Origin of the sequence: uncultured Methanobrevibacter sp. (assembly GCF_900314695.1) — an archaeon.
Lineage (GTDB): Archaea > Methanobacteriota > Methanobacteria > Methanobacteriales > Methanobacteriaceae > Methanocatella.
Map to the genome: position 1 here is coordinate 1 of NZ_OMWD01000008.1, position 57127 is coordinate 57127.

Sequence of the window (57127 nt, forward strand, 5' to 3'; positions counted from 1 at the left end):
TAATGTTACTGGAAATGAATTTGATCATGATTTGTCCAATAACTGTGCTAATGCGTCTGTATTGATTAATCCTGCTTGTGATATGGAGGTTGTAAAAACGGTAAATGAAAGTAATCCGAACTATAGGGACAATGTGGCTTGGAGTATTGTTGTTAGAAATAATGGTCCTGATGTTGCTCATGATATTGTTGTGAATGATGTTCTTCCTAAATCCTTGGTTTGGGTTAGTGATAACAGTAATGGTAAATACAATCCTAAAACTGGTATTTGGACAATTGCTCAATTAAATTCTGGTGCATCAATTCGTTTAAACATTGTTGCTATGGTAAATGAAACTGATATTACACAAAATAATGTTTCTGTTAGTGCTCGTGAGTTTGATTATGATTTGAGTAATAATAATGATTCTGAAATAATTGATGTTTCTCCGGCTTCTGATTTGGCTAAATAATGGTCCTGATGTTGCAACTGGTGTTGTGGTGACTGATGTCTTGCCTGATGGTTTTGTTTATGTTGATTCTGTTTTGGAGAAAGGTAGTTATTCCGATGGAGTTATTAACATTGGTAGGCTTGCTGTTGGTGAGAGGGTTATTTTGGAAATAATTTGTAAAGTTGAAAATACTGGTCGTTTTGTCAATATTGCTAATGTTACTGGAAATGAATTTGATTATGATTTGTCCAATAATCGTGCTAATGCGTCTGTATTGATTAATCCTGCTTGTGATATGGAGGTTGTAAAAACGGTAAATGAAAGTAATCCGAACTATAGGGATAATGTGGCTTGGAGTATTGTTGTTAGAAATAATGGTCCTGATGTTGCTCATGATGTTATTGTGAATGATGTTCTTCCAGGTTCACTTATTTGGATTAGTGATGACAGTAATGGTAAATACAATCCTAGAACTGGTATTTGGACAATAGCTCAATTAAATTGTGGTGTAGAAATTCGTTTAAACATTGTTGCTATGGTAAATGGAACTGGTATTACACAAAATAATGTTTCAGTTACTGCTCGTGAGTTTGATTATGATTTAAGCAATAATAATGCTTCAGAGATTGTTGAAGTTAATAAAACTGCTGATGTATCAATTGTAAAAATTGTTGATGATTCAAATCCCTTATATGGTAATTTAATTACATGGACTTTAATTGCCAAAAATAATGGTCCTGATAAAGCCACATCTGTAGCTGTAGAAGATATTCTGCCTAAAGGATTGATATTGGTTGATGTGGTGACAACCAAAGGATTTTATGATAAAGGTGTTTGGTATTTGTGTTGTTTGGAAAATGGTGAAGAGGAGTCATTAGATATTATTTGCGAAGTCAATACAACAGGAAATATTACTAATTATGCTTCAATCACTGCTGAAGAGGATGATCCAAATATTCACAATAACGTTGACAATGAAACAATTGATGTTCCATTGACTGTTGATTTGGAGGTTGTCAAACAAGTATCAAACAAAAACCCTTATTATGGTGAAAATATTATCTGGTTCATTTCCATTAAAAATAATGGTCCTGATAATGCAACAAATGTTGTTTTGAATGATTTATTGGATGAAAATTTAATCTATAATTATTATACAGCATCTGTTGGACAATTCATAGGAAATAACTGGGTCATTGAACAATTGAATAGTAAAGAAACTGCATATTTAAACATCTCATGTATGGTTAATGGACTTGGCATCATTTATAATCATGCATCTGCTAATTGCAGTGAATATGATTTGAATATGTCTAATAATAATGATTCAGAGTTCATTGATGCTTTGCCTGTAGCAGATTTATCTGTAATAAAAATTGTCAATGTATCAAATCCGAATTATGGTGAATTTATAAAATGGACTGTAATAGTTTCAAATAATGGTCCTAATAATGCAAGTGGGGTCATTGTTAGAGATACAATGCCAAAAGGCATAACTTTAATTAAAGCCAGTGATTTTATTTATTCTGATGGAACTTGGTATGTTGGTGATTTGGTTGTAGGTGAAGTTAGGGAATTGGATATGATTTGTAAAGTTTCAGCCACTGGAACTTTCACAAACTTTGCAAGCGTTCAAGGTAACGAATTTGATCCTGATGTAGACAATAATAATGCTAATGAGTCAATTTTTGTTAATCCTGCTTGTGATTTGATAATAACAAAAACAGCCTCTAAATACTATTATAAATTAGGGGATATTATTACATATTCAATTAAATTAACCAACAATGGTCCGGATGATGCTAGAAAAATTGAAGTTAATGATGTTCATGATGATTCTTTAGTTTTGAAATCTTTTAAAGCTTCAAAAGGAAGTTTCAATAAATTAACTCAAACTTGGTCAATTAATAAATTGGCTGCTGGTGAATCTGCTGAATTATTGGTTGATGCTATAGCAACAGGTAAAGGAATTGTTAAAAATATTGTTTCAGCAACTAGTGAGACATTTGATTATAATTTGGACAATAATGAAGATGTTGAAATAGTTAACGTCACTGAAAATGATGAAATTCCTAAAAAACCTGTTAATAAAACTCCTAACACTACTAATAATGATGAAATTGTTAAAAATAGTGAAATCAGTGTAAATAACTTTAGTTTACTTGAAAGTAATGTGGCTGGAAATCCATTTGTATTTTTAGTACTTTCAATAGTGTTTTTACTTATGATTGTAGGTAACAATTTCTCAAAGAAAAGGTAATTTAAAGTAGCTTTAATGCTACTATTTTTTATTTTTTTCAAACGATTTTTCAAAATTTTGCAACTATTAAAATTATTAATTTTCCCTATAATTATTTTATAACTTGCTCTATAAAATAGCCAAATACTGCTTCATTTTTCTAATTAAAACAATACATTTATATAAAACTTCTGACAAATATTTGTTTAGATATTGATGTATTGATGATTTTTTTTAAAAAATCGCATATATCTTCAATATTTTTAATTAATCAAACGAGGTGTAATTGTGTCTGAAGAAGAAATGATTGAAGAAACTTCCGAAGAATATATTGAAGAAGATGATGAAAAATTACCTTTCGCTAAAGCTGAAGTTGTTCGTTTAATGAAAGAAAATTTGGATGACGACAAAATGATTAGGGAAAGAGTAAAAGTTGAAATGAACAAGTTCTTAGGCGATGTTTTAAAAAATGTATGTAAACAATTAAATGATTACCCATATACTACAATTGAATACGAAATGCTTAAGGAATCTACTTACCCTTACACTAATATCGAAAGGATTAATCAAGAAAAAGAAAGAATTTTATTACATTTAGAAGCTATCAAAGCAGATTGTAATGCATTAGCTATGGATGTTCAAAAAACTTTAAAATTAAAAGATGTTGTAGAAGAAGATTCATTTACTGATTTCTCAGCAAATGAAGATGAAGAACTTGAAGAAGAATAATCTTCTTCTTATTTATCTTCGATATGGCTAAAACCTGTTTTTAAATTATGCAATTCCTCTTCGGGAATTTCTAAAACTTTCACATTTTCACTTACGATATTGCTCTGTCCGAATGGATCTAGAATAATTAATGTTGCAGTTCCGTTTCCTTTTTTTAACTCCTGAATATGAGTCAAAGTATTCTTTGCATTGTTTTGTGATTCTTCATCATCAAATAAATTCAATGCCTTTTTAACTGCACTTTCAAAACGTGTCAGCATTCCTTCAATATTTGTTACATATCCTTCTGATTTTGGCCCAGGTTCTACTTTAACGCCAACTTCAGGTATGGAAACTGTTGCAGATTGTGATCTTACAACTCTGGTTGATAATGTGTTTTTATTTATTTCAATAACATATTTTGCAGGGTCATTTTGCTCTAAAGCTATGATGTCACTATGTTTAAATCCGCAGGATGGGCATTGTATTGTTGTTTCTAAAACTTTGCCAAAATGAGGTATTTCAATCTCTTTCATAATTGATTTGGCGACTCCTTCAATACCGCATGCAGGACATTTAATAATCATTTCATTAAGTTCTTCTTCATTCATTTAAAACATATCCTTTTGATTCTAATTTTTTTATAATTTTTTCTATTTTTTCCGGATTTGAAGCACAAATTACTGTATTTCTATAATCTGACAAATCATATAATTTACTTAAATATTCCTTTTTATCTTTATTTTCATTGATATTTTTGATAAATCTCATTGAAGATTTTGCATCTGAAATATTTATGTTTCTAACAAGAGGCTCTTTAAATCCAGTAATGTTGTAGGTAATCTTTTCAATGGAGCCGTTGTTTTCATTGATAATGATATTTATAACATCTTCCAGTTCATCAACACTATTGGTTAATTTTATTGTGGTGCATGCTTTATTTATCACTGATAGGATGCTGTCCATAGATTTTTCAATTGTTTCAGTATTGATAACAACAACATCGTTTTTTTCTGCCTGTTCTAATAGGTGGTCATGAATAATTCTGTTTTCTTTGAAGTAATCTAATTGTTTTCCACCACGATGAATTTGAACTGCTCTTTTAACGAATCTCTCTTTGTGGGAGTCTTCATCAGAACTCAATACAAAGAAGTATATGTTCGCAAATTCCTTAAATTGTTCAATATCTATTAATCCAGGTACTAAATGCACTCCTTCAATAACAATATCATCATAATCGGTAATAGCTCTTTGTATTATTTTTTCAAGTGCTGGAATCACATATGATGCATGTTCATCAAATCCTGCAGATACTAAATCCTCATAATTTTCAAAGCGGGCTTTATTTCTTAGATTCTTATATGCATCATAAGATGAGCTGTGAAGTGCAGGAGCATATTCTTTTCCTATAATTCCACGAACAACAGCTCTAATGAAATCGCTTTCGATTAAATGCTTGATATTTAATTGTTTGGCCAATTCAGCAGCTATTGTTGATTTTCCAATTCCTGATGCACTTCCAATTAAAATAACATAAGGTTTTCTCATCCAACTTTCTCCTTAATTTTTTTTAGTAATACTATATTTATTAATTATTCTTCTTAAAACATTTACATTTATTAATATGAAAAATTATATTTAATAATATAATATTATTTTTATGATTTTTTCAAAAATAGTAGGATAATAAATTACAGGGATAATTATAAATTATAAGTTATAGGGGTGAAATTGTTGTATTCAGTAAAATCAGTTAAAGAAATTCAAGATTTAAATCCATTCGTTGTTGTTGGTTGTGGGGGTGGAGGAGAGAAATTCTCCAATCTCGAAGGAGTAAACGCAATTGGATTCATTGATGATAATGTTAAAAAGCAAGGAAAAGAATTTTGCGGGCATATTGTTTCAGGAAGTCTTGATGAATGTTTAAAACAAGCGCCTGATGCAAAATCTCTTGTGATAATGTTGCCAATTGGTGCTGAAGGTTCAGCTTTAAAATATGCTGTTCAAGCTATCGATGCGGGATTGAATGTAATAACTTCATTTAGATCTTTATCAGTAAGTGATAATGCATCTTTAAAGAAATTTGCTGATTCAAAAAATGTTGTTATAAAGGAAATCGGTCCTAGATTGGATGTTGTTGAAAAGATAGCTGGCATTGCTCCTGAAAAATCTTGTGAAGTTTTACCAAAAATTTCCTATACTCCTAAGGCTCCAGTTATTTTTGTTGGAGGAACCTCTCAAGAGTGTGGAAAAAGAACCACCACTAAACAATTAGGCATATCTTGTATTGAAAGAAATTTAAATCCTGCAATAATTTCAACTGATGAAATGGGATTGGAAGAACCGACTGATTTTAATTTTAGAGCTGGAAGTTTATCTGCAATGGATGTTCCAGCAGCTGTATTATCTGCAATTAAATATGTTGAAGAACATAAAAACCCTGATATTATTTTTATCGAAGGACAATCCAGCTTAACTGAAGATGGAAATCCTCATCCAAGAGGATTGTCAGCAGCAATATTGATTGGATGTGCTCCTGATGCAGTCATTGTGGGTCATAGACCAAATCACCCTTATAGGGAACCTAAAGGCATTGAAGAAGAAATAAGGGCTATTGAAGCTGTTGAACCAACAAAAGTTGTTGGATTATCAATCAATCTTAAAAATGCTGATGAAGGTATGACACTTGATTCATTTGAATCTGAATATGGATTACCTGCTGAAGATGTTTATAATAATGGGGCTTCTAAACTATTAGATGCTATTTTTGAATACTTAGAGGAGTAGTTAAAATGGGGTTTACAGACAATTTAAAAAGAAGTTTGGGATTTGAAGAAACAGAATCATCTGAAAAAAAAGAACAAGAAGGTACTAGCCTCACTGATGTATTTCGCGAATTTGGTGCAACAATAAAATCTGAGGTTACTAATTTTCAAGGTACCTCAAACAATCATCCTCAGGATGAGGTTCATGTACAAGATCATGACTCTAATGTAAACCATAATCCTCATCAAAGTTATAATCCTAATAGGAATTATAATCCTAACCCTAATCCAAGTTATAATTCTTATCAAGATGTGATGCCTCAATCCGCACCTGTATATGATGACTTTGATTATGTAATCACTCCTGAACAATCATTTTATGAGATTGCTCTTATCAGGCCAAAATCAATTGATGATGTTAACTATGTTGTAGATCAGGTTGTTGAAGAAAAAAATCCTGTGATTTTAGATTTGTCTTTCTTGGAAAAAGAAAGTCCTGCTAATTTTAGGCTTGCGGGGGATAAAATTAAAAAAATGAGGCAAAGATATGGTGCTCAAGCATTATTGCTTGCACGTTCTGAAAATAAAAATTTAATCATTATTTCTCCTAAAAAAGTTAAATTGGTTAATAAAAATTAAGTAGATTAATTTCTACTTAAAAATTTCATATATCTTATTAATACATATAATACAATAGCAGTAGCTATGACTGTTTCTATACTTAAAACACTATTTAAGATGATATTTGAACCTATTTTTGATATGACTCCTTTTGTTGCAAGTCCGCTGATAACGAATGGGAAAGTAAATGCGGCAAAGCTTGGATAAAATTCCAGATTTCTATATTCTATTAATTTTGTTAGTGCAAAAATATAAAATATGCATGCAAATATGTACATTATCATTAAAAATTCAATAGATATGTCATTATATGAATTTAAGTAACCTACAATCAATATGCTTAAAACTGCTGTAAAAATGCAAATTAATGGCTTATTGGCATTTGGAATATCTTTATAATTTATATATCTGTATATTACAAGAGGGAATGTGAAAATCATTCCTATAAATCCAACCAAAAAGAAAATAAACCCTATTTCATCAAGATTGTGGGCATGTGCAGTAATCGCTCCCATCGTGATTCCTACAAACACTATCCAGTAGCTGGGATAGACTGTTGAAATATTGAAATTACGAATAATAAAATGGTGGGTAAAGTAAACAATTAGCAAAATATGCAAGGCTACACCCAATATCCAAATACCATATGCAATACTCGGCATAAATGGTGAGATGTATGTAGATAAAATCATCAAACTCATCGAAAATGTACCGGAATTACTTGCAATAATTGGATTTTTGAAATCCTCTTTAATCTTTTTGGGATATAATACTAGTTTGGATAAAATTAAAATTAATAATACGATACCTATTATGCCACAAGCTACCTTTAAAAGGGGATGAGTATCATTTAGGAGATTTCCAAGTGAAAGAAATGCCAAAATCAATCCGCAAATTGGAATAGGTATCTTTTCAATCATATTATATTATTTATTTTTCAATGACTTATTATTGTTGGCCAAGATTAAAGAAACTTAAAGCATTTTTATGGGATACCTTATCTATGTCTTTTTTATCATAGCCTTGTTTTTGTAATTCTCTCACGGTTTTTGGAACTGAAAGAGGGTCTGATGCTTTATTGCTGATGTCACTATTCAGTACGAACCTGTCAAATCCGTATTCGTCCAAAATTGATATTGCTTCGGCTTTGTCCATTTTTTGTGGCTGAATTGTTAAACCAAGCATACAATTGGTATCTATTGCATCGCCAACAACTTGGGGATTAATATGATCAATAACTGCATGTTTTTCATCCATGTGCTGTGGGAGAATATTTAAAATTTCTTTTAGGACATCTTTTTTATTCTTTCGAGGGGTGTGGATAATTACTTTTGAATTTGTTTCATCTGCAATGTCTAACTGTTTTTTAAAGATAGTCAATTCATTTTCTGTTAAATCTTCAAGACCTATTTCGCCGATGGCTACTATTTGCTTGTTTTCAATCCATTGGTATAGTTTTTCAAATATTCTTTCAGGATTGACATTTGAGTTTGTTGGATGTATTCCCAATGCAACTTTTAAATCTAGTCCGTACTCTTTTGCTCTTGATGTATCCAGTTCTAAAATTCTGTTCAAATGGTTTAATAGAATCATTTCGTGTTCTATTTTGTAGGGGTAGTAACTACATGTAATTGCAGTATCAATTCCTGCAATATACATTTCTTTAAAGTCTTCTCCGCTTCTTGAATCTGCATGCATATGTGTATCTATCATATTTATCCCGTTTTATATTTTTATTTGATTATTAATTTGTTTGTTCTGTTTTAAAAAAATATCTGAAATTTTTAATTATTATAAAGTTTTTGGAAGTGTTACTTTCTGCATTTGTTCACTTCAAGAGATTTTATATCTCAAGTAATAAAAATATTATGATACGTAATACTAATAGGTGGTCTTACTGTGATTGAAAACAAATGTTATTTAGAAGATTATGAATCCATTTCAGATGAAGTAAAACATTTAACAAACTCCCTTTCAAGGTTAAAAGTATTGGCGACTTTATACGAACATCCAAAAAGCATGAAGGATTTGACTGCTGATACTGGATTAAGTTATAGTTCCGTATCTAGCACCATGCATAAATTAGAATTAAAGGGTTACATTTACAGAGAATCCAGTAAATATTATTTGTCTAACTGTATGCGATTAAAAATTGAAACTATTTTGGCGTTGAATGAAATTATTTACACTTTAAATAAATTTTTCAATATTTTGGATAAGCATTTGGTTGACATGATTCCCAATGAATCTGTGGCTGAGCTATATCTTATTGGTCAGGCTAATCTGATTGAATCAAGAGACATCGAGGCATATAAAATATATAACTATATTGAGCAGGTCTTAAATCAGGCAAAGGAAGTAAAATGTATTTTACCATTTTATTATGAAAATTTTAACAGACAATTGGATGGATTGGTTGAAAATAAAATTGATGTTGAAGCTATTGTTAGTGATAATATTTTCGATATTTTTGAAAAAGAATCCAAAATTGAAAATTTATCCTCTTTTAGTCAAAATAAGAACTTTTTACTTATAATTACTGATGAAGTGATGGTATTGGGATTATTCAAGGATGATGGTTATTTCGATCAAAATAGGCTATTGACATCAAAAAATGCTGATGCAATTAAATGGGCTGTCAATCTATTTGAAAACTTTAAAAATGGAAATAAATGAGTTTAAACTCATTTATAATATTTTTCCAAGTATTCGTTCAATTTGTCAATGGCGATTCTTTCCTGAGCTTCGGTGTCTCTATCCCTTACAGTTACTTGATTATCTTCAAGAGTATCGAAATCTACAGTGATTGCAAGAGGAATACCGATTTCATCAGCTCGGGCATATCGTTTACCAATGGTTCCAGTTGCATCGTATTCAACTCTAAATCCATTCATTCTTAATTCTTCAGTAAGATTTTGAGCTATTTCACGAGGTCCTTCTTTGTTTACAAGGGGGAACACTCCAACTTGCACTGGAGCAACAGACTTATTGAATTTGAAATAATCCTTATCATCGCTTTCACAGAATGAATGCAATAAAACGGAATAAACTATACGGTCAATTCCAAATGAAGGTTCGATTACATGGGGAATTATCTGTTCACCGGTAATTTCTTCTTCGACATCTTTAAAGATAAGTAATTCTTCATCCACTTCATAAACTTTGTCTAGTTCCACGGTGAATTTTCCATCTTTTTCAAGAGCTGCTTTAATATCTTCAGGTTTTGCATCTTCAATAGCTTGTTTTACTTTAGGTGAATCTCCTTTAAATATTGGTCCGAATTTGGATAAGTTAGGTTTCACTATTGTTTTTTGAACTTTTTTAGGTTCGTCGTATTCCATAAATACTGTTAGTTCATCATTACTGAATTTGGAGTGTGATGATAGGTCATAATCTCCTCTATCAGCAATTCCAATAATTTCGACCCATCCATATTTGTCGGTTTTTACTTCAACGTCCCAACAATCAAGGGCATAATGAGCCATCTCTCCAGCTAAATGTTGTCTGAATCTTAAAACTTCTTCTGGAATTCCAATTTCTGTTAAAAATTTACGAGCTAAATATAATTGGTAAATGAGCATTTCATTGGCAACAATACCTTTTTCCAATGCTTCACGTGCAGTAATTTTTAGAGGTTCTGTGTTGTTTTCCTGTACTTCCTGAGAATTCAATGTTAAAATTTCATTTTCTATCTGTCCGAATTTTGGATGGGTCTTGTCTTTGGGATTTAGAAATATCTCTGCTTCTGCTTGTGTGAATTCTCTTAATCGAATAACTCCCTGTCTTGGTGAAATTTCGTTTCTATATGCTTTTCCAAGTTGAACTGCACCAAATGGAAGTTTTCCTCTGAAAAATCTTTCCAAACGTTTGAATAAAATAAATATTCCTTGGGCGGTTTCAGGTCTCATATAACCTACTTTATCCCCTTTAGCACCAATTTCAGTTTTAAACATTAGGTTATAATTCCAGATACTTGACAATTTTCCACCACATTCTGGGCAGGTTATGTTATTGTCGATAACGATTTGGTCAAGTTCTTCGTTTTCAAGGCTTTCTACATCTTCACCAATAACCTCTTCGATAATGTGGTCTGCTCTAAATACTTCCCCACATTCTTCACATTTACACATTGGGTCTGTAAAGTTATCGACATGGCCTGATGCTTTTAAAACTTCTTTAGGCATTACTGTAGGGCCTTCAATTTCATAAAATCCTTCACCTGAAACGTATTGTTTTCTCCATTTTTGCATGATGTTGTTTTTTAAGCTTGCTCCAAGAGGTCCATAATCTGTAAAACCAGATACTCCGGAGTAAATTTCAAAGGACGGCCATAAAAATCCTCTTTTTGCACTGATGTTTGCCATTTTATCATGATTCATAAATATTATCTCCTAATCTTTTTTCAATTCATAATCTAATTTAACTCTACTGCTTTCTGGGCTAGTTTGTCCCATATATTTGCTTTTTCTATCTGGGTGTCCATACGGTAATTCTGAGGGTGTGGTCATGGTTTCAAATACAATTTGGCATACTCTTTGGCCAGGATAAAGCGCTACAGGCATTGCACCAATGTTGGAAATTTCTAATGTAATTTTTCCTTCAAATCCTGGATCGATGAAACCTGCAGTAACATGCATGGTAACGCCTAAGCGACCCATACTTGAACGGCCTTCAACTCTTGCCACCAAATCATCTGGCACTTTGACATATTCTAAGGTTGTCGCAAGCGCAAATTCATTAGGGTGTATTATAAAAGCTTCACCTTCTTTGACGGTAGTTGATTCCATGTATGAAGCAATGTCTTCTTCATCTTTAGGATCAATGAAAGGTTTTCTAATTACTTTAAATACCTTGAACTCATCTCCTAATCTCATATCAACAGAAGATGGTTGTATTTGTTTCTCATCTAAAAGAGGTTCAATAGATATTTTCCCTTCATTTAAATATTCTTTTATAGTTTTATCACTTAAAATTGCCATATTTTCACACAAACATTATAATTCTTTTTTATATAAATTGTCCATCCTATTAATTACATTATCAATAGTTTCATCAGAATAATCAATTGTAATAGCATCAAATTTGCATGCATTTGTACAAAGGCCGCATCCCTTACAAGTGTCATAATCAATTGAGATTTTGTTGTCTTTTAAGCGTATTGCTTGGAACATGCAAACTTCATTTAAACATTTTTTACACAGTCTGCAGTTATCTTCATGAAGCTTTACTGTAATACCATCAAGTTTTTCTACTTTATTGCTTATGTCCTCATCCAAATTAGGATAAACTTTCCATAAACAGCAGCATGGGCAGCAATGACATATTGTTAAAAGTCCTTCTCCCGGATGTATGTTCATCCAAACTGTATCGATTTTATTTCTTCCAATGAGATGACTTAAACCTGCAGCATCTGCTCTATCAATCTGGGCTAAAGCTTCATCAACTGTTGCTTTTTTACCAATATGCTCTGGAATTTTGTTGGTTGTTGGTCCAAGGAAAATACAACCAATATCATGAGGATAATCTTTACAATCGTTTGAACTTCTGCATAAACATGAATTCATAATTACAATGTCATCGCAGCGTTTAACAACATCTTTAATAATGTCTGTAGGTAAGAATTCAGAGCCTTCGGACTCTATTTTCTTATTGACATTAATGGTATTAGGTATGATAACGATTTCATCATCTTCAAAAAGCATTTTGTCAATGATTTTTTTGTAAGATTCTGATTTTTTTGTAATCTCTGCTATCCAAAATCTCCAGTTGAATATGTATTTGAGAATAAAAATACTAATATCCACATATCTAGGTCTTCTCATTGTTCACCAAGTTTATTTTTTAATCTTCTTAATATCCCTTTAAATGTATGGGCTTCTCTACTAGTTATGAATGCTCTTGAAATAATGTTGTTGAATGTTTTCAAGCCATTTTTCTTTTTATGTTCTGGAATGTCCAGGTAATCTATTAGTTTTTTCATGTCATTTAACAGCAAGTCTTTTTCAACGGCACTGCTTTCATTCAAGCCTTCAACACCAAATTCATGTTTATTTTTAAACAGTTCATAGAATATTATTGCTGCTGCATGGGAAATATTCATTATTGGGTAAGTTGGATCTGTTGGAATGGATACGCAGATGTCGCAGTCGTTAATTTCTTTATTTGAAAGTCCATCTCCTTCTCTTCCAAATAGAATAGCAATTTTATTTGAAGCATTCAATGACTTTCCCAATTCTTCTGGTTTTATAGGGATTCTGGCTAAGTTGTAACTTCCTCCAGCCATCCCTGTTGATGCTACTTTAAAATCTATTCTTTGTGATTGATAGAATTCGTCTAATGTTTTATAGACTTTTGCATTTTCAACAATGTATTTTCCATGAGTAGCTTGATAATAAGCGTCATTAGTTAATGTTGGAGGGTTTATAAGTATTAAATTTTTTAATCCAAAGTTAGCCATAGTTCTTGCAAGAAAACCAATGTTTCCTGGAGTTTCACATTCCACAAAAACTATGTAAATGTTTTCTTTAAATTGGCTTACTTCTTTTTCTTCATTTTCACGAATAAGTTTTGCTCGTGCTTTTCCTCTAGATTGAGTTCTTGTTTTTGATTTTTTAGTGGAAGTTGATTTGGATTCTGTTTTACTGTCTTCTTTATTTTCTGATGAATTGATTGTACTGGTTTCTACAACCTTTTGCTCACTTACAGCAGTGTCTCCCATATTAATCAACTTCTAAGTAATTATTCATAAGATTTTGTTAATAATTCAAGTAAATGCATCACTTTGATATTTTCACAGCCGATTGCATCTAACCCGTCTCTGATATTCAATTCACAAAACGGACAAATGGTAATCACGGCATCAGCATCAGTTTCCTTAACCATTTCTGCTTTTGATTTAGCTAAATCCATTGCAATTTCAGGTTTTCCGGATTTTATTCCACCGCCTGCTCCACAGCATTGGCATGGGTATTTCATTTCATTAAATGTAATGCCAGGAATCATTTCAATAATCTTGCGGGGTGCATCTTTAATGCCTTGCCCTCTACCTAAATGGCATGGATCATGGTATGTAACAGTCATGTCTATGTCCTTTAATTTACTGGTATCCAGTTTATCCACTAAAAATTCGCTGATGTCCATGACATGTAATTTGGAACCGAATTCGGGGTGATTATTTTTGAGTGTAGCTCCACAACCGGAACAAATTGTAATAATTGTATCGTAATCTTTAAAAACTTCTTTATTTTTATCAACAAGGTCTTGAACTATATCTGTTTGGCCTGTTCTCAATAATGGTGATCCACAGCAGACTTGCCCTTCAGGAACATCAATATCGATGCCATTTTCCTTTAAAACATCAACCAACATTTGTCCAATTTCAGGGAATTTGTAGTCAACCATACATCCCGTAAAGAATGCAATTTTTGAGCCTTTATAATTTTCGATTTGCTCTATAAATGGAGTTTTATCTGTTGTTACTGACCTTCCATTTTTAAGAATATTTTCTTTAAATGCTACATGTTCTGGAAGTGGACCTGAACCATTAGCAACTGCAATTGCTCTCATCTTTTCAATTGCATCACCAAATGTATTTATGTTTTTAGGACAAACTGCCAGACATTTTCCACAACTGGTACATTTATATAAACCTTCGTCCAATGCTTCTTTGAGTCTATCAAAGTTTTCTCTTGGGTCGGTTTCAAATTTATCAATGTATCTCATTAAGTAAGGTCCTCCAAATTCCTCTGTTGCTATATTAACAACTGGACAGGTTGAAAGACAGGAATAACATTCGATACAGCTCCTTACTTTTTTTGTATCTTGAGTGTCTTCTTTTGTTATTGAAGTATTTAGCTCACTGCATTTATGATCACATTGGAGGGACAATTCTAAATCTTTTACTTTAGCTTCGATACTTGATTTGTCAACAATTAAATCTTTAATAACTGGAAAGTTCAACGGTTCGATTATTGCGCCATCCTTAATCTCTTTTTGACAGGCAAGAGCACCATTTCCTTTAAACAATATTCCGCAGGATCCACATTGTCCAGCTCTACATGAACTTCTAAAACTGATGTCAGCATCATATTTTTCATTAATTGCTTGAAGTGCATCCAAAACTTTCATCTGAGGTGTTTTTTCTATTTCATAACACTCCAAATGAGGTTCTGAGTCAGTTTCACTATTGAACCTTGAAACATATACTTTAATCATCATTTCCCCTCCGATTTATAAATGCTAATAAAACATCATAATATGAATATTTATATTTAAAACTATTATATAATATATTGTATTAATGATAATTTTGAGGAAAATATATGAATTTAAAAGAATTAGTTACAGGAGTTAATGGTGATAAACATTTTTTACTTGGTAATGAAGCTGCTGTAAGAGGAGTAATAGAGGCTGGTGTTTCTATTGCAGCTACTTATCCTGGAACTCCTTCATCAGAAATTGGAAATGTATTGTCTGTGTTAGCTAAAGATGCAAATATTTATTTTGAATTTTCTACTAATGAAAAAGTAGCCATGGAGGTTGCAGCTACTGCTGCTGCATCAGGGTTGCGTTCATTTACTTTTATGAAACATGTGGGTATGAATGTGGCCGCAGACTCATTCATGACAACTGCATATTCTGGAGTCAGAGGAGGGATGGTAATATTGTCTGCAGATGATCCTTCTCTTTTCTCATCTCAAAATGAACAGGACACCAGGAATTACGCAAGATTGGCCAATGTCCCTATCTTGGAACCGTCCAATTGTCAAGAAGTTAAAGACATGGTTAAATATGCTTTTGACTTGTCAGAACAATTTCAAATTCCAGTAATTGTAAGAACAACCACTCGTGTATCTCATATGAGGGGAGTTGTGGAATTTGGAGATGTTGGAGATAATTCTACAAATAACGAAAATCATTGGAAAAGAGGTCACTTTAAAAAAGACCCATCCCAATTTGTTCCTGTTCCTGCCTTTGCAGGAGATATGCATGTCAGATTATGGGATAAAATACACAAAATTGAAAAAATTACAAATAAAAGTGATTTGAATACAGAAATTGATTTTTCAGCTGACAAAAAGTATGGTGTGATTTCATCAAGCAGCGCTTATAATTATGCTCATGATGTTGTCAAATTCAATAATTTGGATATTGACATTTTAAAATTAGGATTTTCATATCCATTCCCACAGGAAAAAGTAGCAGAATTTTTAAAGGAAATGGATGATGTTTTCATTGTTGAGGAAGTGGATCCAATAATAGAAAAAGAGACATTATCCACAATAGGTGCTAAAAAACTGGATGTTACTGTCCATGGTAAATTGGATGGAACTTTCCCTCTTTATCACGAATTCAATTCTGATGTGGTTTTAGATGGATTCAATAAGATATTGAATTTCAAACAAGTAAGCGATTTAAAATATTCATCAAGCTTAGAAAAATTGCAAGAAGATATTCCTTCCCGTGCACCGGTATTATGTGCTGGATGTCCTCACAGGGCAATGTATTATGGAATAAATAAAGCTATTGAAGAGCTTGGATTGAAAACAGATGATGTGGTATTTGCATCAGATATTGGATGTTATACTTTAGGTATTAATCCACCATATAATGCTGCAGATTACCTATTGTCAATGGGTTCAAGTGTTGGAGATGGCTGTGGATTTTCAGTTTCAACAGACCAAAAGGTAGCAAGTTTTATTGGTGATTCCACATTTTTCCACAGTGGAATTTCACCTTTGATTAATGCAGTTCACAATAAACATAATTTTGTCTTGACTGTTTTGGATAACAGGATTACTGCAATGACAGGAGGTCAACCAAATCCGGGCATTCCTATTGATGGGATGGGTGATGAAGCTCCGGAAGTTTCTATTCGTAAATTAGCTCTTGCTTGCGGATGTGATTATGTACGTGTGATTAATCCGTTTAATTTGGAACAAGTTGTTAAAACTTATAAAGAAGCTTTTGAAAGAAATGATACTGCTGTAATTGTTTCAAAAGCCCCATGTACATTAATAAAAGGTTTAACTAAGAAACCTCCGGTTAATTTTATTGAAAGTAATTGTAATAATTGTGATAAATGTGTAAGTGAACTTGCATGTCCTGCCATTTCAAAAATCAATGGTAAAATTGTTATAGATAAATCTCAATGTGATGGATGCAATGTATGTATACAAGTTTGTAAGTATGGTGCTTTAGAGGCAGGTAGGTGAGAAGATGGATAATCATTATAGTATTTATATTTGTGGTGTTGGAGGCCAAGGAATTATTAAAACTTCAACTATCATTGGTGAAGCTGCAATGAACCAAGGTCTGGATGTAGTAATGAGTGAAATTCATGGAATGTCTCAAAGAGGAGGTTCCGTTTCCACAGAATTAAAAATTGGAGGATATAATTCTTCAATCATTCCAAATGAGGGTGCAGATATGTTGCTTTCTTTTGAACCAATTGAAACAATAAGGGGATTGGATAAGGTGAATAGCGAAACCAAAATTGTCTACAATACTCATCCAATTATTCCTTCTTCATCTGATAAGGCATATCCAAGTGTTGATAGCATAACAAAAACCTTAAAAGAAAATTTTAAATATGTTCTTCCAATTGATGGTACTAAATTGGCTATTGATGCTGGAAGTGTTTTAGCACTTAATATGGTTCTGTTAGGGGCTGTGACTGCTGATGACAATTTCCCATTATCAAAAGATTCAGTCATTGATGCAATGAAAAATAATTTAAAACCTAAATTCCATGATATGAATTTAAAAGCTATTGAAAGTGGGTACAAATCAATTAAAGGTTAAATATTTAAATACTATTTAAAATAAATCTTTTACTAGATTAATGAGTTGTGGTATTATGACTTACAAAATTGATAATGCAATTGTAAAAAAAGATGTAACTGGAAAACTTACATTAATTGATCCAGATAATGTTTTTGCTGATGAAGATGCATTCATTGCTATTAAAAGTGATGATTTAATTACTATTCAACTTTTAATTAATGGTATTTTAAAAAATGATTTTAAAAGTTGGAGGGAATTGGGAGCAATTCCTGAAAATGAATCCCTTAAAAATCTTTTTGTCCGCTTAGGATATTCAAAAGAAGATGTAGCTAATATGATTAAAGAATTTTAATTATTCTTTACTTTTTTTTATTTTCTTTTAATTTGTTTTTTTGAAATTTGTTCTAAATCAGTTATTTAATCTGTGTTTTTGTTTGGTGAAGGTTAATATATCTAAAATTAGAATGGATTTTTAAATAAAAATAATTTGTAGAAAAGAGATTAGTCTTTTCTATAAGTTTTCAATATCTTCGGTCTCTAGTATTTTAACATTGCTATCTTTTAAGGCATCGATAGCTTTTTCCATATTTTCTAATCTCATAACTACAATAGCTTCATCGGTTTTGCTGCTTACAAATGCATATAAGTATTCTAAATTAATACCTTTTTCATCAAAAACAGCTAATGTAGAATTTAATCCATTAGGTTCGTCTGGAACTGCTAAAATAATTACTTCATTTTCTTTTACAATAAATCCATCTTTTTCAAGAGCATCTATTGCTTTTTTGTTATCTGAAACAATTAATCTTAAGATTCCGTATTTTGTTGTATCTGCTATTGAAAGAGCACGAATATTAATGTTTTCTTGCCCCAATGTGTTAATAGCTTTTTTAATTCTTCCTTCTTTGTTTTCTACAAAAATTGAAATTTGTTTCACTGACATTTTTTCACCTATTCAAAATTCCTTTCATCTATTACGCGTACAGCCTTACCTTCACTTCTTGGAAGAGATTCTGGTTCACAGATTGTAACATCAACTCTAAGTCCAGTTTCTGATCTGATTGAAGCTTGGATTTGTTTTTCTACTTTTTCCATTTCTTTCATTTCGTCTGAGAATAATTCTTTTGAAGCTTCTACTTTAACTTCGACTTCATCTAAAATATCTGGTCTTGTTACATGAATCATGTAATTAGGACTGATTCCCTTGATTTTGAGCAATGCTTTTTCAATTTGTGATGGGAATACCATAACACCTTTGATTTTTAACATGTCATCGCTTCTTCCAGTGATTCTGGTCATTCTAACTGTTGTTCTTCCACATTCACATTTTTCTTCGATAAGTGAAGTCAAATCTTTTGTTCTAAATCTTAAGATGGGCATTCCGGTTTTGGTAAGAGATGTTAAAACAAGTTCTCCTTTTTCACCATAATCCAGGGTTTCACCAGTATCTGAATTAATGATTTCAGGGTAAAAATGATCATCTTGAATATGCATTCCATTTTGATAACTGCATTCCTGAGCTACTCCAGGACCCATTACTTCTGTTAAACCGTATATGTTGTGGGTTTTGATTCCAAGGGATGTTTCAATTCTTTTTCTCATTTCATCGGTCCACATTTCAGCTCCATGAATTCCTGCTTTTAGGTTTATGTCTTCAAGGGAAATGCCTGATTTTTCTCTGGATTCTCCCAAATACATTGCATAGGAAGGGGTACAAGTTAATATGTCACTTTGGAAATCTACCATAGTGTCAAGTTGTCTTTGTGTATTTCCAGCTGAAATTGGTATTGTAATTGCACCCATTTTGTTTCCTCCATGGTGAATACCAAAACCACCTGTAAATAAACCGTATCCGTATGCATTTTGGATGATGTATTCTTTTTCTGCACCAGCCATTTTAAGACCACGTGCAATACATTCTCCCCAGATTTCCAAGTCTGCTTGTGTGTAAGCGGTTACTGTTGGTTTTCCGGTTGTTCCAGAAGAAGCGTGCACTTCAACGATATCTTCGCGAGGAACTGCAAGTAATCCTAAAGGATAAGCTTCTCTTAAATCGCTTTTTGTAGTGAATGGAATTTTTTCAATATCTTTTAAAGTTTTGATGTCTTCAGGTTTAAGCCCTATTTCGTCAAATCTTTTTTTATAAAATTCTATATTGTCATATGCATGTTTTACAGTCTTTTGAAGTCTTTCAAGTTGAAGTTCTTCTTTTTTCTCTTTGCTCATACATTCGGCTTCTTCATTCCAAAACATAATATCCCTATTTATTTTAATATGTTTAATTATTAGTGGGTAATAATATAAAAATTTATAATTTTGTTTAATTTTTCATATGGTTAAGCAAATTATATGATGTACATTATTGTACATGGATGTATATTTATGCTAATATTTATATATTATTTAATAGTATATAAATAATATGTTATAGATTAATATTATTTTTTTATAGAGGTAATTATTTATGGACGTAATGGTTTTAGCAATTGTATTTATAATTTACATATTTGCTTTAGTTTTTGTAGGTTATTATGCATACAAAAAGACAAATTCCTCTGAAGATTTTATGATAGCTGGTAAGGATACACATCCCTTTATCATGGCAATGAGTTATGGGGCAACTTTTATTTCAACAGCGGCTATTGTTGGTTTTGGAGGAGTTGCAGGGCAATATGGTATGAGTGTTTTATGGTTGGCATTCTTAAATATTATTATTGGTGTATTCATAGCTTTCGTATTTTTAGGAAAAAGAACTCGTCGTATGGGTCATGCATTAGAATCATTGACTTTTCCTGAGTTTTTAGGAAAACGTTTTGACTCTAAGTTCATTCAATCTGTTTCAGGGTTAATTATTTTTTGTGCAATGCCTATTTATGCTGCAGTGGTATTGATTGGAGCAGCAAGATTTTTAGAATCTTCCTTGTTAATTGATTTCAGTATCGCTCTTTTAATATTGTCAATTATCATCACATTCTATGTGCTTTTTGGTGGAATTCGTGGTGTAATGTATACTGATGCATTGCAAGGAACAATTATGGTTGTTGCAATGGTATTTTTACTTGTATTTGTATACTGGTTGCTTGGAGGAGTCGACACAGCAAATACAGCTCTAACGAATATGGGCAATCTGTATCCTGCCGATGCTATGGCTACTGGTGGAACAGGTTGGACATCGTTCCCGAAATTTGGAACACCTTTCTGGTGGTCATTAGTATCTTCAACATTAATTGGTGTAGGTATTGGGGTATTGGCACAACCTTCATTGATTGTAAGATTCATGACTGTTAAATCAGACAAAGAATTAAACAGATCTGTTTTAATTGGTGGAATATTCATTGCAGTTATGCCAACTACTGCATATATCGTAGGTTCTCTTTCAAATGTATATTTCATGGATAAATTGGGAAAGATTGCAGTGGATGTAGTTGGAGGAAACATTGATAAAATCATTCCGACATTCATTACAATGGCACTGCCTGAATGGTTTGTTTATATTTTCCTGCTCTCTTTAATCGCAGCGGCAATGTCAACAATATCTTCACAATTGCATACTCAAGGTACAGCATTTGGTGTGGATATATATCATACTTTAAGGGCTAAATCAAAACAAAAACTGGATGAAGTATCAATTTCAAGAATTGGGATTTTAATTGCAATCATTTTAGCATTGGTAATGGCATTTTTACTTCCGGGAAGTGTTGTTGCACTTGGAACAAGTCTATTCTTTGAAATTTGTGCAGCTGCATTCTTACCAGTATTTTTAGGTGCTCTTTACTGGAAAGGAATCACTCGTCTTGGAGCTATTGCAGGAATTGTATCCGGAACTTTCGTTAGTTTGTTCTGGTTAACATTTGTATTCAAAAAGACTGCGGTAGGTCTTGGAATCTGTAAATTTATATTTGGTGTTGAAACAATTCTCCCTGCTGCTCCATGGCCGTTTATTGATGTAATGTTAATAGCAGTTCCTGTTTCAGCAATAATTACAATTATTGTAAGTTTGATTACAAAGCCTCCTGCTCAAGAGGTAATTGATAAGGCATTTAAAAACATAGACAATAAAGGAAGTGATGCATGATGATTTTAGGAATTGAGGATCCATTAATCTGGGGTGTTTATGTTGGAATTATCTTATCCACACTTTTGTGCATTGTTTATGGTATTGTAAACTGGAATAAGGGAGATTAAACTAGTTTTCTAATGGAAAGAAAGTAAATTGCTTTCTTTCTTAATTGATATTATTGGAGTGAGTTATTTCAATATAACTCCAATTTTTTTTGTTGTACTAAAAATAGATTTTTCAAATAAAATTAAAATGCTGAAAAATAATATTTGATGGGATTAATAATCCTAGTTAAATAGGGCTATTTTTCCCATGATTTTTTTTTAAAAAAAGTAGATGATGGATATTCATCCAAAATCTATTTTAATAATCCCATTGCTCCAAGCATAGATTGGAGACCTAATATGATAATAGCGAGACCACCGATAATTTCAATGTAATCCGCATATTTTATAGCAACTTTAGTTCCAAAAGCTCCAAGTAATAACCAGATGACTACTGCAATTAAACTTAATCCACCTAAAATAAATGGATTTACATGTGCTACAGCACCTTGAGAAGCTAAAATTAAGTTTTCTATGTTTCCAAATATAAGCAAACCTGTAAATGGTGCATATTCTTTCCAATCAACCATTTTATTCACCACTTTTAACTGACCTAATATGTTTTACAGCATCATAGATTGCTTTAACACCCAATATAAAAATTGCAAGTCCACCAATGAATTCAATGTAATTTGCATATTGGATTGCAGCTTCTGTTGCCACTGTTCCGATTATTAACCAAACGATTACTGCAAGTATACTTAGTCCACTTAAAATCTTAATATTAACACCTTTTACAACACCCTGGGATGCTAAAATAAGGTTTTCTATATTTCCAAAAATGATTAAACCAATGAATGGCAAATATTCTTCTAACAAATTATCACCGTTTATTAATTTTAATGCTATTACTATTTAAATGTTAAATATTTTATGCTTATTAATTATATTTTGTCTTATTTTTGAAAAATATATGTATTTTTTCCACATTAATTTAAAAAAAGAAAAATATATTACAGTTTAATTTTTAAAATAATTCTATGAATGATTTATTTGACAATTTCGGAAGAATTGAAAAAAACGACCCCGAATTTTATGAAATTTTTAAGAAGTTTGCATTTGATGAGGTGCTTGAATTTTCATCATTAAATGAAAATGAATCAGTTTTGGTAATTTTGGCTAGCTTAATTGCATGTCAATCTCCGAAGGCATTTAAAAAGATTTTAAGTTCTGCTTTAGATAACTATGTAACTCCTAGGGAAGTTAAAGAACTACTCTATCAATCTGTGCCTTATGTCGGATTTGGTCGTGCACATAATTTTTTTGGAGTAGTTATCAAAGTTTTCGACAAAAAAGGCATTAAAATGCCATTGGATATTATTCCTGATGTTGCTGCTGAAAATAAATACAAATCAGGCCGTGAAATTCAAGAAACATATTTTGGAGTTGAACTGATTAAGTTGATGGATGATTCCACTCTCGAAGGTCAACAGCACATCAATAAATTTTTGGAAAGTCATTGTTTTGGCGATTTCTACACACGGGAAGGGTTAAATGATATTCAAAGGGAATTGATTACTTTCACATTCATCACTACTTTAGGAGGTTGTGAAAATCAACTTAGGGGTCATATTCAAGGTAATTTGTCAGTTGGCAATGATAAAGAAAAGTTAATTTCTGCCATTACTGTGATGTTGCCTTATATTGGATTTCCAAGATCTCTTAATGCAATATCTATTGTAAATGAGATTTGCGAATAGCTAAATATATATACTATAATAGTTCACTTAGTAACAAGCGAGTTGGTTATTATGATATACAAGTGTACTATTTGTGGCCATATACACAATGAAGAAGCAACAGGAGTGTTATTAAAAGATTTGGATAAATGTCCTATATGTAAACAGGATATATCCAAGTTTGTTGAAGTTGAAAACTCAAAATCAACTGAAAATTCTGATGTGGAAAGTTTGGAACTTGCATACGATAAGAATTTTGCAAAAAGCGATAAAGACATAAGGCAAATGGATGCAATACACCAAATGGCAATAACTGGTGAGAGTATTGTTGCAGCAATGTATACTGACTTTCCAATGCCTAATTGGGATGATATTTTGCTTTTGGGTTGTCAGTTAAATCCACAGCCATTGGAAAGTGATGTTGAAGTCAATACTCAAACAATCATCGGTAAAAACGCTAAAAAACCTTTAATCATTGAAAGTCCTATTTACATCACTCACATGTCCTTTGGTGCTTTGTCTCGTGAAACAAAAATAGCTCTGGCAAAGGGAAGTGCAGCTATAAAAACAGCCCAGTGCAGTGGTGAAGGTGGAATTTTAGTCGAAGAAATGGACAATGCTTATAGATATATTTTTGAATATGTCCCAAACAAATATTCCGCTACTGAAGATAATCTAAAAAATGCCGATGCGATTGAAATTAAAATAGGTCAATCTACAAAACCGGGTCTTGGAGGCCAGCTTCAAGGTGAAAAGGTAACTTCTGAAATTGCAGAAGTTAGAGGTAAACCGATTGGTGAGGACATTCACTCTCCTGCAACAATTCCTGGAATTTCAACAAAAGAAGATTTGAAGGAGTTGGTTGATGATTTAAGACATCGTTCAAAGGGAAGACCTATTGGTTTAAAATTTGCTGCAGGCCATATTGAAGATGATTTGGAACATGTATTATATGCTGAACCGGATTTCATTACAATTGATGGGAGAGGCGGTTCGACTGGTGCAAGCCCTCAATTGGTAAGAGACTCCACTTCTGTTCCTACAATATATGCGCTTTCAAGGGCTCGCAAATTCCTGGATAATCATAATTCAGAAATTGATTTAACTATTACTGGTGGTTTAAGAGTTTCTTCTGATTTTGCTAAAGCTTTGGCTATGGGTGCTAATGCAATAGCTATTGGAACTGGAGCCATGATTGCGGCAGCTTGCCAACAATATAGAATTTGTGATACTGGAGATTGTCCTGTTGGTGTTGCAACTCAAGATGATGAATTGAGAAAAAGATTGAAAATAGAAACTGCTGCAAAAAGGGTTGAAAATTATTTGAGAGTTTCAACAGAAGAGTTAAAAACTTTTGCAAGAATTACTGGACATAGTGATGTTCATGATTTGAATATTGGTGATTTATGCACAGTAAACTCTGAAATTTCAGATTATACTGATATTGGGCATGTTTAAAAAAAGTTTGAGTATTAATGTTTGACATTAATACTTGAATTCATAACTTTCTTCAATTTCCATCATATTTCTTATTTCAGCTGTAGCGTTGTTCAGGAAAAATACTCCCATTTCCCAGCCGTTTGCCTTGTATGCATCAGCGATTTCTGGCATAAGTTCAAATGCTTTTTCAACAACTGCTTCATTTTTGGTTAAATCTGCAGTTCCGTAATATCTTAAAAAATGTTCTCCATCCCATGTTGCTATTTCAACATTTGGATTTACTTCCATTTGTTTGTAAACCTCTTTAAATGTTCCCACTCCAAAGTAAATTTTGTCTTCATATAACAAGTGGAAACCTAACGGTCTTACTTTTGGTTTTTCTCCATCTACAGTTGACAAGTAGAATACTTCTGCTTTTGTTAAAATTTCATCGACTTTTTCAATTGACATCTTATCACCTTGTCTTAATTATTTGTTTGTTACTTATTAATAGTTGTAATGGTTATTACAGTTATTTTCCGATGTGATGACTTTTGATGTTTAATTAATTATAGTTCGTAATTTTTTATATTTTGGCATTATATCTAAATTAGGGTATTTTAATTTGATTTAATTTTTTCGATATGTTATTTATATAGATATTTCATAACAAAACTTTTATATTTATGTTGTTATAAATCGTATCAGTTATTAATTTAGATTTATAACGAAATTCTTAATGTTTGTATGTTAAATTTGAAAAAATCATATAATTTTTAGAGAATTTCTTCATCGATATGAAAATATTTATATATCATTTTTAAGTTATATAGTATTGCTACTCATGATATTAAATTGTAATTGAGATTGGTGGAATGAATGGGGGAAAACATTAGAGAAGTGAATATAGAAATTTATTCATGATATAATGTTATTTTTTGATAATGTACGTTATCTGTCCATGATTCAATGGTTAATGTTAATGCAGATTAACTTATTTGGATAGTAGGTACATTTTTACATATCAAAGTCTATTGCTTTTTATTAATCTTTGATTATCCTATTTTGATGTCTGATAGTATTTTTGATAATTTACTAAATGGAGACAAACTATGAAATCTATGAAAAAATTGTTATTTATAGTTATTTTGGCTTTAATCGTAGCTGTAGGCGTAGGTTCATGTGCTGCCGGTTTGTTTGACTTTGGTAGCGGTGATTCTAATTCTACTAATGGTAATGTATCTGGTGAAATTAATCTTGCTGCAGCTGCAAGTTTAAAAAACGCCTTTGATAAAGATTTAATTCCTATGTTTGAAAAACAACATCCTGGTGTAAAAGTTACACCTACTTATGCTTCAAGTGGTGATTTACAAACCCAAATTGAAAATGGTTTAAAAGCAGATGTATTCATGTCTGCTGCAAATAAACAGATGAACGCTTTAGCTAATAAAAGTTTAGTCGACAATAAAACTAATGTTCAATCTTTAGAGAACAAAGTTGTTTTAATTGTACCAAAAGACTCAAAAGCTAATATATCTTCATTTGATGATTTGAAAAAAGTAAATGGTACTATTGCTATCGGTGATCCTGAATCCGTACCTGCTGGACAATACGCTAAAGAAGTATTGAACAATACTGGTATTTGGGGCGATGTTGAATCTAAATTATCATTAGGTACTGATGTAACTGCAGTATTAAACCAAGTATCTCAAGGATCTGCTGATTGTGGTATTGTATATGCTACTGATGCTAAATCTGATGACAATGTTAAAGTAGTTTGCGAAGCTCCTGATAGTGCTTTAAAAACTCCAGTCATTTATCCTGTAGCAGTTCTTTCAAATGCATCAAACCCTGATGGTGCACATGCATTTGTTGACTTCTTACAAACTAAAGAAGCTAAAGACGTATTTGTAGAATATGGTTTTACTATCCACGAATAGATTTTTTGTGAATAATAAGTAATGTTAAGGGAGATATGAGCATGGCGATGGATTGGTCCCCTATTGGAATCTCAATGAAAACTGCAAGTATATCAATCCTTATAACCTTTTTTTTAGGTTTGATTGTTGCTTGGTTTCTTGTTAAGATTAAAAACGACACAGCAAAAATTATACTTGATGGAATTTTTACACTACCTCTTGTATTACCTCCTACTGTAGTTGGATTTTTCTTATTGTATATTTTTGGTGTCAGAGGACCTATCGGAAAGTTTTTCATTGAATTTTTTGCAGTAAAAATAGCTTTTTCATGGTGGGCAACTGTTATCGCTGCTGTCGTCATGTCTTTTCCTTTAATGTATCGTTCCGCTAGAGGCGCATTTGAACAAGTTGATTCCAACCTGTTGGATGCTGGCCGTACATTGGGGATGTCTGAGTGGAAAATATTTTGGAAAGTTTTATTTGCAAATGCATTGCCTGGAATTATCAGTGGTGGAATTCTTGCTTATGCTCGGGGTTTAGGTGAATTTGGTGCTACTGCTATGCTTGCAGGTAATATTGCCGGACAAACCAGAACACTTCCTATGGCAGTTTATTCTGAAGTGGCTGCAGGAAATATGGGCGAAGCTTCTTATTATGTAATAGTCATTATCATCATAGCATTTATTGCTATTTTCATTATGGATTTCATTTCCATACGTAAGGAAAATCAATGGAAATAAATAATAATTAATAGATGTTAAATTTACTACTGGAGATAGATTATGAGTAATAAAGTGTTAAAATTCAATATCCAAAAGAAACTTAAAGAATTTGACTTGAATATTAGTTTTGAGTTGAAAAAAGGATGTTTGGGTATTCTTGGTCCTTCTGGATGTGGTAAAAGTATGACACTCAAATCTATTGCAGGTATTGTTGATCCAGATAATGGATTTGTAAGTTTGACTTCAGATAAAGAAAATGTTTATTTTGATTCTAATAACAAGATTAATATAAAGCCTCAAAAAAGAAATGTAGGTTATCTATTTCAGAATTACGCTTTATTTCCTAACATGACTGTTGAAGAAAATGTGGCTGCGGGTTTGGCAAAAGACCATGATGAAAAGATAGTTTCAGATATGATTGAACGTTTTCATTTAAGTGGTTTGGAAAATAGATATCCTCGACAATTGTCTGGAGGTCAGCAGCAAAGGGTTGCATTAGCTCGTATATTGGCATATGGACCAGATGTCATATTGTTTGATGAACCGTTCAGCGCGATGGATACCTACTTAAAAGAACAGTTGCGTGTAGAACTTGTTAATTTGCTAACTAACTTTGATGGACTGTCTATTTTAGTTACTCATGACCGTGATGAGGCCTTTCAGTTTTGTGATGAACTTCTGATATTGGATGAAGGTCAAATTATAGCAAAAGGAGATACTCGAGAATTATTTGAGAATCCAAAAAAAGTTCAAGTCGCCAGACTTACTGGTTGTAAAAACATTTCAAAAATAGAGATTATTGACGAATATCATCTAAAATCATTGGATTGGGGAATTATGCTGGAAGTATCTGAAAAAATTTCACCAGATATTACTCATATCGGAATAAGGGCACATGATTTTGTGGCTGCTAAAAAAGATGATGTTAATTCTTTTGATACTTTAAATTCAAAAAAATTAGAAATGCCGTTTGAATGGAGAATATCATTATCAAATGGTTTATCGTGGATACGTGAAAAAAGGATTCATGACCATGATTTTGAAATTCCGGATTATCTTAAAGTTGATCCAAAAAATATAATATTGCTTGAAGAGTAATTATTTATCTTATACTATTTTTTATATTTAAAACAATTTTCCTGATGATTGTCAATTATTCCGACTGCTTCAAGATAGGAATAGATAATTGTTGGGCCAACAAACTTCATTCCACGTTTTTTCAAATCTTTTGAAATCTTTGAGGATAAGTCAGATTCGGTTAAATATTCATGTTTTATAACTTCACCGTTGGTAAATCCCCAAATATATTCATCAAAACTTCCAAATTCCTTTTGAATTTCGATGAATGCCTGTGCGTTGTTAATGGCTGATGTGATTTTACCTTTGTGGCGGATAATGCATTTATTTTCCCTTAACTCATTAACTTTATTTTCATCATAATTGGCTACTTTAACAACATCAAAATTATCAAAAGCTTTTTTAAAGTTTTCACGTTTTTTTAAAATTGTAATCCATGATAATCCTGCTTGAAATGACTCTAAAACTAGAAATTCAAATAATTCTCTATCATCATGAGTTGGAACTCCCCATTCTTCGTCATGATATTTGACATATATGTTTTCTACATCGGTTGCCCAGCTGCATCGTTTTTTGTTCATAGGAATAGTTATTATTTGCTTTGTTTAAATATATTTTTAGGAAAATTTTAATACTATTAATTATCCTATTTGGAATATTAAGTAAAGTTTAATTGTCATTGTTGATAAAGAAAATATTGAGGTTATATTTATTGATATAGTTATCATATGTTTTTTTAAATCATGTTAAAAAATTATAGGTAGTTAAAAAAAGATTTTATGAGGGATTTGAAATGAAGTTAGGTATGGGAATGATGAGACTTCCGCTTTTGGATGAAAACGACTTTACAAGTATTGACTATGAGCAGTTAAATGAAATGGTGGATGCATATATGGATGCAGGTTTCAATCATTTTGACACAGCATATATCTATCATGACGGTGTAGGTGAAATTGCATTTAAAAAATCTGTTGTTGAAAGATATCCTAGAGAATCATTTAAAATAGCAACTAAATTACCTTTATTTGTAATTACAGAAGAATCTCAACTGGAGCCAATATTTGCAGAACAGCTTAAAAATTGTGGTGTTGACTACTTTGATTACTATATGCTGCACAATGTAAGCGGATTTACAGAAAACGCATGGAAAAATGTTGATTTATATTCATTTATCCAGAAGAAAAAGGAAGAAGGTTATATTAAGCATATTGGTTTGTCCACTCATGGGAATTCTGAATTTTTGGAAGAACTATTATTTGAACATCCTGAAATTGAATTTGTACTGCTTCAGATAAACTATCTTGACTGGGAAGATGAATCAATAGAATCCAGGAAATGTTTGGAAATTGCAAGAAAATATGGTAAACCTGTAATGATTATGGAACCTTATAAAGGGGGATTTTTAGCTGATGTGCCTGAAGAAGCTGAAAAAATAATGAAGGATTATAATCCTGATAGATCTGTAGTTTCATGGGCAATGAGGTTTGTAGCAAATCTTGATGATGTTTGTGTTGTTTTGACAGGTGCAAGTAACCTGAAACAACTTGAAAACAATATTCATGAGTTTAAAAATGCAGATCCATTGAATGATGATGAATTAAAGATTATTGAAGAAGTTTCCGAAATCATTAACAGTAACATTACAGTCGATTGTACAAAGTGCAGATACTGTGTTGATACTTGTCCTGAAGAAATTGACATCGCAAAGATCTTTGATTTATATAACAAACATAAACTTTTGGAAATTGAGGAATGGACTCAATTTGGAAATGCTTATTTAAATTATTCAAAGTTAGATGGTGTCGGAATAGCTTCGGATTGTACTGAATGTGAAACCTGTATTGAGGAATGTCCTCAACAGATTAATATTCCTGAAGTATTAAAAGATGTTGCCAAAACATTCGAAAACGAAATTTATGGATTTACTGATTAATCCATATTTTATTTTTTTTTAAAATTCAACCAAATTTTTAATAATAATTAATAATATAATTATAAATAGTTATTTTGTAGAGGAATATTATGATACCTGGTATGAATAAAAAACAAATGAAACAAATGGAAAGACAAATGAAAAAAATGGGTATGAAAATGGAAGACCTTGAAGGTGTTCGTGAAGTAATTATCCGTTTTGATGAAAAAGAATTAATTATTGATAATCCTAGTGTAAGCTTAATGAATGTAATGGGTCAGGAAACTTATCAAATTGAAGGTCAGGCTCGTGAAGTTGAACTTGAATACGAAATTGAAATTCCTGATGAGGATATAGAAATGGTAGCAAACAGCGCTAATGTTTCTGAGGATGAAGCACGACAAGCCCTTGAAGAATGCAAAGGCGACTTGGCAGAAGCTATCATGAAATTAAATCAATAGATAGTATGACAGTTATTGCACATATTTCAGATTTGCATATTTCCAAATCAAGTTTTGATGAAGAAATACTTATAGAAGCCATAAATGAAATTAACAGTTTAAATCCGGATATGGTAATATTGACTGGAGATATTACCAATAAGGGTTATTATAAAGAGTTTAAACAGGCCACTAGATATTTGGAAATGTTTGAACCACCATTATTTGCTGTTCCAGGCAACCATGATGCTCGTAATTTAGGTTATCAGACTTTTGAAGAATTAATTGGTGAGAGAAGTTGGAAATTGACTGTAGGTGATGATTTTACTGTAATTGGTCTTGACAGTACTACTCCTGATGATAATAGGGGGTCTATCGGCAGACCTCAACATTTGTGGTTGGAACATCAATTGGATGAATGTGTAATTAATGAAAACTTTTCAATTGTTGTTTTGCACCATCATGTTATATCAATTCCTCAAACAGGACGTGAACGTAATGTATTATCTGATTCTGGCGATATTCTGAAGACATTAACAACTCATGAAGTTGATTTGGTTTTATCAGGACACAAGCACGTGCCAAATATTTGGGAGATAAACAAAACACTCATTGTCAATGCCGGTTCTGTATGTTCAGATAAACTTCGGGGGAAAAACTTAAATTCATATAATGTTTATAATATTTCAGAGGATTCCATAGAAATTTATCTTCACACAGTCGGTGGGGAAAGATTATTATTTGGAAAATATGCCAGAAACAAAATATAAAATGTATATAAAAATTAAATTTAAATATTGATTGATACAAATATATTATACTGAACAAATTATTTTATAATTGATTATTTTTTTAGGTGATATCATGAAAGTTGTTGTAGATGCTTCAAATGTAGCACATTATGTAAAAAATCAAAAAGGACAACCTAAAATTGCTAATATCCTTGCAGCTGTTAAAGCTTTGGAAGAAAGCGAGGATGAATTTGTAATTATTGCCGATGCATCACTTCGACATGATATTGATGATAAAGACAGGTTCTTAAAATTGTTGGAAAGTGACAATGTTGAAGAAGTTCCTGCAGGCAATGATGCAGATCATTTTATTTTAGAAATAGCTACAAATGAAAAAGCAAAAGTATTATCTAATGATAAATTCAGAGATTATGCTGCTGAATTTAGAAATATTGCATCTATGAGGATTCCATTTGTAATTGAAAAAGGTAGATTGACATTTGGAAAACCAAAAAAGCCTAAAAAAGATAAGAATATTTTGCAAAAAATTTGTGATGAAATTATAAAAGAATTGAACTTTAAAAAATGGGAAATTTATACTGGAAAAGAAGGTTTGGAAATTTCTCCATTAAATATTGCTAAACAGGCTATCATACGTATTGATAATGAGAATAATGCTGATTCAAAACTTGAAAACATATTTGCCAAAATCCCAATGTTTAATAAAATTGTGGAAATGGTTGATGATGTTGAAATTGCAGCACCATACGTGATTTTCGTATTGGTTCATCCTAAAAATTATAAAGTAGCTGTTAAAAATGCGGGCAATATTTCTGTTACTGTTGCAGACAGGTTAGGTCTTGAAAAAAAGCCTTTAATAGCTGTTCGTAATGATTTATTCACAAAACCAGGCACATTTGAATTAAATATAATGTTGGCTGATGAAGTAAGTGAAACAGCACCATACAATGTTTTAGTACGTGTAAGTGAACATGATGAAGTATTCATCAAAAGAAACTCAAGAAACATTGCAAGTACTATTGCAGGCAGGTTAGGATCTTGGAAATTCCCATTTGTTTCTGTCAAGCCAGACATGCTTTTAGAAAAACCTGGAGATTTTGAAATTGAACTGGAAAAAGGAGGAGGTTTAGATGACTAGTGCATTAACTAAGGCTTATATTAAATTCACTACTAAACTTAATCCTATCGCTGTTGGAACAAAATTTTTTCCAACAAATTCACTTGAAACTGAATATGTAGAGTTATTTAATTATACTCAAACTATTCTTTTTGAGCTTGAAAAAGCAGAAATTACCTCTGATACAATATTGCAGAATCTTATTCGTGATGTTGGGGCAGAAAATATTCCTGTTGAATATACTTTCCATGAACTAAAGCCTGCTGAAAATAGAATAGAAGAATATGCTTTAGTTAGTAATATTATCATGGGGAGTGACCGTTATTTTTATATTGAATTACCTCATCCTTCTAATCTAATTAATATTTTCGTTAAAATTATTGAAAACGAATCAGGAGAGATTGTCGAAAAAACAGCAACAGAACTTGTTGCTAAAATGCTTAGTAAAAATGATGCAATACGTGTTGCAATCGAGTTAATTGGTATTGGATTGTCCGAAGGAGTGCAAGTTATATCTGCAGTTGGAATGACTGGTGCAGCTTCAATAGAACGTGCAATTCATTATACTCAAAGTGTAGGTAGTTTTCCAGGAATTGCTTTCACTAAACTCGGTGGAGAATATGCTTTAGTATTTGATGCTCCTTTTTTACTAAAGGAATCTCGACCGGTGGATTTGGAAAATTATTTGTTCATTGATTTAATTGATTCAACTAAATTTATCAGTAAAAATGGAAGGAACCAACTTGTTGACCTTATGACTGGAATTAAAAATTTCATCGAATCTGAGTGTGACGGTGAACTTGAAGGTTATAGGGAAGGTGGAGATGATTTCATTGCAAGATTTCCATCTAAAGACTTGGCTATTAGGGCTGGACTTGATGCAGCATGGTTTGCACTTGACAATGGTGCAAAAATAAGGGCTGGTGTTGGAAGAAGCAGAAGGGAAGCGGGCGAAAGAGCCCAATTAGTGGATGATTTACCATCAACATCTCCATTATCATTGGTAGTTTTTGAACTGGCTAATGGTTTATATGCTTATAATATTCCATCTGAATTCTCAAGAACTTTCATAAACTTGGTTGAGAATGAAAAAACAAAATTAATTGGTGTATTTGCTTTCGTATTCATCTTTGTTTATGTGATGTCTATTTTAGGTCTTGGAATGTTTGGTTTTGTAGGTGTTATTTTAGCATTAATATATGCTTTTGTTGTTTAATTTGTATAAAAGAGTATTACTATGAGAAAACGTAAAAAAAAGAATAAGCGAGTGTTAAAATCTCGGTATAACAAGGCTTCTAATAATAAGCAAAAAAGAAGACTTTCATTTGGGGGCGGACAAACTCAAAGATTCCCTCCTTATAATGTACAGGATAATGGATTTTCACAATCCAGAAAACCAAGGAAAACCAGCAAAAATACAATGATTTTAATAATCATTGCATTAATCGCTTTTGTTGTTGGTGCGGGAATTGGAATTTCCATGGCTATTGGCGGTTCTGATAATAATACTGTTGTTGATGATGGTGTGACATTTGTGAATGTAACTGATGAAATGACTTCGAATTTAAATGGGTCTGGCAAGGTTTTTGTTGATGATGGTGTTTATAATATAGATTATAATAATGCAGAAGATGTAATTGAATATAATCTAACTAATAATTCTAAATCTTATTAATTTTAGGTGATTTTTATGGATTTTATAAAATATCTTGATGGAGGATTTTCAGTTATTGAAAATCTTGAAGTATCTGGTGCTCGTGAAGGTAAATATGGTGTAACCATTATTGTTTCTCGAAATAGTACAGCTTCTGCTGTTTTCACTTCTAATAAAGTTGTTGCAGCTCCAGTAAAATATACAAAAAATGTTGTTAAAAAAGGAATTGTATCAGCTGTTTTCGTTAACAGTGGAAATGCCAATTGTTTTACAGGCGAACAAGGATTGAAAGATTGTGAAACATTAGTGGAATTGTTATCCCGTGATTTAGAAATTCCGAAAGATGAAATTGCTATTTCTTCAACAGGTGTTATAGGTCGTGAAATGCCAATAGATATTATTTCTAAAGTGGCTTATGAATCAATTTCTAATTTGGGCAGTGAACCTGAAAATTCACTTGCAGCTGCCCGCGCAATCATGACAACCGATACATTTCCGAAAGAATGTGCATTGGAAGTTACATTAACAACTGGTGAAACTGTTAAAATTGCAGGAATTACTAAGGGAAGTGGTATGATTGCACCTAATATGGGTACAATGTTATCTTATATTGTAAGTGATGCTGTCATTCCAGCTAATGAGATAAATAATGCATTGAAAAAAGCTGCTGATATCAGTTTCAATATGATTGTTGTAGATGGTGATGAAAGTACTAATGACACCTGTCTGATGTTGGCTAATGGTGCATCTGGTGTTGAAGTTGTAAAAGATGGAAAAATTGATCCTAACTTCCAAGAGGCATTAAATTGTTTATGCATTGACTTAGCTAAAAAAATGGCTCGTGATGGTGAAGGAGCTACTAAATTCATTGAAGCCAATGTGTGTGGTGCTCGAAATCTTGAAGATGCAAGACTTGCTGCCAAATCTATTATATCCTCAAGTTTATTCAAATCCGCTGTATTTGGTGGTGACCCTAATTGGGGAAGAATTGTTTCCGCTATCGGATACTCTGGTTGTGATTTAAATCCGGATATTGTAACCATTTCAGTTGCAGATGATGAGGATGATGTTGACCTTGTTAGAAAAGGTGAAATTTTAGCATTTGAAGATACACCTTATCTTGAAAGGGCTGAAAAAATAATGCAGTCAAAAAATGTCATTGTCAATATTGACATGGATTTAGGTGATGGATGTGCGACTGCATGGGGTTGTGATTTAACTTATGACTATGTCAAAATTAATGCAGAATACACCACTTAAAGAAAAGCTTTAAATATCTTGAAAACAAATATTTTTTTGTTATAGATTTAATTCTAATTTTGTAATGATAAATTTTAAGGAGGGGAAAATATGGCAAAAGTTAAAGGAACTAACAGAAGGACCAGACCAAAAAGAAGTTATACTAAACCTGGTAGTAAAAGAGGAAGGGGAGTAAAACAAACCTGGAAAAAATAATCCTCTTATAACTTTTTTTTACTTATTTTAACTATTTTTTAATTGTTGTGCATATTTTATCACATTGAAAAAAATTAAATACTATTTTTTAAAGATAATTATTTAGGTGATAAAATGATGATGCCTGAAAATGGTCACAGGGCTCATGGATTTTCAAGTGCAAATTTTTTGGACTCTGATGAGATTATAAAAGAATTAAAGCTCAACGGTGATGAAACGTTTATGGATGCAGGTTGCGGTGATGGCCACAATGCAATTAAAATTCTGGAAGACTACAATCACAAAGGAACTGTTTATGCAGTTGATATCTATGATGCTTCCATTGAAGATATGGAAACCTATAAAAATGATAACAATGTTGAAAACTTAATTAATATTGAAGCTGATATTACCGAAGGCATTCCTGGTGTTGAAGACGGTTCAATTGATGTTGTTTTGCTTGTTAATGTTTTCCATGGATTTAAAGCCTCAAGAAAATTGGATGAAGCTGTTTTAGAACTTTCAAGAATTATTAAAGATGACGGTAAAATTGCAATAATGGATTATAAGGCATGGGATGTTCCTAATGGACCTCCAACAAAAATGAGATCATCTCCTGAGGATTTGGAAAAATTATTCAATAAGCACAACCTTAAAAAAGTTTATCTAAACGAAGAAATTGGTGAGAATATTCCGCAAGGCAAATCCCACTATTTAATCATGTTTAAAAAGAATTAATTTATCTTAAACATGCAAGAATACCATAACTTCTTTAAGTCATGGATGAATTGCAAAAAGGTAGGTATTACTTTCAAATGCTTGCTGATGAAATTTAAATAACAAGATAACAAAAAATAATAAATGACAATGACTCAATTAAATTAACTTTTTCAACGATAACCGAGTTTAAAAAGCAATATTAATTGGATTTGTCTGAACCTTTGGGACGATGGGGATAGCACGGTAATCCTATGCTCATTAGTGTATACAGCCCGTGAAGTAAGAATCCTCAACTTCTATAAAGTTGAGGTAGTTCAATTTTTTAGGAATTATTTTTTTCCTAAACTTTTTTTTCAAGAAAATCATTATATACTATTTTTTAAAAATTATTATTTATGAAATGTGAGGTATATTCATGGAACATAAACATCATGGCAAATCAAGTGCAAAATTTCTTGATGCTGAAGACATTTTAAATGAAATGCATTTTAATGGTGATGAAACTTTTATGGATGCCGGTTGCGGAGATGGCTATATTTCAATCAAAGCCGCTAAGAAGTATCTTCCTCAGGGTATAGTTTATGCTGTGGATTCATATGATGTTGCCATCAATGAGTTGGAAGAGTACAAGGATGAAAATGATGTTCAAAATTTAATTAATGTTCATGCGGATATTACCGAGGGAATTCCAAGCATCAGTGATGATTCAGTGGATGCAGTATTGATGCTTAATGTATTTCATGGATTTAGACTATCAGAAGATAAGGACAATGTCATTAATGAACTTGGTAGAGTCATTAAAAATCATGGTAAAATTGCAGTCATGGAATTCAAACCTTTAAAAATGTCATGGGGACCTCCAGTTGATGTTAGGATTTCTTCAGATGATTTGGAGGAAGTATTTTCCCAGCATGATTTTAAAAAAGTTTATCTAAATGAAGATATTGGAAGTGACATTCCTGAAGGTAAATCTCACTATTTGATGATTTTTGAAAAGGAGTAGGATGATATGATTTTTGCAGCAATATTGGCAGGTGGAATAGGATCAAGGATGGGAGGCACTGACACTCCAAAGCAATTTTTGGCATTGGGCAACAAACCGGTCATTATTCACACTATTGAAAAATTTGTTATAAATGATGATGTTGATGAAATAATTGTTCTAACACCAAAAAATTTTATAAATCACACCAATCATCTAATTGAGAAGTATATTCCAAATAATGATAATATTGTAGTTATTGAAGGTGGAGAGACCAGAAATGGAACAATATTGAACAGCATCAGTTATATTGAAGAAAGTTATGGCATCGATGAAGAGTCCATTATTATTACTCATGATTCTGTCCGTCCTTTTTTAACTCATAGGATTATTGAAGATAACATTGAAGCTGCAAAGAAATATGGGGCCTGTGATACTGTAATTCCGGCTACAGATACTATTGTTGAAAGTATTAATGCGAAGACTATAGAAAGTATCCCTGTGAGGGATTATTATTACCAAGGCCAAACTCCACAGAGCTTCAATATAAAGAAACTTTTCAATCTAATCACTAGTTTAACTGAAGAGGAAAGTAATATACTGACAGATGCATGTAAAATATTCATACTTAAAGATGAAGATGTACATCTAGTTGATGGTGAAGTGACAAATATTAAAATTACTTACCCTTATGATTTAAAATTAGCTAATACAATACTTGAGGATATTCATGATTAATATTGTTTACAGATTAAAATCTCCAAAATTCTTTGAAGAATCCATTGATGAGGTTGAGCTCGACGGAGTAATCGTAAGGCCGACTCACCTTTCGATTTGTCAGGCCGACCAAAGATATTATCAGGGTTCAAGGCCGGCAAATATTCTGGATGAGAAACTGCCGATGGCTTTAATTCATGAAGCGATTGGTGAAGTTGTCTTTGACAGCGAAGGAAATTTCAAATCCGGTGATATGGTTGTAATGATTCCAAACACTCCGTTTGGTGAGGATGTGTATTCTCCAAACTATTCATATAGCTCTAAATTTAGAGGCAGTGGATTCGATGGTTTTACATCTGATTTGGTTAATTTGCCAGAAGATAGGGTTGTTAAAATTCCTGATGATTTTAATTTAAATGTATCAGCATTCATTGAATTGATTTCAGTAGCTTATCAGGGAATAAGCAAGTTTAAGCAAATGGCCATAACTCCAAAGGATAATCTGGGTGTTTGGGGAGATGGAAATTTAGGTTTCATTACAGCATTGCTTTTAAAAGAGTTGTTTCCCAAATCTAAAGTATTGGTATTTGGAAAACATCAGGAAAACTTGAATTTATTCTCATTTGCTGATGAAATCTACAGAATTCATGATGTTGACGATGATGTTGTAGTTGACCATGCATTTGAATGTGTCGGTTCAAGTGCATCGCAATCAGCCATTGATCAGATAATTGATATAATAAATCCTCAGGGAACAATAAACCTGTTTGGTGTAAGTGAATATCCTGTACCGATAAATACTCGTATGGTTTTAGAAAAAGGTTTGACAATTCAGGGGAACAGCCGTTCTGACAGAGTGGATTTTGTCGGAGTTGTTGAAACTCTCAAACAAAACCCACAGTTATTCGAACACTTAGAAAAATTGATTACCAATATCTGTGAAATAAATTCCTTGGGTGATTTAAAGGATGCATTTGATAAGGATTATATTTCTAAATTTGGTAAAACTATCTTAAAATGGAATATTTAAGTTATAATATTCTATTCATAATTCTAAAGTATTCTCTTCTATAAAAATTTCTCATTTTTGGATTACACTTTACTGGAAGCATTTCAAGAGCCATTATATCATCAGGGGTAAGGGGTTCTCCGTTTTCTATTTTTCTTGTAATCATTTTGAAAATTATTTCACATGGGTCTTCTTCAATGCAAGCCAATTTGATAGTAAATTCAGCTTCAGAAACTATTTTACATTCTTTTACGCATACATATATGTTGTTTGGACATATGATGTAAATGTGGATATGTTTTCGATGTTTTTCGTATAAAGCTTCTGCAAATTCAACATATTTTACAAGTTCGTTTTCATCAAAATCAGTCATTTGAAATTCCAAATCAATAAACTCCCCATCTTCAGTTGTGAAAATATCTCCTCCTGGATAAATGTCTTCGTCAACTTCTCTTATTTTTTTAGGTGTAAGGCATTTTATTGGTCTTTGGTCATTAAATGTTTTTCGTATAACATTTGTTCTTAAATCAATATTTTCTTTATTCATAGTTTAGCCTGTATAATTTGTTTTGCATGTTGTATATTTAATTTAATGATTTATAAATGAGTATGTTCATTTTTAAAGCAATTTAACATGTCAAAATCAATATTTAGGTCATTATAAAAAGTTTAGGTGGTGGTATTAATTTATAATTTTGTTTTATACGAATTGTTCGTATTTTTTTCTAATTTTAACTTAATTCTATTTGCGCAATGATGTAAGTTAAACACACTCTTTAAAATTCAATGCTTTCCATGACATTTGGAATTAATGTTTTAGAGTTTGGAACCAATTTTTCAAATTCCTCAGGGTTCTGTGCAATTGAAGGAAATGTATTGTAGTGCATTGGAATAACAAATTTGGGTTTAATCCAGCTAGCTGCAATTGATGCTTCTTTGATGTCCATTGTAAAAATGTTTCCAATAGGTAATATTGCAATATCCGGTTTGTAAATTTCTCCAATTACAAATTTCATATCAGAGAAAAGTCCAGTATCTCCAGCATGAAAAACTTTCAAATTGTTGTCGAAAGTCAATAAAAAGCTTCCAGGATTCCCTGCATATTTTGTATCAATTTCAAAGTCAAATGTTGAGCTGTGTCTGGCTTCAAGCATTCTGATTTCAACATCCTCAAATTTAACGGATGCACCATAGTTAATTCCAATGGCATTTACTCCTTTTCTTTGAAGATATATGGAAATTTCATAATTTGTTATAACAATCAAATTTGTATTGTTTCTTGATATTTCAATGACATCTCCTAAGTGGTCTGCATGGCCGTGGGTGATGCAGATAATGTCAGGATGCAAATCGCTAATTTTTAGAGGGCATACAGGATTTGCCTGAATGAATGGGTCGATTAAAATATTTAATCCTCTATTTGAGGTTAATTCAAATGCCGAATGACCTAACCATTTAAGTTTCATATTTTACAGACCCCATCAGCACAACTGTCTGCGTCCTTATCATCATCAACTTCATTTTCTGCAACAATTTGTGACAGGACACTTTTAAAGTCATCATATGATAATGCGCCTGGAATTGAGTATTTATTGTCAAATAAATAAAATGGAACACCGTGTATTCCTCCGGATAATGCAATATCCTCGTCTTCTTCAACCTGACTGTTGTATAAATTACTGTTCAGCACGTCATTTATTTGATTTTCATCCAAACCTGCATCTAAAGCGATTTTAAGTAGCACTTCCTTATCTGCCAGCTTAAGGTTTTCAACAAAATAAGCATCAAATAGTAATCTGGCCAGTTTTTCCACATTTTCAGGATATTTGTCCTGTGCCAGTTTCATCAGTCTGTGGGCATCACGGATGTTAGTGTAAAGTGTTGATTCATATTTAAAATCAATGCCCTCATCACGGCCAAGCCCTGAAATTTGTGCAACCTGCTTTCTAGCGTCTTCAATTGATAGGCCATATTTGATGGCAAACCTTTCAACAGTAGTGGATTTGACATCCTTTGGTGCGTTTTGATCAAGCTCAAAAGCACGGATATCAAATTCAACATCCAAATTTAAATCATTGATTGCTCTTTTTAATCTGCTATTGCCAATGTAACAGTATGGACAGGCAAAGTCGCTCCAGTATGTAATTTTCATAATATTCCTCAAAGAAATATTTAAAAGATTTAATTAATAAATAAGTAAGTAACTGTATAATTACTTGGTAGATAATATGATTAGCAATGATATTTGCCCGATTGGAAATACTTTAGATTTGTTTAACAGGAAATGGATTTTTTGTATCATGTCAAATATATTCAGGGGAATGACACATTTCAACGAGTTTAAGGATGCAAATCCCACAATCAGTAATCATGTGTTGGCACAGACTCTGAAGTATATGGAAGAACAGGAACTAATCACCAAGACAGTTGTTGATGAGCACCATAATAAGACAGAATATGCTTTAACTCCTAAAGGCCTTAGGGCTAATAGGATACTATATGAAATCACTGAGTATTATTTTGATGAATTGAATTATTCCAATTCTGATGATGTGGAAATTGAAGAACTTTTGGGTGAATGCCGCAAAATTTACAATATCTGGTAAGTTTATAATTACTTATTTCTTTTTATACTATTTTTTACTAATTACTTTTTATGAAATCCATATTTGATAAATGTAAATTCGGTGACTTAATACTTAACAGCAGAATCATCAGAACAGGTTTATGGGAATCACAACAAGATGATTTAAACGCAATTTATGATAGATATGAAAAAATAGCCTCAAGCGGGGTTGGTCTAATTACTTCTGAGCTGTATTCAATATATCCTAATGATAAGTTTAGTGAACATTCCTTTAAAATGAGCAATCGGAATTTCATGACTGTGGCAAGAAAATTGGCTGAAATTTGCCATAGTTATGGGGTTGCAATTTTAGGGCAAGTTGAATTCATCAAATTCAACCGTGGAATTGACTTGGATATTTCAGTCAATGATTTAACTGTTGAAGATATTCGTAAAATACAGGCGGATATTATTTCTGCAGCTCAACAGTTGCAATTTGCAGGATTTGACGGGATTCAATTGTCAATAGGTAATAATTTTTACCTATCTAAATTCATCAATCCATATTATAATCAAAGGGAAGATAATTATGGTGGAAATTTATTTAATAGGTCACGTTTGGTTTTGGAATTGGTTAAAGTAATGAAAGATAACTTGGATTTACATATTTCCTGCAAAATCAACACGTTTGATGAGAGGAAAAATGGATTTAATTCAACTGAAAGTTTTAAAGCTTGTAAATTACTTGAAAAAGTTGGAGTTGACAGTCTTCAGTTAACACGACCTCTTTCACCTTTGTATTTCACCAACAAAGTATCTGGAGAAGATGAACTAATAGATTATACTTCTAAACTAATAGATTCTGTTGACATTCCTGTCATTGTTGGTGGGGGATTTAATGATATGATTCATATGAATGAATTGCTGAACAGTACTAATATTGAATTCATGTCAATGTACAGGCCTTTTGTTGCGAAGGAAGATTTTTTAAATAATTGGAAAATCAATGGTGAAGGTAAATCCAAATGTTTGAAATGCAATAATTGTTATAGGACAAAGACCAGCACATGTTACCATTATTAGGGTAATTTAAGGAAGCAAAAGTTGAGATTAATTATTGAATCAGTTAATTTTAGGTAATTTGTGAATTACTTTCTCCTTTTTATATTCATTTTATCTAATATGTAACTATGAAAAGTATATTTGACAACACTAAATTCGGCAGTCTTGAGGTTTCCAGTCGTATAATAAGAAATGGGTTGTGGGAATCCCAAAACGATTCCAGTAAAAATCTGTCTCAGGATGTATTTGACAGATATGAAAAATTATCAAAAAATAATGTTGGCGTAATAGTCTCCGAGTTGATTTCATTATATAGTCATGACAGATTCAGTGATTTTACTGATTATATTAATGCTCCTTCATTCATACGGGACTTTAAAGAGGTTACCAGCATAGCCCATGAAAATAATACTCCAATTCTTGCCCAAATAGGCTTTGTCAACTGTAATGTAAATGGGAAACAGATGATGGAAGTCAATGATTTGACTTTGGAGGATATAAGGACAATTCAGGCGGATTATATTGTTGCAGCAAAAAAGATAATGTTTGCAGGATTTGATGGAATAGAATTATGCATAGGCAATAATTTTTATTTATCACGTGTCATGAATCCTTTTGAAAATACACGCAGTGACAATTATGGTGGAAATACTTACAATCGTGTGAGAATGGTTTTGGAGATAATTAAATTGATTAAAAAAACAACAGGATTGCATGTTCACTGTAAGGTTAATTTGTATCAGGATGAAGAGGATTCTCTGGAAATTTGCAAAATTCTTGCTGAAAACGGTGCAGATAGCTTACAGATTACTAAATTCTTATCTCCACAATACTTTAGAAAAGGTCAATCAAATCAAGACATGTTAGTGAGCTTTGCGGATAAAGTTGCAAAGAATGTTTCCATCCCCGTTGTTTTAGGTGGGGGAAGGTCAGATATGGATAAAATCATCGAATTGTTAAATAATACTGATATTGACTTTATTTCAATGCAAAGACCCTTTGTAAAAGATCCTACTTTTTTAACTCAATGGAAAATTGATGGATGTGGCAAATCTGAATGTAAAACTTGTAACAACTGCTATTGGAAAAAACAGAGTGTTTGTTTGATAGAATATAGTGATTAATCATCATTTTTTTTTTTAAAGATATCTGCAATTAAAATAGTTTCATGAAATTTGGTCTAATGAGAGTATTATCGCATCTAAAAATTATTATGTTGCAAAATGAGAGTGTCGAAACTTTTTTATAAGTTTCATACGAATTGTTCGTAGTTTTTTCAAAATAATTTGTCTAATTAATTAAATTTTGTTGGTAATGTACGGTGTATGCTATGTTTCCAATTATAATTGATTTATGGATTACTTTTGTTTTATTAATCTTTTATAATTTCGTTTCCTTTTTTTTAGTAATGATTATATGTGCTGAAATAAATATATTTTATCGAAATTCAATTAATAAATGTGATGTGCTTGCTTGAAGAATTAATTAAAAATATTAGTAAGGATTGGTCTACTTTAGATAAAAATGAATTGAAATCTTATATGATTTCAGGATCTATTTTTTTAGAACTAATTGGACTTGTTATATCCTTAGTGTTATTCTTAATCGTAGATTTACCCACCTCATTTGTAATTAATATTATCATCGGTTTTACAATACTTACATTATTATCAGCAATTATCGTTTATAATCGTGATTATCTTGATGGAAAATATGGATTATTTTATGAAGAATATAAAGGCCTATCTTATCAGGGAGTAGTTTTATTTTTCATTCCTGCAAGTATTGCATTTGCTTTTATTATTTATCCAATTGCTTCACATCAAGGAGGAATCTATTCTGCCATTGGATTTTGTTTAGCAGCATTATACCCTGCATTTTTCATGTTTTTAAGAATTAACGTTTATAAAAATGAGAACAGTCGCAAATTAGTAACTGAAGATAAAAATGGAAATATAATCATAGAATATGTTATCGGATATCATCCTGCTATTTATTATATTTTTGGAAGTCTTATAAGTTGCCATCTCATTGGATTTTCATTAATGAAAGTTATATCAGGTATTGCAGAAAGTAACTTAGACATATGTTACTTAATCTACTTTATTTCCTCATTACTAATTGTTTCATTTATATTATCTCCAGACATAGCAAATAAAATTCTACCATTCGAATTAAAAGAAAAGAATGGTTTAACAAAATTTTTAATAATTGGAATAATACTTATGGCAATAATGGGTTCATTATTTGTAAATTGGTAAACTAAAATTTCAGATTAATTATTGATTGGGTATATGATATTCCCATAATATTGTTTCCAATAGTATTCTCTTATTTTTAAAAATTTCTTTTATCAAATTGCTCTACTTTTGTAAAATTGCTTTAACTTTATAATTTTGTATTTATTTAAAACAAAAAGCTTATAAAATTTGTAATTAAATATAATATTGAATTATATTTTTTAAAATAAAAAAATAAATGTTTTAAAATGATTGATTATTCAATTGAAATAATTAATTCCTGTGGTGAATTCTTTGTGCCTGATACTAAACATTTTGGTGTTAAGAATATTCAAAGAATTGGAGATTTTGACTTAATCTTTGAAACATTCTTACACAATCCACAATGAGTATTATCAAACAAGATTTCAATAACATAAAGATTAAATGTAATGAAAAATTAATTATATAATTAAAACTACATTATGTTACAATACATAATGCAAATTACATTACATGAGGGTTAAACATGGATGAAATTGCAAGCATTACAGATACAAATTTAACTGAAACACAATTCTACAACAGGGCAGATGAAATTAATATGCTGTCAAGTCTATTAGGAACCACGGAATTCAATTCATCCCCCACTATACTATTGACTGGAATTAGGGGAGTAGGAAAGACAGCACTCATCAAAAAAATTAAACATAAATTTGATAAGGAATATCTGGTAGTAGATATTGATCTGTCAAGAAGTAATGCATACCAACAAAAAAAGCTAAGTCGAGGCAGCATAATCAAAATAATCTATGATGCAATAATAAAAGCTTCGAAAGAATTCGGCTTAAGAACACTTGACAAGAAAATAGAAAAATACTTTAAAACAAATAAATTCAAGATAGATAAGATTTTATCTTATGAACACATTCCAGTACCAGTATTTGAAAGTGAGGAGAATTATGCAAGATTAGCTGATTTTGTAATGGAATTGCCCCAAAAAATTTACGAAGACAATAGTGACAAATTAAAAGGAGTATTCATTTTCATTGATGAAATCCAATTGATTAAAGATTTAGACAATGTAGACAAATTTTTATGGTATATGCGTAGTTTCATTCAAAACCAAAAAAATGTTGCATACCTATTTTGTGGAAGTATGAGTTTGAAAGACAGTTTAATCAATGATTTAAATGGAAAGGAAGGTGCATTTGGAGGAAGAATGCTAACAATTGAAATCCATCCATTTTCAAAACAAACAACAAGGGAATACATTGAATCAATTCCAAGAAACATATTGCTGGATGATGGGGGATTTGAAAGATTTTACAAATGCACTCGAGGAATACCTTATTACATCAACATATTTGCAAAAATTCTTCCAGAAAACATAACCTTAACAGAAAATAACATTATTGAGTTATTTAAGGATTCGATTGATTATCTTGCAGTACATTTTATATTCATGTGGTCTAAATTAACATTTCAAGAACAAAAAATAATTATTTCTTTACTTGGAAACCCTAAAAAGAGAATTGAAATAGCAAACACTTTAGAGGTTACTAGCGGATCACTTAATAGGCCATTGAATCGCCTGCTTGATTTTGACTTAATTGAATATGTAAATGACAAATACCAAATTACTGACCCAATACTCACCTACTGGCTTCAAAATAGTCATGAAAAGAATGGAATATATCCATTTAGAAGTATTTAATTAGCATTAGTTTTGGATTTGCTTTCAAAAGTTTTTTAATTATTACAAAATAAATTATCCTAGAGTTCAGAGGTGTTAAAAGATAAGCATGCGAACTATATCATACGTTTTATACGAATTGTTCGTATTTTTTTTAGGTTTTGTTATCTTGAAGCTAAATTTGGACAACTATAATAACTATGCAATATAAAATAATATTCAAGTAGGTGGGATATTATTTTTAAAAGTTCACAGAAAAAATCAACTTTAATTGTTGTAGCGATAACTCAATTAATCATACAGTTAATTGCTAACATGACTGTTATTGCCTTGCCAGATATAGCTGCTGATTTAAATTTTTCTGCTGAAGCAATTTTGTGGGTAAATATAATTTATCTGATGAGTTTTGTGGCTTTCAGTCTGCCTTTTGCTAAAATCATTTCACAGTATGGGGTTAAAAAATCCACTAAAATAAGCCTTTTATTACTGTTTTTTTCTATTTTAATCTCAGTATTTTCGATAAATGATATTATGTTTCTTTTATCTAGATTAATGCAAGGATTTTCAGCTGCTATATTGGCTATTAGCTTATATGTTATTGTAGTTGAAGAGTTTGAGGATAGTGAAATAGGTTCCGCATTAGGTGTAGTTTCATCATCAGGATATATTGGATTGTTAATTGCTCCAGTAGTTATGGGATTGGCAATTGTTGCATTAGATTGGAAATGGGCATTTTTAATGGTACTCCTAATATTAGTTATTCTGCTGATATTATTGAATGGAATTGACTATGAATGGGCCACCGAAAAGAAACATGTAGACAATAAAGGTTCACTAATCTACGTTGTTATGATGTGTCTATTTACTTATGGAATGACACTACTGGATGAGTTTGGAATTGTTTTTGTAGTAATCAGCGTTATTTTATTAATAATATTGTTTAAAGTTGAAAAAAATGTTCCCGAACCAATATTTAATTTCCAGTTGCTTAAGGATGTTAAATATGTGATTGGAAATTATGCTGCTATGATAACTTATTTCACTATAACAATTACCATTACTGTACTGTCACTGCATTTGCAATATATTTTAGATGTTGAAGAGATTGTTGTGAGCTTTATTCTTCTTATTGCACCTATTATCATGATAGGAACATCCGGTTTTTCAGGTAGGCTTTCAAATAGGATTGATTCAAGAATAATATCCGGCGTTGCAATGATTTTCATATGTGCATCATCAACCATATTTTTCTTTGTTGATTTCATACCATTTAGTATTATTCTTGTTGGATGCGCCTTACAAGGAATAGGCAATGGATTGTTTTCAGCTCCAAATAATAAATATGTTTTAACTCTTGTGGATGAGGAAGATTTGCCTGATGCAAGTTCAGTTTTATCAACCAGTAAGGAATTAGGTAAAATTTTAAGTGCTGGAATTTTCACAGTCATATTGTCCATTTTCATTGGAGGCCAGCAATTGGGACTTGATCATATTGACCATTTATTTATTCAGTCAGCTAACTTAATGATGTTTATATGCCTATTGTTAAATTTGTCTGCGGCAATTTTACTATTCTACAGTAAATTCAGATATGACCATGTTCCTAATGAAAGTGCTGTAAGATTCTTTAAACGCATTGCACCTGAATGGGCTAAAAAAAGGGCGTATGAGAAATAAGACAATTGATTTTTCACGGAAAACAAATAAGTATACGAACTATTTTATATGAATATGTGAAATGTTCGTATTTTCATAGGTTTTTACAAAATATTAATTTATTAGTGTATAGTCTGATAATCGTTAATGTTAATAGAAAATAATGATATATTGAATAGTGGTGATGTTGTGGATTATGAAGCAACAATTTCTGAAAAATTTCCAAATTATGATATTGAAGTTATTACTCCAGACATTTTTGAGATAGGTGCTTTGGTTGAATACATTACAGACGATATTATTGTTTACAAGCCATTTTCGGTCATGGTGTATCGACATCTAATCAGATTCATGATGAATGTGGGCCATAGAGGAAAAATCTATTATTTGGATGGTTTTTCAGACGACGATTTGGAGATTGTTCATGGGGGACTTTTGAAATTCACATGGCGGCGTGATGTTAAGATTAGCCTTTTTAAGAATGCAGATCCTGATAGGGATGTGCTGGGCTTAAAATAGATTTTCAAAGTTGAAAGAATTCATCACAATACTCGCAATAATAATCGTAATTACTTTCACAGCAATTTCCGATTATTATCTCATTGCCTAAGGATTCAATAGCCAGTTCGTCTGTGGGTTCGCCATGAAATACTTTTTTTAATTCTCTTTTACATTTTGGACAGGTTGTCATATTGTCTAATTATATTAATGATGAATTTTAAATATTATTGTAGGTGTAAAAATGCTTATTAATGTAGGTGCCGAATTCGGTAAAAATTTAGAAACTAGTGAAATAGCAATTGAATTAGTTGATATTTTAAATAAAATACCTGAAGAAGAGTTTATAATTGATTTTAAAGATGTTATGTATGTTACTATGAATTATGCTCAAGCTTATTATACTGCAAAAAATGAATCTCCAAAAAAGATTTCAGAAATCAATATTTCAGATGAAATCCGCGTGATTATGGGTGCTGCTGATGAGGCATGCAATCCTTAATTTCTATTTTTTTTTAAATTAATAGGCAAAATATTAAATTAACTAAAAAAGATATATTGTTAATGTTGATAGTAATGCTTTTTGAATAGCTATTATTTTCACATTCATTAATGAATTTTATGCTTTCTTGAATGGAAGTTTAATTATGACACTCGGCAATTTTTTTAGTGTTGCTGATGAAATATAAAGGGTGTTTAAGTGAGTGAACAAAAATTAGAAATATTCAATGTTTTAAATTTTTTAAACAATGGTTATGAACTTGAAGATATTTTAAATGAAGGTCAATTTGGAACTTTTGAATCAGCTGAAGCTTGTATTAAGTATTTGGTTGATGAAGGATATCTTAAAGGGGATGTTGGAGAAATTGGCGGCAGTGATGTAACTGGTGGGGAAGCATTAACCCCTGAAGAAATATCAAAAAAATACACTGTCTCACAATTAAAGGATATTTTGAGAGAAAACGGTTTAAAAGTTTCTGGTAAAAAACAGGAACTTGTTGAAAGGGTTTTACCAGTTTTAAATGGTGAAGTTGAATCTGAAGAGACAACATTGGTTGATTTTGATAAATCTGCTGATTTGGAATTAACTGAAAAGGCTCTTGAGTTTTTAGATGAAAATGACTGGATTGATTTGTACATGTTTGCACTTGTTGCATTCAGATTTGAAGATTATCAAACCTATGTCGAATCATCAACTGAAGGCAAAATCGAAACTGCATTGAGTTTCTGTGATGAAATTCTTTCAAGAGCGTTGGTTGCAAATCAATTTTTAGTGTTTATCGATGCATTATCTGCAAAAGCTCATGTTTATGCATATTATGAGGATTATGATTCATTCTTGGATTATGACTTGCAACGTTATATTATTGGATTAAACCCTATTGTTATGGATTCACAAACTTATGCAACATATGATGTTATAAATGAAGCCAATATCATTAATTTGAAAAACGTAGTGGAAAAATTGAATATGGGTAATCTAAAGAAAAGATTTGATAAAATATGGAACAAGTGCCATATTAAAAACACTACTGTGCCTAAAAAAGTTTGCTACAAAATTTTACAAAAAGCTATTGGTGGCGCAAACATCGAAGAACTCAACTTTGATGTGAAAGAAAAATACTTTAATAAAAAATTTGGAATTTAATCTATGAAGTCTAAAGTTGCCGGAATAGTTTTTATTGTGGGCAGTTTGTACTATATTGTAGCTGAAGCCATTTCTGCAACTTTTTTTAATTCTTCTTTAATGGATGCATATATTTTTCATACTATTTCTGAACTTGGAATTCCAAATGCAAACTCTCCATTATTCTGGTTGATGGATTCTGCTTTTATTTTAATTGGTTTAACTTTAATATTTGGAAATTTTTACAGTTTTAAAGATTTCATCGCTAAAAATAAGATTCCTTTTTACATTTTCACATTGATAACAGGTATTGGAGTTATTATTGTAGGTTTGATTCATGGTGGAAATCCTCTGACTTCTGGTTATCATACCTTGGGTGCTGTAATGGCTATTTTGGGTGGAAATATATTATTGGTTTTGATTTCAAGGTCTATGGCAGAATTTGAATTATATCAAAAAATCACTTTCATATTGGGGATTTCTGGCATAATTGTGTTTTGGATAATGTTTTTCAATATGGAAAGTATCTACATGCCTGTATATGAAAGGATGTCCGTTTACACATTAATTATTTGGAGTTTTGTGAGCGGTGTTTACTTGCTTGAAAATTAAGTCTATCATTAATTATTTTGATTGTTCTCAGTTTGCATATATTTTAGTTAAACGCTTTTTTAAAATTATTAAAGCATTCATGATATGGCAAGTTATATTTTAAGGCCATGTAGATTAAATTAAAAAGATTTAAATACTTTGTCATTTAATTATTTTTAAAGGTGATATTATGGCAAAACTAGACAAAGATGTTGAAGAAGAAATTTTGGCAATTGTCGAAAAATATCAAAAAGAAAATACCAAACTTTTAAACTATCTTATAACTGATGATATGATTACATTTTTCTCACCAGTTGCAAACGGCAGTCAAATAACTGCTGAAGACTTGCAAAAAGTTGCAGATATTTTAAAAGGATCATTTGAAGGAATGGAAATTGTAAATCAAGAGTACAGATTCAAATTCAAATGTGGATTATAGGGGTTCAAAAACCTCTATTTTTTTTTAATTTTTTTTACCAACAGTTTTAATACAAGTTGCAATTAATATAACAATCATGTCAATACAGAAAATCATTGCTATTTTGATATTATTGATTTTGATAATAGGTATTCCATTAATAATTCTAACACCACCCAAAGCCCATTATGAGGACACAGTTTTTGAAGCTATTGGTGGTGATGAATTCTTGAATGTCACTCTCAAGCATTGCTTAAAAATTGATGAGAAGGATATTCCGGATGCTTCTTTTCATACTTCAGATGGTGAAATAAAATATTTTGATGCGAAAAATATTACTTATGTCGATACTTTTGGAAATAAAGATTATTTCATCGTTTGGAAGACAACGCCAGATAAGTATGGGTGGATAAAAAACAATAATGTTAACCAATACATCTCCACCTATTTGAAAGGGGATGTTAAAGGTAAATGTTTTGTGGAATATTCCTATGAGGACAAGTATGTTTACGGCGTGATGGTAAGTACTGTAATTGATGATATCAGTGAATCTGAGTTGATATATGATATTTTAGGATTAAATCGCAGCGGATTTGATTTGGTCTACAGTTCAACACAACCTAGTTATAGTACATACTCTCCAAGTCAGTCTGGTGGTTATCATACAGTTGTGCCGGATAGATATACGTTGTCTAGAACCGACCCTGGTGCGTATTATGACCATTATGAATATGGGGATAATTATGATATAGATGATTACTTGGAATCTGAAGGGTATGACTAACGTTTCAGATATTCTTGGGTGAGCTTACACTCACTCATGCATTTTGTACAGCCAAGTCCTGCCTTGTACTGGTCTATAATGTATTCGCTGCATGTTTTAATATCGATAATGTCTTCCCTATTAAGTCTGTTGTTCCATTTCTGGGGATTGATTGCATCAACTGGGCATGCGTCCTGACAGTTTGTACAGTCGTCACATTCCGAATCGGTAATCGGATTTCCAAATTCAAGGGGCATGTCTGTTAATATTGCACCAAGAGCAACTGCAGAACCATATTCTGGTGTAACGAATAATGCGGAGCGACCAATCCATCCAAGACCTGATTTTGTAGCTATTGTTTTATAAGGCAAAATACTTAATAGTTTTTCCATATCGCATTCATTGCGTTTCATTGTGAGGGCGAATGCATCATATCCAAGATTTTTTATATATCTTTCACCTTTGTGGGCAATTTTTGTTAATTTTCCAATTTGCCGGTGAAATGATTTCCAATAATCTTCGTACTCTTCATCTTTAACTAATTGTATTGTTTCTTTTGGAAGTTTTAAAACAAGACTGATTCCATTGGGCAAATCAACGAATTCATTTGCAAGACCGTTGACATCTGCAAAGCCAACTTTGCTTGCTCCCAATTCTATCAAGTAATCTTTAAGTTCATTCAGTTCTGACATAATATTTTTTATAGATAAATGAACATATAATGTTATTGTATTAAATTTATTACTTAAACACTTATTAACAATTAAATTTAAAATTAAATGTAGTGATAAAATGAAAGATATTGATGTTTTAATTGAAGCTTTGCCATACATCAAGAAGTTTCATGATAAAAAAATTTTGATTAAATATGGTGGACATGCAATGGTTGATGAAGAAGCAAAATCATCCACCGCTCGTGACACTGTATTGCTTAAATATGTTGGAATGAAACCGTTAATTGTTCATGGTGGTGGTCCGGAAATATCCAGGTCAATGGATAAATTAGGAAAAAAATCCAAGTTCATCAAAGGTTTAAGGGTGACTGATGAAGAAACAATGGAAATTATTGAAATGGTTTTAGTTGGTAAAATTTCAACTGAAATTGTATCAGAACTCATTAAACATGATGGTGATGCAATTAGTTTATCTGGAAAAGATTCAAGTTTAATATTTGCTCATAAAAAAGAAGCACATACTATTGATGAAGAGCTTGTTGATTTGGGTCTTGTAGGTGAAGTTGATCTTGTAAATGCTGATTTACTTGAAATGTTTTTAGAAAATGAGTATATTCCAGTAATTTCTCCAGTTGGTATTGCTGAAGATGGAACAAGTTTAAATTTAAATGCAGATACTGCTGCTGGTGAAGTTGCTAGTGCTGTTGGTGCTGAAAAATTAATTATTTTAACTGATGTGCCTGGTGTTTTAAGAGATCCTTCAGATCCTGATTCCTTGATTAATAAGATTCATGTCTCTGAAGTCCCTGGTTTAATAGAGGATGGAATAATTTCAGGCGGTATGATTCCAAAAATTGAAACTTGTGTAAAAGCTATTGAAAATGGTGTCGAATCCTGCCATATTATTGATGGACGTAAAAAACACTCTTTGCTTTTAGAAGTATTCACAACAGATGGTATTGGAACTATGATTTGTAAATAAATCATAGTCATTCTTTTTTTTATTTTAAATTTTTTCATACTTTAAACATTTTTCTAAGTTCCCTTCTAAGTAATTTCCAGCCGTTTACTCTTGGAAGTTCATCAAGTGCAAATATCTTTCTTGGAACTTTATATCTTGATAAGTTTTCACGTGCATATTCAATTAAGCCTTCATCGTCAGCTTCATTTTCCCACACAACTGCTGCAACGGGAATTTCTCCTCTATGACAGTCATTGATACTGAAAATAGCTATTTCTTTTACTGCAGGATATTTGATTAATACTTCTTCTACTTCCGTAGGATAGATTTTCCATCCACTCATTACAATCATGTCTTTTTTACGGTCTGTAATGAATAAACGGTTATCTTCATCAAGATATCCTACATCACCTGTTAAAAACCAGCCGTCATCCAAAAATGAAGCTTTTGTTTTTTCTTCATTTCCCCAATAGCCTTTTGCAACTGCAGGTCCTCTAAGTGCAATTTCGCCCTGTTTATATGGTGGCAATATTATTGATGGATCATTTTCGTCAACAATCTTCACTTCTGAAAAACAAACCGGATGGCCTACACTTTCAAATCTGTCTGCTTCCCAGTAATCTTCTGGGCGGATGACTGTTCCAGTTCCGATTACGATGGTTTCTGATAATCCATAAGCATTAATGATTGGTATCTGATAGGTTTGATGAAAATCCTTCCATATTTTTTTATGCAATGGTCCTCCACCAGAAACGATTTCACGAACGGTTTTCAGGTGTATTCGAGCATCCATTGTTGTTAATGTATGTATTACTGGAGGCATTCCGGTCAGGACTGTAACCTTTTCGTTTTCACATAATTCCAAATATTCATCAATGTTGAACTGTTCCATTAGAATGTAGTATGCAGCGGCTCTTAATGCTGCAATTGACCATGAAAGTCCAACATGTGCCATTGGATAAATACCTAAATAAACGTCATCCTGTTTCAAGGTTAATACATCACATTCATTGTGTATTGCTGTAAAATAATTTCCATGGGTTAACATGGCGCCTTTTGGTTTTCCTGTTGTGCCTGAAGTGTATTGTAGTTGACATAAATCATCCCAATCAGTATTCACGGCAGGCAACACTTCACAATCTTTAAAATTTGAGACGTTTTGCGGTACATATGTTTCAATGTCAATGATGTTTTCGCCATCACTGTCTGTAATCATTAGCTTTGCCTTTGAATCTTCGACGATGTACTTCAGTTCGGATGCAGTCATTATTCTGTTTGTTGGAATGGCAATTGCACCAATTCTCCATATTGCAAAAAGTGAAAATAAATATTCTTCTGAATTTTTAAGATAGATTAAAACTCGGTCTCCTTTATCAATATTCAAGTCTTTTATTTCACGGCCGATTTCTGAAATGATTGATAATATTTCGATAGAATTGTATTTTTTACCTGTTGTCGGATTGTATAATACATTTTTATCTAAACGTTTTGAATTTGCATCAAGGAATGTGGTAATATTGAGCATTTATATTAACTCCTTTACAATTGCTTTTGTAACGTCCATTGTGAATGCATTTCCACCTAAATCGGGTGTTCTAATTTTGCAATCTGCAATTACTTTTTCAACAGCTTTTTTAATGTCATTTGATATCTCCCATTCTCCCAAATAATCCAGCATCATTGAAGCGGATAAAATCATGGAACATGGATTTGCAATATTTTTTCCTGCGATATCTGGCGCTGATCCATGCACTGGTTCAAATAATCCGTTGTGATCTCCGATGTTTCCTGATGGTGCAAGGCCCAGTCCTCCTACAAGTCCTGCACTTTCATCAGATAATATGTCTCCAAACAGGTTGCTTGAAACGATGACATTGAAGTTTTGAGGTTGGGTAAGTAGATACATTGCAGTTGCATCAACATAATAGTCTTCAGCAGTAATTTGTGGGTATTGTTTGGCAACTTTGTAGAAACTTTCTTTAAATATTCCATCAGTCTTTTTCAATACATTGCTTTTGTGTACGCATGTGACCTTATTTTGACCTCTTTTTATGCATAAGTTAAAGGCGGCCTTTGAAATCCTTTCAGATGCTTTTTTGGTGATGTGTCGCTCTGCAATCATTTTTTCACAATCACCATATTCGACCTGTGAGTATAATCCTTCGGTATTTTCCCTAACTATTACAAAGTCAATATCATCACGTATGCAATTCACGCCCTTGTATGATTTTATGGGTCTGATGTTTGCATATACATTAAGTGCTTTCCTTAAATTAATAATTGGGCTTGGTTGGCCAGGTGTTGATGTGGATGCACCGAATAATACTGCATCACTTTTATTGGCTATCTTTATTGTCTCTTCAGGTAATGTTGTTCCTGTGTTGTTGAAACATTCAAAACCTGCTATTCCATATTCAAAACTAAATTCTAAATCTATTTTATCAAGTAAATATTCGCAGGAATCCATTACTTCGTTTCCGATTCCGTCTCCACCAATTACTGCAATTTTATACATTATTTTACCCTTAACACAATTTGTTCGTATATTAATAATTTTGGTTTCATTCTATTTAATTGTAGTTTAATAATTTTGTTCGTATACTATCGAAATACTTTTATATGACTAAACTATAATAGTATATTAATTACATAAATATCAATAATTCATTATTGAATTTAAGAGGGATTGAAATGGAAAGAAGTATCGATGAATTGATTGAATTGTTAAACGATAAAGATGATTTTGTTGTTGAAGATGCTGTTGGAGAATTAGAATTAAGGGCTGATGAATCATTAGACCCTTTAATTGATGCTTTATCTAGTAGAAAAAAACAAATTAGATTACATGCTGCTACTTTATTGGGTGCAATAAATGATCCTAAGGCTATTCCTGCTTTGATTGAAACTTTACATGATAATAATAAATTAGTTAGAAGAGAAGCATCAACCGCTTTAAGTCGTATGGGTGAACCTGCTGTAGAACCTTTAATCGAAACTTTAAACGATGAAGATTGGAGAGTTAGGGGGGCAGCCGCCTGGGCCTTAGGAAACTTAGATGATGAAAGAGCTATTCCAGCACTTGAAAAATTACTTGACGATGAAAGTGGTTACGTAAAACAAGGTGCACAAAG

General features: G+C 31.7%; 64 protein-coding genes (1 of these 64 cut by a window edge). 42 read left to right on the forward strand and 22 right to left on the reverse strand.

Translation table 11 applies throughout. The annotated features are described in order from the left end of the window. The 3 genes from QZN45_RS03285 to QZN45_RS03295 all read left to right on the forward strand — a co-directional run. On the forward strand, window positions 1-451 hold a 451-nt coding region (locus QZN45_RS03285; RefSeq protein ID WP_296811117.1), incomplete at its 5' end, for a DUF11 domain-containing protein. Continuing rightward, a complete protein-coding gene (locus tag QZN45_RS03290) occupies window positions 420-2690 on the forward strand; it encodes a DUF11 domain-containing protein (RefSeq protein ID WP_296811119.1) in 2271 nt (756 codons plus the stop codon). The genes QZN45_RS03285 and QZN45_RS03290, both read left to right, overlap by 32 nt. Window positions 2691-2957: 267 nt before the next feature. Then, window positions 2958-3398 (forward strand): hypothetical protein, encoded by a 441-nt coding sequence (locus QZN45_RS03295; RefSeq protein ID WP_292606923.1) that lies wholly within the window; start codon window positions 2958-2960, stop codon window positions 3396-3398. An 8-nt stretch (window positions 3399-3406) separates the two neighbouring features. On the opposite strand, the gene QZN45_RS03300 is transcribed toward QZN45_RS03295, so the two are convergent. Both QZN45_RS03300 and QZN45_RS03305 read right to left on the reverse strand, forming a co-directional pair. Beyond that, on the reverse strand, window positions 3407-3988 hold the full coding sequence (locus tag QZN45_RS03300; RefSeq protein WP_292606926.1) for a ZPR1 zinc finger domain-containing protein: 582 nt from the start codon (window positions 3986-3988) through the stop codon (window positions 3407-3409). Next, window positions 3981-4925 carry a 3H domain-containing protein gene (locus QZN45_RS03305; protein ID WP_296811122.1) on the reverse strand — a complete coding sequence of 315 codons (945 nt, stop codon included), beginning with the start codon at window positions 4923-4925 and terminating at the stop codon, window positions 3981-3983. The genes QZN45_RS03300 and QZN45_RS03305 overlap by 8 nt, the downstream gene beginning before the upstream one ends. Window positions 4926-5111: 186 nt before the next feature. Here QZN45_RS03305 and QZN45_RS03310 point away from each other — a divergent pair, with 186 nt between their 5' ends. Together QZN45_RS03310 and QZN45_RS03315 are read left to right on the forward strand one after the other, a co-directional pair. Beyond that, the gene (locus QZN45_RS03310) at window positions 5112-6164 is read left to right on the forward strand and encodes a DUF1611 domain-containing protein (protein WP_292880241.1); all 1053 of its coding nucleotides are present in this window, start codon (window positions 5112-5114) and stop codon (window positions 6162-6164) included. Between the two features lie 5 nt (window positions 6165-6169). Further along, window positions 6170-6781, forward strand: a complete 612-nt coding sequence (locus QZN45_RS03315; protein WP_292606777.1) for a cell division protein SepF — start codon at window positions 6170-6172, stop codon at window positions 6779-6781. Window positions 6782-6786: 5 nt separating this feature from the next. Here QZN45_RS03315 and QZN45_RS03320 read toward each other — a convergent pair whose 3' ends face one another. Then, on the reverse strand, window positions 6787-7683 hold the full coding sequence (locus QZN45_RS03320; protein WP_296811124.1) for a TDT family transporter: 897 nt from the start codon (window positions 7681-7683) through the stop codon (window positions 6787-6789). Between the two features lie 28 nt (window positions 7684-7711). Then, window positions 7712-8476, reverse strand: a complete 765-nt coding sequence (locus QZN45_RS03325; RefSeq protein ID WP_292606773.1) for a TatD family hydrolase — start codon at window positions 8474-8476, stop codon at window positions 7712-7714. A gap of 186 nt (window positions 8477-8662) precedes the next feature. Here QZN45_RS03325 and QZN45_RS03330 point away from each other — a divergent pair, with 186 nt between their 5' ends. Further along, window positions 8663-9439 (forward strand): winged helix-turn-helix domain-containing protein, encoded by a 777-nt coding sequence (locus tag QZN45_RS03330; protein WP_292609394.1) that lies wholly within the window; start codon window positions 8663-8665, stop codon window positions 9437-9439. Between the two features lie 8 nt (window positions 9440-9447). Here the strand turns inward: QZN45_RS03330 and glyS are convergent, their stop codons facing one another. The 5 genes from glyS to tfrB are packed head-to-tail and all read right to left on the reverse strand — an operon-like array spanning window position 9448 to window position 14977. After that, complete coding sequence (gene glyS, locus QZN45_RS03335) at window positions 9448-11142, reverse strand: glycine--tRNA ligase (protein ID WP_296811126.1); 1695 nt, start codon at window positions 11140-11142, stop codon at window positions 9448-9450. 12 nt (window positions 11143-11154) lie between these two features. Next, window positions 11155-11742, reverse strand: coding sequence for a dCTP deaminase (gene dcd / locus QZN45_RS03340; RefSeq protein WP_292880230.1), 588 nt, complete (start codon window positions 11740-11742; stop codon window positions 11155-11157). A 15-nt stretch (window positions 11743-11757) separates the two neighbouring features. After that, window positions 11758-12585: a DUF362 domain-containing protein gene (locus QZN45_RS03345; protein ID WP_296811128.1), complete on the reverse strand. Its 828-nt coding sequence runs from the start codon at window positions 12583-12585 to the stop codon at window positions 11758-11760. After that, window positions 12582-13490 (reverse strand): TrmJ/YjtD family RNA methyltransferase, encoded by a 909-nt coding sequence (locus QZN45_RS03350; RefSeq protein ID WP_296811130.1) that lies wholly within the window; start codon window positions 13488-13490, stop codon window positions 12582-12584. Before QZN45_RS03350 ends, QZN45_RS03345 begins: the two co-directional genes overlap by 4 nt. Before the next feature lie 11 nt (window positions 13491-13501). After that, window positions 13502-14977, reverse strand: a complete 1476-nt coding sequence (gene tfrB / locus QZN45_RS03355; protein WP_296811132.1) for a fumarate reductase (CoM/CoB) subunit TfrB — start codon at window positions 14975-14977, stop codon at window positions 13502-13504. 107 nt (window positions 14978-15084) lie between these two features. Here tfrB and iorA point away from each other — a divergent pair, with 107 nt between their 5' ends. From iorA to QZN45_RS03370, 3 genes are read left to right on the forward strand one after another with little or no spacing between them, the layout of a single operon-like run. Then, a complete protein-coding gene (iorA, locus tag QZN45_RS03360; RefSeq protein ID WP_296811134.1) occupies window positions 15085-16977 on the forward strand; it encodes an indolepyruvate ferredoxin oxidoreductase subunit alpha in 1893 nt (630 codons plus the stop codon). A gap of 4 nt (window positions 16978-16981) precedes the next feature. Continuing rightward, complete coding sequence (locus tag QZN45_RS03365) at window positions 16982-17566, forward strand: indolepyruvate oxidoreductase subunit beta (protein ID WP_292880219.1); 585 nt, start codon at window positions 16982-16984, stop codon at window positions 17564-17566. A gap of 55 nt (window positions 17567-17621) precedes the next feature. Beyond that, window positions 17622-17900, forward strand: coding sequence for a hypothetical protein (locus tag QZN45_RS03370; protein ID WP_292609418.1), 279 nt, complete (start codon window positions 17622-17624; stop codon window positions 17898-17900). A gap of 159 nt (window positions 17901-18059) precedes the next feature. Here the strand turns inward: QZN45_RS03370 and QZN45_RS03375 are convergent, their stop codons facing one another. Both QZN45_RS03375 and QZN45_RS03380 read right to left on the reverse strand, forming a co-directional pair. After that, window positions 18060-18491, reverse strand: a complete 432-nt coding sequence (locus QZN45_RS03375; protein WP_296811136.1) for an amino acid-binding protein — start codon at window positions 18489-18491, stop codon at window positions 18060-18062. An 8-nt stretch (window positions 18492-18499) separates the two neighbouring features. Continuing rightward, entirely contained in the window at window positions 18500-19801 is a 1302-nt protein-coding gene (locus QZN45_RS03380; RefSeq protein ID WP_296811138.1) for a phenylacetate--CoA ligase family protein, read from the reverse strand. Between the two features lie 211 nt (window positions 19802-20012). Between QZN45_RS03380 and QZN45_RS03385 the strand changes: the two genes are divergently transcribed. Further along, a complete protein-coding gene (locus tag QZN45_RS03385) occupies window positions 20013-21623 on the forward strand; it encodes a sodium:solute symporter (protein ID WP_296811140.1) in 1611 nt (536 codons plus the stop codon). Continuing rightward, window positions 21620-21733: a symporter small accessory protein gene (locus tag QZN45_RS11055; RefSeq protein WP_330047748.1), complete on the forward strand. Its 114-nt coding sequence runs from the start codon at window positions 21620-21622 to the stop codon at window positions 21731-21733. Before QZN45_RS03385 ends, QZN45_RS11055 begins: the two co-directional genes overlap by 4 nt. A 233-nt stretch (window positions 21734-21966) precedes the next feature. Here QZN45_RS11055 and QZN45_RS03390 read toward each other — a convergent pair whose 3' ends face one another. Next, complete coding sequence (locus tag QZN45_RS03390; RefSeq protein ID WP_292880210.1) at window positions 21967-22242, reverse strand: hypothetical protein; 276 nt, start codon at window positions 22240-22242, stop codon at window positions 21967-21969. Between the two features lies 1 nt (window position 22243). Further along, window positions 22244-22531, reverse strand: coding sequence for a hypothetical protein (locus tag QZN45_RS03395; RefSeq protein WP_296811142.1), 288 nt, complete (start codon window positions 22529-22531; stop codon window positions 22244-22246). Window positions 22532-22692: 161 nt separating this feature from the next. Between QZN45_RS03395 and QZN45_RS03400 the strand changes: the two genes are divergently transcribed. Continuing rightward, a complete protein-coding gene (locus QZN45_RS03400; RefSeq protein WP_296811144.1) occupies window positions 22693-23412 on the forward strand; it encodes a carboxymuconolactone decarboxylase family protein in 720 nt (239 codons plus the stop codon). Between the two features lie 51 nt (window positions 23413-23463). Next, window positions 23464-24849 (forward strand): glutamate synthase-related protein, encoded by a 1386-nt coding sequence (locus tag QZN45_RS03405; RefSeq protein WP_296811146.1) that lies wholly within the window; start codon window positions 23464-23466, stop codon window positions 24847-24849. 27 nt (window positions 24850-24876) lie between these two features. Here QZN45_RS03405 and QZN45_RS03410 read toward each other — a convergent pair whose 3' ends face one another. Then, the gene (locus QZN45_RS03410) at window positions 24877-25281 is read right to left on the reverse strand and encodes a pyridoxamine 5'-phosphate oxidase family protein (protein ID WP_292880201.1); all 405 of its coding nucleotides are present in this window, start codon (window positions 25279-25281) and stop codon (window positions 24877-24879) included. 641 nt (window positions 25282-25922) lie between these two features. Here QZN45_RS03410 and modA point away from each other — a divergent pair. From modA to QZN45_RS03425, 3 genes are read left to right on the forward strand one after another with little or no spacing between them, the layout of a single operon-like run. Then, on the forward strand, window positions 25923-26750 hold the full coding sequence (gene modA / locus QZN45_RS03415; protein ID WP_296811149.1) for a molybdate ABC transporter substrate-binding protein: 828 nt from the start codon (window positions 25923-25925) through the stop codon (window positions 26748-26750). A 47-nt stretch (window positions 26751-26797) separates the two neighbouring features. Next, a complete protein-coding gene (gene modB, locus QZN45_RS03420; RefSeq protein WP_330048031.1) occupies window positions 26798-27469 on the forward strand; it encodes a molybdate ABC transporter permease subunit in 672 nt (223 codons plus the stop codon). A gap of 42 nt (window positions 27470-27511) precedes the next feature. Then, on the forward strand, window positions 27512-28549 hold the full coding sequence (locus QZN45_RS03425) for a sulfate/molybdate ABC transporter ATP-binding protein (protein ID WP_296811151.1): 1038 nt from the start codon (window positions 27512-27514) through the stop codon (window positions 28547-28549). A gap of 14 nt (window positions 28550-28563) precedes the next feature. Here QZN45_RS03425 and QZN45_RS03430 read toward each other — a convergent pair whose 3' ends face one another. Further along, entirely contained in the window at window positions 28564-29109 is a 546-nt protein-coding gene (locus QZN45_RS03430; RefSeq protein ID WP_296811153.1) for a DNA-3-methyladenine glycosylase I, read from the reverse strand. 212 nt (window positions 29110-29321) lie between these two features. On the opposite strand from QZN45_RS03430, the gene QZN45_RS03435 reads away from it, so the two are divergent. From QZN45_RS03435 to QZN45_RS03485, 11 genes are all read left to right on the forward strand, one after another. Then, the gene (locus tag QZN45_RS03435; RefSeq protein WP_296811156.1) at window positions 29322-30461 is read left to right on the forward strand and encodes an aldo/keto reductase; all 1140 of its coding nucleotides are present in this window, start codon (window positions 29322-29324) and stop codon (window positions 30459-30461) included. Between the two features lie 89 nt (window positions 30462-30550). Beyond that, complete coding sequence (locus QZN45_RS03440; RefSeq protein ID WP_292609587.1) at window positions 30551-30901, forward strand: nascent polypeptide-associated complex protein; 351 nt, start codon at window positions 30551-30553, stop codon at window positions 30899-30901. Between the two features lie 5 nt (window positions 30902-30906). Then, window positions 30907-31650 (forward strand): metallophosphoesterase, encoded by a 744-nt coding sequence (locus QZN45_RS03445; RefSeq protein WP_292882993.1) that lies wholly within the window; start codon window positions 30907-30909, stop codon window positions 31648-31650. A 94-nt stretch (window positions 31651-31744) separates the two neighbouring features. Then, entirely contained in the window at window positions 31745-32770 is a 1026-nt protein-coding gene (locus QZN45_RS03450; protein WP_292609591.1) for a Zc3h12a-like ribonuclease, read from the forward strand. Continuing rightward, window positions 32763-33965, forward strand: a complete 1203-nt coding sequence (locus tag QZN45_RS03455; protein ID WP_292882996.1) for a hypothetical protein — start codon at window positions 32763-32765, stop codon at window positions 33963-33965. The genes QZN45_RS03450 and QZN45_RS03455 overlap by 8 nt, the downstream gene beginning before the upstream one ends. Before the next feature lie 21 nt (window positions 33966-33986). After that, the gene (locus tag QZN45_RS03460; RefSeq protein WP_292882999.1) at window positions 33987-34424 is read left to right on the forward strand and encodes a hypothetical protein; all 438 of its coding nucleotides are present in this window, start codon (window positions 33987-33989) and stop codon (window positions 34422-34424) included. A 15-nt stretch (window positions 34425-34439) separates the two neighbouring features. After that, window positions 34440-35663 (forward strand): bifunctional ornithine acetyltransferase/N-acetylglutamate synthase, encoded by a 1224-nt coding sequence (gene argJ / locus QZN45_RS03465; protein WP_292883001.1) that lies wholly within the window; start codon window positions 34440-34442, stop codon window positions 35661-35663. A gap of 309 nt (window positions 35664-35972) precedes the next feature. Then, window positions 35973-36575, forward strand: a complete 603-nt coding sequence (locus QZN45_RS03470) for a class I SAM-dependent methyltransferase (protein ID WP_296811158.1) — start codon at window positions 35973-35975, stop codon at window positions 36573-36575. A 397-nt stretch (window positions 36576-36972) separates the two neighbouring features. Next, window positions 36973-37560, forward strand: coding sequence for a class I SAM-dependent methyltransferase (locus QZN45_RS03475; protein WP_296811159.1), 588 nt, complete (start codon window positions 36973-36975; stop codon window positions 37558-37560). A gap of 6 nt (window positions 37561-37566) precedes the next feature. After that, window positions 37567-38277: a 2-C-methyl-D-erythritol 4-phosphate cytidylyltransferase gene (locus QZN45_RS03480; RefSeq protein WP_296801048.1), complete on the forward strand. Its 711-nt coding sequence runs from the start codon at window positions 37567-37569 to the stop codon at window positions 38275-38277. Next, a complete protein-coding gene (locus QZN45_RS03485; protein WP_292883014.1) occupies window positions 38270-39286 on the forward strand; it encodes an alcohol dehydrogenase catalytic domain-containing protein in 1017 nt (338 codons plus the stop codon). The genes QZN45_RS03480 and QZN45_RS03485 overlap by 8 nt, the downstream gene beginning before the upstream one ends. Before the next feature lies 1 nt (window position 39287). Here QZN45_RS03485 and QZN45_RS03490 read toward each other — a convergent pair whose 3' ends face one another. The 3 genes from QZN45_RS03490 to QZN45_RS03500 form a co-directional block, all read right to left on the reverse strand. Beyond that, a complete protein-coding gene (locus QZN45_RS03490; protein WP_292883017.1) occupies window positions 39288-39812 on the reverse strand; it encodes a hypothetical protein in 525 nt (174 codons plus the stop codon). Between the two features lie 229 nt (window positions 39813-40041). Beyond that, complete coding sequence (locus tag QZN45_RS03495) at window positions 40042-40731, reverse strand: metal-dependent hydrolase (protein WP_296811161.1); 690 nt, start codon at window positions 40729-40731, stop codon at window positions 40042-40044. Continuing rightward, window positions 40728-41417: a DsbA family protein gene (locus QZN45_RS03500; protein ID WP_296811163.1), complete on the reverse strand. Its 690-nt coding sequence runs from the start codon at window positions 41415-41417 to the stop codon at window positions 40728-40730. The genes QZN45_RS03495 and QZN45_RS03500 overlap by 4 nt, the downstream gene beginning before the upstream one ends. A gap of 76 nt (window positions 41418-41493) precedes the next feature. Between QZN45_RS03500 and QZN45_RS03505 the strand changes: the two genes are divergently transcribed. From QZN45_RS03505 to QZN45_RS03540, 8 genes are all read left to right on the forward strand, one after another. Then, window positions 41494-41871 (forward strand): helix-turn-helix domain-containing protein, encoded by a 378-nt coding sequence (locus QZN45_RS03505; RefSeq protein WP_296811165.1) that lies wholly within the window; start codon window positions 41494-41496, stop codon window positions 41869-41871. A gap of 50 nt (window positions 41872-41921) precedes the next feature. Further along, the gene (locus QZN45_RS03510) at window positions 41922-42914 is read left to right on the forward strand and encodes a tRNA-dihydrouridine synthase (protein WP_149732400.1); all 993 of its coding nucleotides are present in this window, start codon (window positions 41922-41924) and stop codon (window positions 42912-42914) included. 107 nt (window positions 42915-43021) lie between these two features. Continuing rightward, on the forward strand, window positions 43022-44017 hold the full coding sequence (locus tag QZN45_RS03515) for a tRNA-dihydrouridine synthase (protein WP_296811167.1): 996 nt from the start codon (window positions 43022-43024) through the stop codon (window positions 44015-44017). 345 nt (window positions 44018-44362) lie between these two features. Further along, the gene (locus QZN45_RS03520) at window positions 44363-45154 is read left to right on the forward strand and encodes a hypothetical protein (RefSeq protein WP_295726972.1); all 792 of its coding nucleotides are present in this window, start codon (window positions 44363-44365) and stop codon (window positions 45152-45154) included. A gap of 227 nt (window positions 45155-45381) precedes the next feature. Continuing rightward, complete coding sequence (locus tag QZN45_RS03525; RefSeq protein ID WP_223166056.1) at window positions 45382-45522, forward strand: hypothetical protein; 141 nt, start codon at window positions 45382-45384, stop codon at window positions 45520-45522. Window positions 45523-45641: 119 nt separating this feature from the next. After that, entirely contained in the window at window positions 45642-46829 is a 1188-nt protein-coding gene (locus tag QZN45_RS03530; RefSeq protein ID WP_296811169.1) for an ATP-binding protein, read from the forward strand. A 261-nt stretch (window positions 46830-47090) separates the two neighbouring features. Beyond that, a complete protein-coding gene (locus QZN45_RS03535; protein WP_296811214.1) occupies window positions 47091-48485 on the forward strand; it encodes an MFS transporter in 1395 nt (464 codons plus the stop codon). A 126-nt stretch (window positions 48486-48611) separates the two neighbouring features. Further along, window positions 48612-48983 (forward strand): hypothetical protein, encoded by a 372-nt coding sequence (locus QZN45_RS03540; RefSeq protein WP_296811171.1) that lies wholly within the window; start codon window positions 48612-48614, stop codon window positions 48981-48983. A gap of 4 nt (window positions 48984-48987) precedes the next feature. Here the strand turns inward: QZN45_RS03540 and QZN45_RS03545 are convergent, their stop codons facing one another. Beyond that, window positions 48988-49155 carry a hypothetical protein gene (locus QZN45_RS03545; protein ID WP_292608059.1) on the reverse strand — a complete coding sequence of 56 codons (168 nt, stop codon included), beginning with the start codon at window positions 49153-49155 and terminating at the stop codon, window positions 48988-48990. Between the two features lie 51 nt (window positions 49156-49206). Between QZN45_RS03545 and QZN45_RS03550 the strand changes: the two genes are divergently transcribed. The 5 genes from QZN45_RS03550 to QZN45_RS03570 all read left to right on the forward strand — a co-directional run bounded on the left by QZN45_RS03550 (window position 49207) and on the right by QZN45_RS03570 (window position 52382). Continuing rightward, window positions 49207-49464, forward strand: a complete 258-nt coding sequence (locus QZN45_RS03550) for a hypothetical protein (protein WP_292608062.1) — start codon at window positions 49207-49209, stop codon at window positions 49462-49464. A gap of 198 nt (window positions 49465-49662) precedes the next feature. Further along, complete coding sequence (locus QZN45_RS03555; RefSeq protein ID WP_292608064.1) at window positions 49663-50610, forward strand: SAP domain-containing protein; 948 nt, start codon at window positions 49663-49665, stop codon at window positions 50608-50610. A gap of 3 nt (window positions 50611-50613) precedes the next feature. Continuing rightward, on the forward strand, window positions 50614-51201 hold the full coding sequence (locus QZN45_RS03560; RefSeq protein ID WP_292608067.1) for a DUF998 domain-containing protein: 588 nt from the start codon (window positions 50614-50616) through the stop codon (window positions 51199-51201). A 169-nt stretch (window positions 51202-51370) separates the two neighbouring features. Beyond that, entirely contained in the window at window positions 51371-51619 is a 249-nt protein-coding gene (locus QZN45_RS03565; protein WP_292881517.1) for a hypothetical protein, read from the forward strand. Window positions 51620-51695: 76 nt separating this feature from the next. After that, a complete protein-coding gene (locus tag QZN45_RS03570) occupies window positions 51696-52382 on the forward strand; it encodes a hypothetical protein (RefSeq protein ID WP_292608072.1) in 687 nt (228 codons plus the stop codon). Here QZN45_RS03570 and QZN45_RS03575 read toward each other — a convergent pair. Further along, window positions 52379-53053 carry a reductive dehalogenase domain-containing protein gene (locus tag QZN45_RS03575; RefSeq protein WP_296811173.1) on the reverse strand — a complete coding sequence of 225 codons (675 nt, stop codon included), beginning with the start codon at window positions 53051-53053 and terminating at the stop codon, window positions 52379-52381. The genes QZN45_RS03570 and QZN45_RS03575 overlap by 4 nt on opposite strands. A gap of 100 nt (window positions 53054-53153) precedes the next feature. On the opposite strand from QZN45_RS03575, the gene argB reads away from it, so the two are divergent. After that, window positions 53154-54017 (forward strand): acetylglutamate kinase, encoded by an 864-nt coding sequence (argB, locus tag QZN45_RS03580; RefSeq protein WP_296811176.1) that lies wholly within the window; start codon window positions 53154-53156, stop codon window positions 54015-54017. 34 nt (window positions 54018-54051) lie between these two features. Here argB and QZN45_RS03585 read toward each other — a convergent pair whose 3' ends face one another. Together QZN45_RS03585 and aksF are read right to left on the reverse strand one after the other, a co-directional pair. After that, a complete protein-coding gene (locus QZN45_RS03585; protein WP_296811178.1) occupies window positions 54052-55521 on the reverse strand; it encodes a class I adenylate-forming enzyme family protein in 1470 nt (489 codons plus the stop codon). Next, on the reverse strand, window positions 55522-56511 hold the full coding sequence (aksF, locus tag QZN45_RS03590; protein WP_296811181.1) for a homoisocitrate dehydrogenase: 990 nt from the start codon (window positions 56509-56511) through the stop codon (window positions 55522-55524). It lies immediately after the preceding gene. Between the two features lie 176 nt (window positions 56512-56687). Here aksF and QZN45_RS03595 point away from each other — a divergent pair, with 176 nt between their 5' ends. Beyond that, window positions 56688-57127, forward strand: the 5' portion of a protein-coding gene (locus QZN45_RS03595; protein ID WP_292608086.1) for a HEAT repeat domain-containing protein. Its footprint extends 25 nt past the window's final position; the window shows 440 of its 465 coding nt (coding positions 1-440); it begins with the start codon at window positions 56688-56690; the stop codon falls past the right edge of the window.

What these genes read in the sequence shown, in the direction of transcription:
- QZN45_RS03290 (WP_296811119.1), top strand. Translation starts at nt 420, where the DNA reads ATGTTTCTCCGGCTTCTGATTTGGCTAAATAATGGTCCTGATGTTGCA.
- QZN45_RS03300 (WP_292606926.1), bottom strand. Translation starts at nt 3,988, where the DNA reads ATGAATGAAGAAGAACTTAATGAAATGATTATTAAATGTCCTGCATGC.
- QZN45_RS03305 (WP_296811122.1), bottom strand. Translation starts at nt 4,925, where the DNA reads ATGAGAAAACCTTATGTTATTTTAATTGGAAGTGCATCAGGAATTGGA.
- QZN45_RS03315 (WP_292606777.1), top strand. Translation starts at nt 6,170, where the DNA reads ATGGGGTTTACAGACAATTTAAAAAGAAGTTTGGGATTTGAAGAAACA.
- QZN45_RS03320 (WP_296811124.1), bottom strand. Translation starts at nt 7,683, where the DNA reads ATGATTGAAAAGATACCTATTCCAATTTGCGGATTGATTTTGGCATTT.
- QZN45_RS03325 (WP_292606773.1), bottom strand. Translation starts at nt 8,476, where the DNA reads ATGATAGATACACATATGCATGCAGATTCAAGAAGCGGAGAAGACTTT.
- glyS (WP_296811126.1), bottom strand. Translation starts at nt 11,142, where the DNA reads ATGAATCATGATAAAATGGCAAACATCAGTGCAAAAAGAGGATTTTTA.
- dcd (WP_292880230.1), bottom strand. Translation starts at nt 11,742, where the DNA reads ATGGCAATTTTAAGTGATAAAACTATAAAAGAATATTTAAATGAAGGG.
- QZN45_RS03345 (WP_296811128.1), bottom strand. Translation starts at nt 12,585, where the DNA reads ATGAGAAGACCTAGATATGTGGATATTAGTATTTTTATTCTCAAATAC.
- tfrB (WP_296811132.1), bottom strand. Translation starts at nt 14,977, where the DNA reads ATGATTAAAGTATATGTTTCAAGGTTCAATAGTGAAACTGACTCAGAA.
- iorA (WP_296811134.1), top strand. Translation starts at nt 15,085, where the DNA reads ATGAATTTAAAAGAATTAGTTACAGGAGTTAATGGTGATAAACATTTT.
- QZN45_RS03365 (WP_292880219.1), top strand. Translation starts at nt 16,982, where the DNA reads ATGGATAATCATTATAGTATTTATATTTGTGGTGTTGGAGGCCAAGGA.
- QZN45_RS03370 (WP_292609418.1), top strand. Translation starts at nt 17,622, where the DNA reads ATGACTTACAAAATTGATAATGCAATTGTAAAAAAAGATGTAACTGGA.
- QZN45_RS03375 (WP_296811136.1), bottom strand. Translation starts at nt 18,491, where the DNA reads ATGTCAGTGAAACAAATTTCAATTTTTGTAGAAAACAAAGAAGGAAGA.
- QZN45_RS03380 (WP_296811138.1), bottom strand. Translation starts at nt 19,801, where the DNA reads ATGTTTTGGAATGAAGAAGCCGAATGTATGAGCAAAGAGAAAAAAGAA.
- QZN45_RS03385 (WP_296811140.1), top strand. Translation starts at nt 20,013, where the DNA reads ATGGACGTAATGGTTTTAGCAATTGTATTTATAATTTACATATTTGCT.
- QZN45_RS11055 (WP_330047748.1), top strand. Translation starts at nt 21,620, where the DNA reads ATGATGATTTTAGGAATTGAGGATCCATTAATCTGGGGTGTTTATGTT.
- QZN45_RS03390 (WP_292880210.1), bottom strand. Translation starts at nt 22,242, where the DNA reads ATGGTTGATTGGAAAGAATATGCACCATTTACAGGTTTGCTTATATTT.
- QZN45_RS03400 (WP_296811144.1), top strand. Translation starts at nt 22,693, where the DNA reads ATGAATGATTTATTTGACAATTTCGGAAGAATTGAAAAAAACGACCCC.
- QZN45_RS03405 (WP_296811146.1), top strand. Translation starts at nt 23,464, where the DNA reads ATGATATACAAGTGTACTATTTGTGGCCATATACACAATGAAGAAGCA.
- QZN45_RS03410 (WP_292880201.1), bottom strand. Translation starts at nt 25,281, where the DNA reads ATGTCAATTGAAAAAGTCGATGAAATTTTAACAAAAGCAGAAGTATTC.
- modA (WP_296811149.1), top strand. Translation starts at nt 25,923, where the DNA reads ATGAAATCTATGAAAAAATTGTTATTTATAGTTATTTTGGCTTTAATC.
- modB (WP_330048031.1), top strand. Translation starts at nt 26,798, where the DNA reads ATGGATTGGTCCCCTATTGGAATCTCAATGAAAACTGCAAGTATATCA.
- QZN45_RS03425 (WP_296811151.1), top strand. Translation starts at nt 27,512, where the DNA reads ATGAGTAATAAAGTGTTAAAATTCAATATCCAAAAGAAACTTAAAGAA.
- QZN45_RS03430 (WP_296811153.1), bottom strand. Translation starts at nt 29,109, where the DNA reads ATGAACAAAAAACGATGCAGCTGGGCAACCGATGTAGAAAACATATAT.
- QZN45_RS03435 (WP_296811156.1), top strand. Translation starts at nt 29,322, where the DNA reads ATGAAGTTAGGTATGGGAATGATGAGACTTCCGCTTTTGGATGAAAAC.
- QZN45_RS03440 (WP_292609587.1), top strand. Translation starts at nt 30,551, where the DNA reads ATGATACCTGGTATGAATAAAAAACAAATGAAACAAATGGAAAGACAA.
- QZN45_RS03445 (WP_292882993.1), top strand. Translation starts at nt 30,907, where the DNA reads ATGACAGTTATTGCACATATTTCAGATTTGCATATTTCCAAATCAAGT.
- QZN45_RS03450 (WP_292609591.1), top strand. Translation starts at nt 31,745, where the DNA reads ATGAAAGTTGTTGTAGATGCTTCAAATGTAGCACATTATGTAAAAAAT.
- QZN45_RS03455 (WP_292882996.1), top strand. Translation starts at nt 32,763, where the DNA reads ATGACTAGTGCATTAACTAAGGCTTATATTAAATTCACTACTAAACTT.
- QZN45_RS03460 (WP_292882999.1), top strand. Translation starts at nt 33,987, where the DNA reads ATGAGAAAACGTAAAAAAAAGAATAAGCGAGTGTTAAAATCTCGGTAT.
- argJ (WP_292883001.1), top strand. Translation starts at nt 34,440, where the DNA reads ATGGATTTTATAAAATATCTTGATGGAGGATTTTCAGTTATTGAAAAT.
- QZN45_RS03470 (WP_296811158.1), top strand. Translation starts at nt 35,973, where the DNA reads ATGATGATGCCTGAAAATGGTCACAGGGCTCATGGATTTTCAAGTGCA.
- QZN45_RS03475 (WP_296811159.1), top strand. Translation starts at nt 36,973, where the DNA reads ATGGAACATAAACATCATGGCAAATCAAGTGCAAAATTTCTTGATGCT.
- QZN45_RS03480 (WP_296801048.1), top strand. Translation starts at nt 37,567, where the DNA reads ATGATTTTTGCAGCAATATTGGCAGGTGGAATAGGATCAAGGATGGGA.
- QZN45_RS03485 (WP_292883014.1), top strand. Translation starts at nt 38,270, where the DNA reads ATGATTAATATTGTTTACAGATTAAAATCTCCAAAATTCTTTGAAGAA.
- QZN45_RS03490 (WP_292883017.1), bottom strand. Translation starts at nt 39,812, where the DNA reads ATGAATAAAGAAAATATTGATTTAAGAACAAATGTTATACGAAAAACA.
- QZN45_RS03495 (WP_296811161.1), bottom strand. Translation starts at nt 40,731, where the DNA reads ATGAAACTTAAATGGTTAGGTCATTCGGCATTTGAATTAACCTCAAAT.
- QZN45_RS03500 (WP_296811163.1), bottom strand. Translation starts at nt 41,417, where the DNA reads ATGAAAATTACATACTGGAGCGACTTTGCCTGTCCATACTGTTACATT.
- QZN45_RS03505 (WP_296811165.1), top strand. Translation starts at nt 41,494, where the DNA reads ATGATTAGCAATGATATTTGCCCGATTGGAAATACTTTAGATTTGTTT.
- QZN45_RS03510 (WP_149732400.1), top strand. Translation starts at nt 41,922, where the DNA reads ATGAAATCCATATTTGATAAATGTAAATTCGGTGACTTAATACTTAAC.
- QZN45_RS03515 (WP_296811167.1), top strand. Translation starts at nt 43,022, where the DNA reads ATGAAAAGTATATTTGACAACACTAAATTCGGCAGTCTTGAGGTTTCC.
- QZN45_RS03525 (WP_223166056.1), top strand. Translation starts at nt 45,382, where the DNA reads ATGATTGATTATTCAATTGAAATAATTAATTCCTGTGGTGAATTCTTT.
- QZN45_RS03530 (WP_296811169.1), top strand. Translation starts at nt 45,642, where the DNA reads ATGGATGAAATTGCAAGCATTACAGATACAAATTTAACTGAAACACAA.
- QZN45_RS03540 (WP_296811171.1), top strand. Translation starts at nt 48,612, where the DNA reads ATGTTAATAGAAAATAATGATATATTGAATAGTGGTGATGTTGTGGAT.
- QZN45_RS03545 (WP_292608059.1), bottom strand. Translation starts at nt 49,155, where the DNA reads ATGACAACCTGTCCAAAATGTAAAAGAGAATTAAAAAAAGTATTTCAT.
- QZN45_RS03550 (WP_292608062.1), top strand. Translation starts at nt 49,207, where the DNA reads ATGCTTATTAATGTAGGTGCCGAATTCGGTAAAAATTTAGAAACTAGT.
- QZN45_RS03560 (WP_292608067.1), top strand. Translation starts at nt 50,614, where the DNA reads ATGAAGTCTAAAGTTGCCGGAATAGTTTTTATTGTGGGCAGTTTGTAC.
- QZN45_RS03565 (WP_292881517.1), top strand. Translation starts at nt 51,371, where the DNA reads ATGGCAAAACTAGACAAAGATGTTGAAGAAGAAATTTTGGCAATTGTC.
- QZN45_RS03570 (WP_292608072.1), top strand. Translation starts at nt 51,696, where the DNA reads ATGTCAATACAGAAAATCATTGCTATTTTGATATTATTGATTTTGATA.
- QZN45_RS03575 (WP_296811173.1), bottom strand. Translation starts at nt 53,053, where the DNA reads ATGTCAGAACTGAATGAACTTAAAGATTACTTGATAGAATTGGGAGCA.
- argB (WP_296811176.1), top strand. Translation starts at nt 53,154, where the DNA reads ATGAAAGATATTGATGTTTTAATTGAAGCTTTGCCATACATCAAGAAG.
- QZN45_RS03585 (WP_296811178.1), bottom strand. Translation starts at nt 55,521, where the DNA reads ATGCTCAATATTACCACATTCCTTGATGCAAATTCAAAACGTTTAGAT.
- aksF (WP_296811181.1), bottom strand. Translation starts at nt 56,511, where the DNA reads ATGTATAAAATTGCAGTAATTGGTGGAGACGGAATCGGAAACGAAGTA.